The sequence below is a fragment of the Kitasatospora sp. NPDC086801 genome (assembly GCF_044745805.1).
Lineage (GTDB): Bacteria > Actinomycetota > Actinomycetes > Streptomycetales > Streptomycetaceae > Kitasatospora.
The window spans coordinates 229,991-286,471 of record NZ_JBIVAX010000004.1 but is presented as its reverse complement, the minus strand read 5'-3'; the positions used below and the strand labels follow the sequence as shown (position 1 = coordinate 286,471).

54 protein-coding genes, 1 pseudogene and 1 riboswitch (2 of these 56 only partly in view) are annotated in these 56,481 nt (G+C 73.3%); of the genes and pseudogenes, 36 read left to right on the top strand and 19 right to left on the bottom strand.

The window, feature by feature from the left end; all coding sequences use genetic code 11:
* The 8 genes from ACIPLC_RS08180 to ACIPLC_RS08145 all read left to right on the top strand — a co-directional run.
* On the top strand, positions 1–811 hold the 3' portion of the coding sequence (locus ACIPLC_RS08180) for a TetR family transcriptional regulator (protein ID WP_400472123.1). The gene continues 110 nt to the left of window position 1, outside the view; 811 of the gene's 921 nt are visible here — the last part of the coding sequence; its start codon lies beyond the left edge, outside the window; it ends in the stop codon at positions 809–811.
* Positions 812–1,178: 367 nt separating this feature from the next.
* Positions 1,179–2,516, top strand: coding sequence for a crotonyl-CoA carboxylase/reductase (gene ccrA / locus ACIPLC_RS08175; protein ID WP_400472122.1), 1,338 nt, complete (start codon positions 1,179–1,181; stop codon positions 2,514–2,516).
* A gap of 10 nt (positions 2,517–2,526) precedes the next feature.
* On the top strand, positions 2,527–4,554 hold the full coding sequence (locus ACIPLC_RS08170) for a protein meaA (protein ID WP_400472121.1): 2,028 nt from the start codon (positions 2,527–2,529) through the stop codon (positions 4,552–4,554).
* A 27-nt stretch (positions 4,555–4,581) separates the two neighbouring features.
* Positions 4,582–5,610, top strand: coding sequence for an HpcH/HpaI aldolase/citrate lyase family protein (locus ACIPLC_RS08165; RefSeq protein ID WP_400472120.1), 1,029 nt, complete (start codon positions 4,582–4,584; stop codon positions 5,608–5,610).
* Positions 5,611–5,621: 11 nt separating this feature from the next.
* Positions 5,622–6,125, top strand: a complete 504-nt coding sequence (locus ACIPLC_RS08160; RefSeq protein WP_400472119.1) for a MaoC family dehydratase — start codon at positions 5,622–5,624, stop codon at positions 6,123–6,125.
* 213 nt (positions 6,126–6,338) lie between these two features.
* Positions 6,339–7,541, top strand: coding sequence for an acyl-CoA dehydrogenase family protein (locus ACIPLC_RS08155; protein WP_400472118.1), 1,203 nt, complete (start codon positions 6,339–6,341; stop codon positions 7,539–7,541).
* Positions 7,542–8,078: 537 nt separating this feature from the next.
* The gene (locus ACIPLC_RS08150; protein ID WP_400472117.1) at positions 8,079–8,771 is read left to right on the top strand and encodes a phosphatidylserine decarboxylase; all 693 of its coding nucleotides are present in this window, start codon (positions 8,079–8,081) and stop codon (positions 8,769–8,771) included.
* On the top strand, positions 8,758–9,636 hold the full coding sequence (locus ACIPLC_RS08145) for a CDP-alcohol phosphatidyltransferase family protein (RefSeq protein WP_400472116.1): 879 nt from the start codon (positions 8,758–8,760) through the stop codon (positions 9,634–9,636). Before ACIPLC_RS08150 ends, ACIPLC_RS08145 begins: the two co-directional genes overlap by 14 nt.
* A gap of 155 nt (positions 9,637–9,791) precedes the next feature.
* Here ACIPLC_RS08145 and ACIPLC_RS08140 read toward each other — a convergent pair whose 3' ends face one another.
* Both ACIPLC_RS08140 and ACIPLC_RS08135 read right to left on the bottom strand, forming a co-directional pair.
* Positions 9,792–11,225, bottom strand: a complete 1,434-nt coding sequence (locus ACIPLC_RS08140; RefSeq protein ID WP_400472115.1) for a hypothetical protein — start codon at positions 11,223–11,225, stop codon at positions 9,792–9,794.
* 345 nt (positions 11,226–11,570) lie between these two features.
* Complete coding sequence (locus ACIPLC_RS08135; protein ID WP_400472114.1) at positions 11,571–12,692, bottom strand: alpha/beta hydrolase family protein; 1,122 nt, start codon at positions 12,690–12,692, stop codon at positions 11,571–11,573.
* A 426-nt stretch (positions 12,693–13,118) separates the two neighbouring features.
* Positions 13,119–13,252: riboswitch (cobalamin riboswitch) on the top strand.
* Positions 13,253–13,386: 134 nt separating this feature from the next.
* Here ACIPLC_RS08135 and ACIPLC_RS08130 point away from each other — a divergent pair.
* From ACIPLC_RS08130 to ACIPLC_RS08110, 5 genes are all read left to right on the top strand, one after another.
* On the top strand, positions 13,387–14,352 hold the full coding sequence (locus ACIPLC_RS08130) for a cobalamin biosynthesis protein (RefSeq protein WP_400472113.1): 966 nt from the start codon (positions 13,387–13,389) through the stop codon (positions 14,350–14,352).
* 73 nt (positions 14,353–14,425) lie between these two features.
* Entirely contained in the window at positions 14,426–15,964 is a 1,539-nt protein-coding gene (locus tag ACIPLC_RS08125; protein WP_400472112.1) for a cobyric acid synthase, read from the top strand.
* A complete protein-coding gene (locus tag ACIPLC_RS08120) occupies positions 15,961–18,120 on the top strand; it encodes a putative cobaltochelatase (protein WP_400472111.1) in 2,160 nt (719 codons plus the stop codon). The genes ACIPLC_RS08125 and ACIPLC_RS08120 overlap by 4 nt, the downstream gene beginning before the upstream one ends.
* Before the next feature lie 6 nt (positions 18,121–18,126).
* Positions 18,127–18,732: a cob(I)yrinic acid a,c-diamide adenosyltransferase gene (gene cobO / locus ACIPLC_RS08115; protein ID WP_400472110.1), complete on the top strand. Its 606-nt coding sequence runs from the start codon at positions 18,127–18,129 to the stop codon at positions 18,730–18,732.
* 43 nt (positions 18,733–18,775) lie between these two features.
* Positions 18,776–20,179 (top strand): cobyrinate a,c-diamide synthase, encoded by a 1,404-nt coding sequence (locus tag ACIPLC_RS08110; protein ID WP_400472109.1) that lies wholly within the window; start codon positions 18,776–18,778, stop codon positions 20,177–20,179.
* 303 nt (positions 20,180–20,482) lie between these two features.
* Here ACIPLC_RS08110 and ACIPLC_RS08105 read toward each other — a convergent pair whose 3' ends face one another.
* The 7 genes from ACIPLC_RS08105 to ACIPLC_RS08075 all read right to left on the bottom strand — a co-directional run bounded on the left by ACIPLC_RS08105 (position 20,483) and on the right by ACIPLC_RS08075 (position 25,973).
* Positions 20,483–20,818 (bottom strand): hypothetical protein, encoded by a 336-nt coding sequence (locus tag ACIPLC_RS08105; protein WP_400472108.1) that lies wholly within the window; start codon positions 20,816–20,818, stop codon positions 20,483–20,485.
* Between the two features lie 69 nt (positions 20,819–20,887).
* Positions 20,888–21,343 (bottom strand): hypothetical protein, encoded by a 456-nt coding sequence (locus ACIPLC_RS08100; RefSeq protein ID WP_400472107.1) that lies wholly within the window; start codon positions 21,341–21,343, stop codon positions 20,888–20,890.
* A 77-nt stretch (positions 21,344–21,420) separates the two neighbouring features.
* Positions 21,421–21,645 carry a hypothetical protein gene (locus ACIPLC_RS08095; protein ID WP_400472106.1) on the bottom strand — a complete coding sequence of 75 codons (225 nt, stop codon included), beginning with the start codon at positions 21,643–21,645 and terminating at the stop codon, positions 21,421–21,423.
* Between the two features lie 153 nt (positions 21,646–21,798).
* Positions 21,799–22,590 carry a hypothetical protein gene (locus ACIPLC_RS08090; protein WP_400472105.1) on the bottom strand — a complete coding sequence of 264 codons (792 nt, stop codon included), beginning with the start codon at positions 22,588–22,590 and terminating at the stop codon, positions 21,799–21,801.
* Positions 22,591–22,657: 67 nt separating this feature from the next.
* The gene (locus ACIPLC_RS08085) at positions 22,658–23,692 is read right to left on the bottom strand and encodes a TolB family protein (RefSeq protein WP_400472104.1); all 1,035 of its coding nucleotides are present in this window, start codon (positions 23,690–23,692) and stop codon (positions 22,658–22,660) included.
* Positions 23,693–23,703: 11 nt separating this feature from the next.
* Positions 23,704–25,032, bottom strand: coding sequence for an MFS transporter (locus ACIPLC_RS08080; protein WP_400472103.1), 1,329 nt, complete (start codon positions 25,030–25,032; stop codon positions 23,704–23,706).
* Between the two features lie 5 nt (positions 25,033–25,037).
* Positions 25,038–25,973, bottom strand: coding sequence for an alkaline phosphatase family protein (locus ACIPLC_RS08075; protein WP_400472102.1), 936 nt, complete (start codon positions 25,971–25,973; stop codon positions 25,038–25,040).
* A gap of 198 nt (positions 25,974–26,171) precedes the next feature.
* On the opposite strand from ACIPLC_RS08075, the gene ACIPLC_RS08070 reads away from it, so the two are divergent.
* Together ACIPLC_RS08070 and cobC are read left to right on the top strand one after the other, a co-directional pair.
* Positions 26,172–27,512 carry a cobalamin biosynthesis protein gene (locus ACIPLC_RS08070; protein ID WP_400472101.1) on the top strand — a complete coding sequence of 447 codons (1,341 nt, stop codon included), beginning with the start codon at positions 26,172–26,174 and terminating at the stop codon, positions 27,510–27,512.
* Positions 27,509–28,555: an Rv2231c family pyridoxal phosphate-dependent protein CobC gene (cobC, locus tag ACIPLC_RS08065; RefSeq protein WP_400472100.1), complete on the top strand. Its 1,047-nt coding sequence runs from the start codon at positions 27,509–27,511 to the stop codon at positions 28,553–28,555. Before ACIPLC_RS08070 ends, cobC begins: the two co-directional genes overlap by 4 nt.
* A 77-nt stretch (positions 28,556–28,632) precedes the next feature.
* On the opposite strand, the gene ACIPLC_RS08060 is transcribed toward cobC, so the two are convergent.
* The 7 genes from ACIPLC_RS08060 to ACIPLC_RS08030 all read right to left on the bottom strand — a co-directional run bounded on the left by ACIPLC_RS08060 (position 28,633) and on the right by ACIPLC_RS08030 (position 35,791).
* The gene (locus ACIPLC_RS08060; RefSeq protein ID WP_400472099.1) at positions 28,633–29,424 is read right to left on the bottom strand and encodes an MOSC domain-containing protein; all 792 of its coding nucleotides are present in this window, start codon (positions 29,422–29,424) and stop codon (positions 28,633–28,635) included.
* Entirely contained in the window at positions 29,421–29,951 is a 531-nt protein-coding gene (locus ACIPLC_RS08055) for a hypothetical protein (RefSeq protein WP_400472098.1), read from the bottom strand. The genes ACIPLC_RS08060 and ACIPLC_RS08055 overlap by 4 nt, the downstream gene beginning before the upstream one ends.
* A gap of 45 nt (positions 29,952–29,996) precedes the next feature.
* Positions 29,997–31,112 (bottom strand): LLM class flavin-dependent oxidoreductase, encoded by a 1,116-nt coding sequence (locus tag ACIPLC_RS08050; protein ID WP_400472097.1) that lies wholly within the window; start codon positions 31,110–31,112, stop codon positions 29,997–29,999.
* A 220-nt stretch (positions 31,113–31,332) separates the two neighbouring features.
* Positions 31,333–32,355 carry a glutamine synthetase gene (gene glnII, locus ACIPLC_RS08045; RefSeq protein WP_400472096.1) on the bottom strand — a complete coding sequence of 341 codons (1,023 nt, stop codon included), beginning with the start codon at positions 32,353–32,355 and terminating at the stop codon, positions 31,333–31,335.
* Positions 32,356–32,599: 244 nt separating this feature from the next.
* Entirely contained in the window at positions 32,600–33,637 is a 1,038-nt protein-coding gene (locus ACIPLC_RS08040) for an SCO1860 family LAETG-anchored protein (protein WP_400472095.1), read from the bottom strand.
* Positions 33,638–33,881: 244 nt separating this feature from the next.
* Positions 33,882–34,559 carry a uracil-DNA glycosylase gene (locus ACIPLC_RS08035; RefSeq protein WP_400472094.1) on the bottom strand — a complete coding sequence of 226 codons (678 nt, stop codon included), beginning with the start codon at positions 34,557–34,559 and terminating at the stop codon, positions 33,882–33,884.
* Positions 34,560–34,699: 140 nt separating this feature from the next.
* Positions 34,700–35,791 (bottom strand): amidohydrolase family protein, encoded by a 1,092-nt coding sequence (locus tag ACIPLC_RS08030; protein WP_400472093.1) that lies wholly within the window; start codon positions 35,789–35,791, stop codon positions 34,700–34,702.
* Positions 35,792–35,888: 97 nt separating this feature from the next.
* On the opposite strand from ACIPLC_RS08030, the gene ACIPLC_RS08025 reads away from it, so the two are divergent.
* From ACIPLC_RS08025 to ACIPLC_RS08005, 5 genes and pseudogenes are all read left to right on the top strand, one after another.
* Complete coding sequence (locus ACIPLC_RS08025; protein WP_400472092.1) at positions 35,889–36,974, top strand: pyridoxal-phosphate-dependent aminotransferase family protein; 1,086 nt, start codon at positions 35,889–35,891, stop codon at positions 36,972–36,974.
* A gap of 467 nt (positions 36,975–37,441) precedes the next feature.
* On the top strand, positions 37,442–37,975 hold the full coding sequence (locus ACIPLC_RS08020) for a hypothetical protein (RefSeq protein ID WP_400472091.1): 534 nt from the start codon (positions 37,442–37,444) through the stop codon (positions 37,973–37,975).
* Positions 37,972–38,313: pseudogene (locus tag ACIPLC_RS08015) on the top strand (GNAT family N-acetyltransferase); the annotation flags it as partial. The gene ACIPLC_RS08020 and the pseudogene ACIPLC_RS08015, both read left to right, overlap by 4 nt.
* 61 nt (positions 38,314–38,374) lie before the next feature.
* A complete protein-coding gene (locus ACIPLC_RS08010; RefSeq protein ID WP_400472189.1) occupies positions 38,375–38,506 on the top strand; it encodes a hypothetical protein in 132 nt (43 codons plus the stop codon).
* Between the two features lie 190 nt (positions 38,507–38,696).
* Positions 38,697–40,277 (top strand): TauD/TfdA family dioxygenase, encoded by a 1,581-nt coding sequence (locus ACIPLC_RS08005; RefSeq protein WP_400472090.1) that lies wholly within the window; start codon positions 38,697–38,699, stop codon positions 40,275–40,277.
* A 28-nt stretch (positions 40,278–40,305) separates the two neighbouring features.
* Here ACIPLC_RS08005 and ACIPLC_RS08000 read toward each other — a convergent pair whose 3' ends face one another.
* Entirely contained in the window at positions 40,306–41,085 is a 780-nt protein-coding gene (locus tag ACIPLC_RS08000) for a GntR family transcriptional regulator (protein ID WP_400472089.1), read from the bottom strand.
* Between the two features lie 369 nt (positions 41,086–41,454).
* On the opposite strand from ACIPLC_RS08000, the gene ACIPLC_RS07995 reads away from it, so the two are divergent.
* The 16 genes from ACIPLC_RS07995 (at position 41,455) to ACIPLC_RS07920 (ending at position 54,759) form a co-directional block, all read left to right on the top strand.
* The gene (locus ACIPLC_RS07995) at positions 41,455–42,621 is read left to right on the top strand and encodes an ABC transporter substrate-binding protein (RefSeq protein WP_400472088.1); all 1,167 of its coding nucleotides are present in this window, start codon (positions 41,455–41,457) and stop codon (positions 42,619–42,621) included.
* Positions 42,622–42,802: 181 nt separating this feature from the next.
* A complete protein-coding gene (locus ACIPLC_RS07990; protein WP_400472184.1) occupies positions 42,803–43,744 on the top strand; it encodes an ABC transporter permease in 942 nt (313 codons plus the stop codon).
* Positions 43,744–44,553 carry an ABC transporter permease gene (locus tag ACIPLC_RS07985; protein WP_400472183.1) on the top strand — a complete coding sequence of 270 codons (810 nt, stop codon included), beginning with the start codon at positions 43,744–43,746 and terminating at the stop codon, positions 44,551–44,553. Before ACIPLC_RS07990 ends, ACIPLC_RS07985 begins: the two co-directional genes overlap by 1 nt.
* A gap of 78 nt (positions 44,554–44,631) precedes the next feature.
* The gene (locus ACIPLC_RS07980) at positions 44,632–45,717 is read left to right on the top strand and encodes an ABC transporter ATP-binding protein (protein ID WP_400472087.1); all 1,086 of its coding nucleotides are present in this window, start codon (positions 44,632–44,634) and stop codon (positions 45,715–45,717) included.
* Positions 45,718–45,772: 55 nt separating this feature from the next.
* Entirely contained in the window at positions 45,773–46,567 is a 795-nt protein-coding gene (locus tag ACIPLC_RS07975) for an HAD-IA family hydrolase (protein WP_400472086.1), read from the top strand.
* Between the two features lie 5 nt (positions 46,568–46,572).
* A complete protein-coding gene (locus ACIPLC_RS07970) occupies positions 46,573–46,893 on the top strand; it encodes a multidrug efflux SMR transporter (protein ID WP_350880380.1) in 321 nt (106 codons plus the stop codon).
* A gap of 100 nt (positions 46,894–46,993) precedes the next feature.
* A complete protein-coding gene (locus ACIPLC_RS07965; protein WP_400472085.1) occupies positions 46,994–47,482 on the top strand; it encodes a hypothetical protein in 489 nt (162 codons plus the stop codon).
* A 151-nt stretch (positions 47,483–47,633) separates the two neighbouring features.
* Entirely contained in the window at positions 47,634–47,930 is a 297-nt protein-coding gene (locus ACIPLC_RS07960; RefSeq protein WP_400472084.1) for a hypothetical protein, read from the top strand.
* Entirely contained in the window at positions 47,927–49,246 is a 1,320-nt protein-coding gene (locus ACIPLC_RS07955; protein WP_400472083.1) for a WXG100 family type VII secretion target, read from the top strand. The genes ACIPLC_RS07960 and ACIPLC_RS07955 overlap by 4 nt, the downstream gene beginning before the upstream one ends.
* Positions 49,236–49,916, top strand: coding sequence for a hypothetical protein (locus tag ACIPLC_RS07950; protein WP_400472082.1), 681 nt, complete (start codon positions 49,236–49,238; stop codon positions 49,914–49,916). The genes ACIPLC_RS07955 and ACIPLC_RS07950 overlap by 11 nt, the downstream gene beginning before the upstream one ends.
* Entirely contained in the window at positions 49,913–50,548 is a 636-nt protein-coding gene (locus tag ACIPLC_RS07945) for a DUF3592 domain-containing protein (protein ID WP_400472081.1), read from the top strand. The genes ACIPLC_RS07950 and ACIPLC_RS07945 overlap by 4 nt, the downstream gene beginning before the upstream one ends.
* Before the next feature lie 521 nt (positions 50,549–51,069).
* Positions 51,070–52,002, top strand: a complete 933-nt coding sequence (locus ACIPLC_RS07940; RefSeq protein ID WP_400472080.1) for a hypothetical protein — start codon at positions 51,070–51,072, stop codon at positions 52,000–52,002.
* A complete protein-coding gene (locus tag ACIPLC_RS07935) occupies positions 52,002–52,493 on the top strand; it encodes a hypothetical protein (protein WP_400472079.1) in 492 nt (163 codons plus the stop codon). Before ACIPLC_RS07940 ends, ACIPLC_RS07935 begins: the two co-directional genes overlap by 1 nt.
* Before the next feature lie 232 nt (positions 52,494–52,725).
* Positions 52,726–53,343, top strand: a complete 618-nt coding sequence (locus ACIPLC_RS07930) for a hypothetical protein (RefSeq protein ID WP_400472078.1) — start codon at positions 52,726–52,728, stop codon at positions 53,341–53,343.
* A gap of 79 nt (positions 53,344–53,422) precedes the next feature.
* A complete protein-coding gene (locus tag ACIPLC_RS07925) occupies positions 53,423–53,929 on the top strand; it encodes a SigE family RNA polymerase sigma factor (RefSeq protein WP_400472077.1) in 507 nt (168 codons plus the stop codon).
* A gap of 17 nt (positions 53,930–53,946) precedes the next feature.
* Positions 53,947–54,759 (top strand): hypothetical protein, encoded by an 813-nt coding sequence (locus tag ACIPLC_RS07920; protein WP_400472076.1) that lies wholly within the window; start codon positions 53,947–53,949, stop codon positions 54,757–54,759.
* 74 nt (positions 54,760–54,833) lie between these two features.
* Here ACIPLC_RS07920 and ACIPLC_RS07915 read toward each other — a convergent pair whose 3' ends face one another.
* Positions 54,834–55,508: a phosphonatase-like hydrolase gene (locus tag ACIPLC_RS07915; protein WP_400472075.1), complete on the bottom strand. Its 675-nt coding sequence runs from the start codon at positions 55,506–55,508 to the stop codon at positions 54,834–54,836.
* A gap of 11 nt (positions 55,509–55,519) precedes the next feature.
* On the bottom strand, positions 55,520–56,481 hold the 3' portion of the coding sequence (locus ACIPLC_RS07910; protein WP_400472074.1) for a TIGR03364 family FAD-dependent oxidoreductase. The gene runs 160 nt beyond the window's last position; 962 of the gene's 1,122 nt are visible here — the last part of the coding sequence; the start codon falls outside the window, past its right edge; its stop codon occupies positions 55,520–55,522.

Here is a 56,481-nt window from a genome sequence, read left to right as displayed (position 1 = left end):
CCGGGCGGCGGCGCAGCGCCAGCAGATGCGTCAGGACCTGGCCACGGCCGCGATGGAGCTGTTCTCCTCGCAGGGCTACGAGGAGACCACGGTCGACCAGATCGCGGCCGCCGCCGGGGTGGCCCGGCGGACCTTCTTCCGGTACTTCCGGTCGAAGGAGGAGGCGATCTTCCCGGACCACGACGACACCCTCGTCCGGGTGGCCGACCTGCTGGCCAGCGCCGAGCCGGAGGAGCACCCGCTGGACGTGGTCTGCCGCGGCATCAAGGAGGTGCTGCGGATGTACGCCTCGACGCCCGGGGTGTCGGTCGCGCGGTACCAGCTGATCCGTCAGGTGCCGGCGCTGCGCGAGCGGGAGATCGCGGTGGTGGCCCGGTACGAGCGGCTGTTCACCCGGTACCTGCTGGGGCGCTTCGACACCGGCGAGTCCATCCCGTCGGGCTGGCAGCGCGGCGGCGAGGACGACTCGATGCTGGCCGAGGTGTCGGCGGCGGCGGTCGTCGCGGCGCACAACCACGTGCTGCGGCGCTGGCTGCGGGCCGGCGGGCGCGGGGACGTGGAGGCGCAGCTGGACCACTCCTTCGAGGTGATCCGGCGGACCTTCTGGGCCGCCAGCACCCCGGGTGCCAGACGCCGCGGCTCCCTGGTGGCACCGGGTGCCAATGGGGCTCCCGGTGAGCGGCTGGCCGAGAGCGCACTGAGTGCCAGCCCTGGAGGTGAGGTGCTCATCACAGTCGCCCGGACGGACGCTCCGCTGGACGTGGTGGTGGACACCATCCGGGCCGCACTGAGTGGCGCCAGGGAGTCCTGAGGGCACCATCCAGCCAGGTCAGAGCGACATCGAGGGCCCGCGCCGAGTAGTCGGCGCGGGCCCTTTCGACATCCGCCACCGCGCGCTCGCGGGCCTTTCCAGCGCGCCGGAATTCGTGACACCCGGTGTCTTTACGAGTGGCACAGGGTGCCACTACCTTGTTACTCACCAGTCGCGGCGCCGCGGCTCCCCACCTCGGCGCGCCGTCGTCCGGCGTTCCCACACCCCGGGAGCAGTGCGCGTTCGACCCGGTCCACCCCGGGCGCCCAGCCCGACCACCCACCACCCACCTCAGCGAAGCCGGTGTCCGCTCCCGGCTACCCCAGACGCCCTGTGCCCTCACACAGGTACGCCTTCGGAGGCAGCCATGCAGGAAATCCTCGACGCGATCCTCAGCAACGACGCCACGTCGGAGGACTTCGCCGCCGTCAAGCTGCCCGAGTCCTACCGGGCGGTGACGCTCCACAAGGACGAGGAGCAGCTGTTCGCGGGCCTCGACAGCCGCGACAAGGACCCCCGCAAGTCCCTTCACCTCGACGAGGTCGCCCTGCCGGAGCTCGGCCCCGGCGAGGCCCTGGTCGCCGTCATGGCCAGCGCGGTGAACTACAACACCGTCTGGAGCTCGATCTTCGAGCCGGTCTCCACCTTCTCCTTCCTGGAGCGCTACGGCCGGCTGTCGCCGCTCACCAAGCGCCACGACCTGCCGTACCACGTCCTCGGCTCCGACCTCGCGGGCGTGGTGCTGCGCACCGGCGCCGGCGTCAACGCCTGGAAGCCCGGCGACGAGGTCGTCGCGCACTGCCTCTCCGTCGAGCTGGAGTCCCCGGACGGCCACAACGACACGATGATGGACCCGGAGCAGCGCATCTGGGGCTTCGAGACCAACTTCGGCGGACTGGCCCAGCTCGCCCTGGTGAAGACCAACCAGCTGCTGCCCAAGCCCAAGCACCTCACCTGGGAGGAGGCCGCCTCCCCCGGCCTGGTCAACTCCACCGCGTACCGTCAGCTGGTCTCGCGCAACGGCGCCGGCCTGAAGCAGGGGGACAACGTGCTGATCTGGGGCGCCAGCGGCGGCCTCGGCTCGTACGCCACCCAGTACGCGCTGGCGGGCGGCGCCACCCCGATCTGCGTGGTCTCCAACGAGCAGAAGGCCGGGATCTGCCGCGCCATGGGCGCCGAGGCGATCATCGACCGCTCCGCCGAGGGCTACCGGTTCTGGAAGGACGAGCACACCCAGGACCCGCGCGAGTGGAAGCGCCTGGGCGCGAGGATCCGCGAGTTCACCGGCGGCGAGGACGTCGACATCGTCTTCGAGCACCCGGGCCGGGAGACCTTCGGCGCCTCGGTGTACGTCACCCGCAAGGGCGGCACCATCGTCACCTGCGCCTCCACCTCCGGCTTCATGCACCAGTACGACAACCGCTACCTGTGGATGTCGCTCAAGCGCATCGTCGGCTCGCACTTCGCCAACTACCGCGAGGCCTTCGAGGCCAACCGCCTGATCGCCAAGGGCAAGATCCACCCCACCCTGTCCAAGGTCTACTCCCTGGAGGAGACCGGCCAGGCCGCCCTCGACGTGCACCGCAACAAGCACCAGGGCAAGGTCGGCGTGCTCTGCCTGGCGCCCGAGGAGGGTCTGGGCGTGCGCGACCACGCGCTGCGCGAGCGGCACCTGCCGGCGATCAACCGCTTCCGGAACGTCTGAGGCCGATCCGATGACCGACCAGCAGAAGCGTGACCGCCCCTGGCTGATGCGCACCTACGCCGGGCACTCCACCGCGAGCGACTCCAACGCGCTCTACCGGCGGAACCTGGCGAAGGGCCAGACCGGCCTCTCCGTCGCCTTCGACCTGCCGACCCAGACCGGCTACGACTCCGACCACATCCTCGCCCGCGGCGAGGTGGGCCGGGTCGGCGTACCGGTCGGCCACGTCGGCGACATGCGCGCCCTGTTCGACGGCATCCCGCTCGAACAGACCAACACCTCCATGACGATCAACGCCACCGCGATGTGGCTGCTGGCGCTCTACCAGGTGGTCGCCGAGGAGCAGGGCGCCGACATCGCCAAGCTCACCGGCACCACCCAGAACGACATCGTCAAGGAGTACCTGTCGCGCGGGACGCACGTCTTCCCGCCCGGCCCCTCGGTGCGCCTGATCACCGACATGATCGCCTACACCGTCGGCCGCATCCCCAAGTGGAACCCGATCAACATCTGCAGCTACCACCTCCAGGAGGCCGGGGCCACGCCCGTCCAGGAGATCGCCTACGCGATGTGCACCGCCATCTCGGTGCTCGACGCCGTCCGCGACTCCGGCCAGGTGCCGGCCGGGCGGATGGGCGAGGTGGTCGCCCGGATCTCCTTCTTCGTCAACGCCGGCGTGCGCTTCGTCGAGGAGATGTGCAAGATGCGCGCCTTCGCCCAGCTGTGGGAGAAGGTCACGCTGGAGCGCTACGGCGTCCAGGACCCGAAGCAGCGCCGCTTCCGCTACGGCGTCCAGGTCAACTCGCTCGGCCTGACCGAGGCCCAGCCGGAGAACAACGTCCAGCGGATCGTCCTGGAGATGCTGGCCGTCACCCTCTCCAAGGACGCCCGCGCCCGCGCCGTCCAACTGCCCGCCTGGAACGAGGCGCTGGGCCTGCCCCGGCCCTGGGACCAGCAGTGGTCGCTGCGGATCCAGCAGGTGCTGGCCTACGAGTCGGACCTGCTGGAGTACGGCGACCTCTTCAACGGCTCCGAGGTGATCGAGACCAAGACCGCCGAACTGCTGGCCGGCGCCGAGGCGGAGATCGCCAAGGTGCTGGCCATGGGCGGGGTGATTCCGGCCGTGGAGTCCGGCTACCTGAAGTCCAACCTGGTCTCCTCGCACGCCGCCCGCCGGGCCCGGATCGAGTCCGGCGAGGACAGGATCGTCGGCGTCAACTGCTTCGACACCACCGAGGAGAGCCCGCTCACGGCCGACCTCGACACCGCCGTCATGGTCGTCGACCCGGCCTCCGAGCAGTCCGTGCTCGCCGCCCTGGAGGCCTGGCGCGGACAGCGCGACGAGGCCGCCGTCCAGACCACGCTGGCCGAGCTCAAGGCCACCGCGGCCACCGACGCCAACCTGGTGCCGGCCACGCTCGCCTGCGCCCGGGCCGGCGTCACCACCGGCGAGTGGGCCTTCGCCCTGCGCGAGGTCTTCGGCGAGTACCGCGCACCCACCGGCGTCGGCGGCGCCCCGGTCGCGGTGGCCGCCGAACCCGGCGGGGAACTGGCCGCGGTGCGCGCCGCCGTCGCCGCCACCGCCGAGGAGCTGGGCGCCGGCAAGCTGCGCCTGCTGGTCGGCAAGCCCGGCCTGGACGGGCACTCCAACGGCGCCGAGCAGATCGCCGTCCGGGCCCGCGACGCCGGGTTCGAGGTGGTCTACCAGGGCATCCGGCTGACCCCCGAACAGATCGTCTCCGCCGCCGTCGCGGAGGACGTGCACTGCGTGGGCCTGTCGATCCTCTCCGGCGCCCACTCCGAGCTGGTGCCCGACGTCCTGCGGCGGCTGCGCCGGGCCGGGGTGCAGGATGTCCCGGTGATCGTGGGTGGCATCATCCCGTCAGCGGACGGCGAGGCCCTCAAGGCCGCCGGCGTCGCCGCCGTGTTCACCCCGAAGGACTTCGGCATCACCACCATCATCGGCCGGATCGTGGACGAGATCCGGCTCGCCAACAAGCTCCAGCCCTGGACGCCCGCACCCGCGCCCACCAGCTGACCACTGGGAAGGAACCGACCCACCCTCATGTCTGCCCACCCGGCGCCCGCCGCCACGCTTCTTTCGAGCGGCTCCGCCGCCACCTTCAACCGTCTGCGCCCGCGCCGCTCCTGCCTCGCCGTACCCGGCAGCAACCCGCGCTTCCTGGAGAAGGCCCAGGGCCTCCCCGCCGACCAGGTCTTCCTCGACCTCGAGGACGCCTGCGCCCCCCTGGTCAAGGAGAGCGCCCGCCACCACATCGTCGACGCGCTCAACAACGGCGACTGGGGCGGCAAGACCCGCGTCGTCCGGGTCAACGACTGGACCACCCACTGGACCTACCGCGACGTGATCACCGTCGTCGAGGGCGCCGGCCCCAACCTCGACTGCATCATGCTGCCCAAGGTCCAGGACGCCGAGCAGGTCAAGGCGCTCGACCTGCTGCTCACCCAGATCGAGAAGACCATGGGCTTCGAGGTCGGCAGGATCGGCATCGAGGCGCAGATCGAGAACGCCAAGGGCCTGGTCAACGTCGACGCCATCGCCGAGGCCTCGCCCCGGCTGGAGACCATCGTCTTCGGCCCCGCCGACTTCATGGCCTCCATCAACATGAAGTCCCTGGTGGTCGGCGAGCAGCCGGCCGGCTACCCGGCCGACGCCTACCACTACATCCTGATGCGCATCCTGATGGCCGCCCGCGCCAACGACCTCCAGGCCATCGACGGTCCGTACCTGCAGATCCGCAACCAGGACGGCTACCGCGAGGTCGCCCGGCGTGCCGCCGCCCTCGGCTTCGACGGCAAGTGGGTGCTCCACCCCGACCAGGTCGGCGCCGCGAACGAGATCTTCTCGCCCTCCCAGGAGGACTACGACCACGCCGAGCTGATCCTCGACGCCTACGACTGGTGCACCTCCGAGGCGGGCGGCGCCAAGGGCTCCGCGATGCTCGGCGACGAGATGATCGACGAGGCCAGCCGCAAGATGGCCCTGGTCATCGCCGGCAAGGGCCGGGCCGCCGGGATGGAGCGCACCACCAAGTTCGAACACCCCCAGATCGAGAAGAAGCCGGAAAGCTGAGGGCCTGAGCCATGCAGTTCGGACGCACCTACGAGGAGTTCGAGGTCGGCGCGGTCTACAAGCACTGGCCCGGCAAGACCGTCACCGAGTACGACGACCACCTCTTCTGCCTGCTCACCATGAACCACCACCCGCTCCACCTGGACACCAACTACGCCGAGCGGACGACGGACTTCGGCCGGAACGTGGTGGTGGGCAACTACATCTACTCGCTGCTGCTGGGCATGTCCGTCCCGGACGTCTCCGGCAAGGCCATCGCCAACCTGGAGATCGAGTCGCTGCGGCACGTCGCGCCGACCTTCCACGGCGACACCCTCTACGGCGAGACCACCGTCCTCGACAAGTGGCCGTCCAAGTCCAAGGACGACCGCGGCATCGTGTACGTCGAGACCAAGGGGTACAAGCAGGACGGCACGGTCGTCTGCGTCTTCCGCCGCAAGGTGATGGTGCCGACCGGGACGTACATCAAGGAGCGCGGCGGCGAGCAGCCCGGCCGCCCGACTCCCCTTTCCTAGGACCCCTTTCCCAGGACCCCGGTTCTCCAGGACCCCGGATCTCCCGAGACCCCGATTTCCTGGGCCGCCGGACTCCCTCAGACCCCGGAGGGGCAGGCCGCCGTCATCGGCCGACCCCCACCCGGCACCGGGGGCCCTGCTGCCGCAGCCACGCCGGCAGGGCCCCCGGAAATCCCCCCCCCCCCGCCCTCTTCAACCTTTCGGAGCCGCACGATGGGACGCCTGGCACAGACCGACGGCCTCACCGAGATCCAGCGGGACATCCTCGCCACCGTGCGGGATTTCGTCGACAAGGAGATCATTCCGGTCGCGACCGAGCTGGAGCACAAGGACGAGTACCCGACCGCCATCGTCGAGGGGATGAAGCAGCTCGGCCTCTTCGGCCTCACCATCCCCGAGGAGTACGGCGGCCTCGGCGAGTCGCTGCTCACCTACGCCCTGGTGGTCGAGGAGATCGCCCGGGGCTGGATGAGCGTGTCCGGCATCGTGAACACCCACTTCATCGTGGCGCACATGATCAACGCCCACGGCACCCAGGAGCAGAAGGACCACTTCCTGCCGAAGATGGCCGCCGGGGAGATCCGCGGTGCGTTCTCGATGTCCGAGCCCGGCCTCGGCTCCGACGTTTCGGCCATCTCCACCAAGGGCGTCAAGGACGGGGAGTCCTACGTCCTCAACGGCCAGAAGATGTGGCTCACCAACGGCGGCACCTCCACCCTCGTCGCGGTCCTCTGCAAGACCGACGAGGGCGGCGACACCCCGTACAAGAACATGACCACCTTCCTGATCGAGAAGACCGCCGGATTCGGCCCGAACCCGACCGTCCCCGGCCTCACCGTGCCCGGGAAGATCGAGAAGATGGGCTACAAGGGCGTCGACACCACCGAACTGGTCCTCCAGGACGTCCGGATCCCGGCCGACCGCGTCCTCGGCGGCGTCCCCGGGCGCGGCTTCTACCAGATGATGGACGGCGTCGAGGTCGGCCGCGTCAACGTCGCCGCCCGCGGCTGCGGCGTCGCCCGCCGCGCCTTCGAACTCGGCATCTCCTACGCCCAGCAGCGCTCCACCTTCGGCAAGAAGATCGCCGAGCACCAGGCCATCCAGTTCAAGCTCGCCGAGATGGCCACCAAGGTCGAGGCCGCCCACCAGATGATGGTCATGGCCGCCCGCAAGAAGGACGGCGGCGAGCGCAACGACCTCGAGGCCGGCATGGCCAAGTACCTCGCCTCCGAGTACTGCAAGGAGGTCGTCGAGGACGCCTTCCGCATCCACGGCGGCTACGGCTTCTCCAAGGAGTACGAGATCGAGCGGCTCTACCGCGAGGCCCCGATGCTGCTCATCGGTGAAGGAACTGCGGAGATCCAGAAGATGATCGTCGGACGCCGGCTCCTGGAGGAGTACCGGATCGCGGAGTGAGCACCGGGTTCACCCCGGCTCGACGAGCGGCCCCCGGACCGCTCGCGGCCGGCCGGATGAACCCTTCCGAACCGCCGGTCGACGGGCGTGCGGGCCCGTCCCGGCCACCCGCCGTGCCCACCACGGCCCCGGCCTGGTCCGCCTGGGGTCCGGCACGGCCCTCCGGAAGCGGCTGCGGGGCGTACAGCTGCGACAACACGCCCCGCGGCCGCTTCCGCACACCCTCGACAGGCCGTGTCCCGCTCACCCGGCGGACCGCGAACGGCCCGTTCCACCCACCGGGTTCCGTTGACACGCCTGTTGAGACAAGTGTCACCAGCCCCGTCCGGTCCCTTGGGAACCGGACCGGGGCGAGCTACGGTCGTAGAGGTGGGACGCGCACACGCACTTCCGCCGGACACATGAACGAGCAGGCGGGTTGCCCACCCACCGTGTGCTCCCGATAGCATCCACCGGGACAGCAAGCCGTCCCTCTATTACCCGATCCCGCGGTGGCCCCCGTCCAGCGGCCATGATCCCCCGCGACAAAGGTCTTCGATGCCCATCAGCCCGTCCCCTCACACCTCCGTCACGGACCGCGATGCCCTCGCAGCCACGACGGCCGGTCGGCGACCCCGCGTGACCATCGCGCGCGGAGCCACCCCCTGGTTCGTCCCCACCCTCGCCACGGCCGCCGTGACCACCGCCCTCACCAGGCGCAGCGGCAAGTGGGCCCTGGCAGCGGTACCCGCCTGCGCGCTCGGCGCGGGCATGCTGTGGTTCTTCCGCGACCCCGAGCGTGAGATCGGCACGGGCAGAGTGATCTCCCCCGCCGACGGCGTGGTGCAGAGCATCGACGCCTGGCCGGACGGCCGCACCCGGGTCGCGATCTTCATGAGCCCGCTCAACGTCCACGTCAACCGTGCGCCCCTGCCCGGCACGGTGACGTCGGTCGAGCACGTCGCGGGCGGCTTCGTACCCGCGTTCAACAAGGACAGCGACCAGAACGAGCGGGTCGTCTGGCACTTCGACACCGAGCTCGGCGACATCGAGATGGTGCAGATCGCGGGGGCCGTGGCCCGTCGCATCGTGCCGTACGTCGCCGCCGGTACCAAGGTCGAACAGGGCGACCGGATCGGTCTGATCCGGTTCGGCTCCCGGGTCGACACCTACCTGCCGGCCGGCGTCGAGGTCGGCGTCGAGGTCGGCCAGAAGACCACAGCCGGGGTGACGCGCCTTGACCGTGACTGATCCTGAGACAATCGTCGGCCTGGACGACGAGGAGACGGCCCTGCGCCGCCGCCGCTGGGCGCGCGACCGCGAGCTGCGCGCCCCGCGCTCTCCCCAACACCTGTCCACCGCCGACTTCCTGACCCTGGGGAACGCCGTCTGCGGCTTCCTGGCGATCTACTCGATCACCACCGGGGTGCTGGTCCCGCACATCACCAACCCGGACGCCGCACCCGACCGGCACAGCGCCGCCACCGCGGTCACGCTGCTGCTCATCGGCTCCATGTGCGACCTCTTCGACGGACTGGTGGCGCGCAAGCTCCGCTCCTCCGCCCTCGGAGCGGAACTGGACAACCTGGCCGACCTGATCAGCTTCGGCATCGCGCCGGCCTACTTCGTCGCCGTCTGGGGCATGGTCTCCCCGGGCTCCAACAGCAAGCTCTCGGCGCTCATCGCGATCACCGTCCTGCTCGCGGTCGTCCTGCGGCTCGCCCGCTTCTCCGCCGTCAAGATGCGGCCCGGGGTGTTCCAGGGCATGCCCTGCCCGATGGGCGCGATGACGGTCATCGCCATCGTGCTGCTCGACCCGCCGTTCCTGCCCGGTCTGCTCGCCATCTTCGGCGCCGCGTACCTCATGGTCAGCCGGATCGAGTACCCCAAGCCCCAGGGGCTGCTGGCCACCGCCACGCTGTGCTGGATCGTCGTCTCCATCGGCTGCCTCGCGGCCTGGGCCACCGGTCTGCCCGGCGGCGACGCCCTGATGCACGTCGGCGCCTTCGCCCAGATCACGCTCGCCGCGATGGCCCCGCTGCTGGTCATCCGGCGCAAGGTCGGACAGAAGGTCGGCGACGTCCGCGCCAGGCGGGCGGAGTCCCGGCTCGGCTGAGTCGTCCCAGTGCGTGAGAGGGGCCCGGATCCAGTCGGATCCGGGCCCCTCCTCGTTGTGTCCGGGTGCTGCTGTTCCGCTGTGTCCGGGTGTTGCTACGCATCGCCGGTGTTGCCCGGGTGTTGCTGCGCGCCGCCGGTGTTGCCCGGGTACTGCTACGCGCCGCCGGTGTGCACGCTGAACGCCGAACGGCGGGCCGCCCGCGCCACACCCGGATCCGGGTGCACGCCCGAGACCGCCGTCAGCACCGAGGCCGCCCGCGGGTGCCCCGACTGCCGGGCCCGGGCGAACAGCCGCACCGGATCACCCGCCGCGGCGCCCTCGACATGGCCCACCAGCAGCTCCGTCTCGCCGTGGTCCAGCACCGCCGCGGCCGTGTCCACCCACAGCCAGGCCGCGTCCTCCGCCCCCAGCACGTCCGCCGGCGAAACCCCCTCGTCGGAGCGCTCCGCCAGCCACAGCAGCGCGTACGGGCGCAGCACCGGCTCGTCCACCGCCGCCCGCACCGCCTGCTCCGCCGGGCCGCCGGCCACCCGCAGCGCCTCGAAGGCCAGCCCGCGCACCAGCGCGTCGTCCCCCTGCGCCGCGTCCAGCAGCTCCGCCACCGCCCGATCCGCCGGACGGGCCGCCACCCAGGCGCGGAACTCGGCCCGCGCCGGGCCCGGCGAGTAGTCCGCGCAGGCGTTCAGCAGCTCGAAGGCGCTCTGCTCGATGTGCCCGGCCGCAGTCTGCGCGACCGTGCAGATCTCCTCCAGCTTCGCCCGCACCGCCCAGTGGCCCAGCGGCGACAGCTCGGCGGCTTCGTTCCTGCGGACCACGGCCCCGACGGCCGCCAGGCCGTCCAGCATCCAGTCCAGGACCGCGGCCACGTCCGCCGGTGACGGCGGGGTGTCGATCTGCGGCTCCCGGCACGTGCCGCGGACCGCCGACACCGCCGAGGCGGCATGCGGCACGGGCGACAGGCCCGAACCGTCCGCGCCACCCACCCGGCGCTCGTCCAGCCCCCGGCGCAGCAGCTCCAGCAGCTCGCCGTCCGACACCGGACCGGCCACCAGGTGCAGGAAGGACAGCAGCTGCGGAGCCTGGTCCACCGCCTCACCGGCCAGCACCGCGAACACGCCCCGCAGGGCGGCCGGCGGCACCGGGGCCAGCAGCGTCCAGGCGTCGAACAGCGCCGACCAGCCGCGGACCACCGCCTCGTCGTCGTGCTCCCAGGCGTGCAGGCGCCAACCCGGCCCCGCACCGCCGTCCCTGGCCTCCACCAGGCCGACCAGCAGCGCCTGCCCCCACGACTTGGCGGCGGCACCGACCGTCATGGCCAGCGCCAGACCCGCCGCACGGGCGTCCTCGGGCAGCAGCTCGCCGCGCTTGTCGACCTCCTCCAGCTCCCCCGCCCAGCGGGCGATCCGGACGGCGTCCACCAGCATCCGGCGGGCCAGCGGCGCCAGCTCGGCCGGCGCGGGGAAGCCCTCCGGTACGGGAACCCTCCCCCGACCGGGCGCCGCAGCGGGCCCTCGTCGGCGGGGTACCCCGGCCCCGCCCGGCTTGCCGGCGGCGGGCCGGTGGGCCGTACCGGGGAGACGGGTCACCGTCGCGCCGGTACCGATCGTCGGCGGGAGCGGGGCATCACGGTCGCGCGGATTCCGAGACGTCACGTCGAGCAGTCTTCCCCTTGTACCGGCCTTCTGTCACATCCGGTTGGCTGTACGGACGGGCTGTCGTCGACGGCACCTCCCCAAGATCGGGCAACAATCGGGCAACAGAGGCAAACCGCCTGGCCGGAAACAGGTGGCGGGGTCATGCCATCCCGATTTGGCCCCCGCAGCAGTGGTCGCCGTACCCGCTCGACCGGTCACGCTCCGTGGCTGACACGTGATGTCCGGGCGCCGAATAGGGGTCCGGTGGGGGTGACTTCTCGAACGGGGGGGCTGGGTTCAGAGAAGGGGGGTGAGCCAGCGGCGGAGGAGTTCGGTGTAGTGGGTGGGGGCGGAGTTCCAGAGGGTGGCGTGGTCGGCGCCCGGGAAAGGGCGGAGGCTGACCACACCGGGGCGGGCGGCGGCGAGGCGTTCGGCGGCGCGGAAGGGGGCGACCTGGTCGTCGGGGCTGTGCAGGAGGAGGGTGGGGACGCGCAGGTCGGTGCCCTCGGCGATGCGGCTGAAGTCGGCGAGGTCGACGCCGGTGCGGCCCTCGGCGGCGAGGGCCCCGAGTTCGGCGGCGGCGCCGGTGTAGCCGGCCCGGGCGGCGCCGCGGCGGGCGGTGGCGGGCAGGTCGAGGACCGGCGAGTCCAGGACGAGGCCGCTGATGGCGTGGGCCCAGGCGGAGCGGGCGGCCGTCTGGAGGGCGATGGTGGCGCCGAGGGACCAGCCGTAGAGGATGACCCGGCCGGCGCCGCTGTCGAGGGCGAGCCGTACCGCCGACTCGACGTCGCGCCACTCGGTCTCACCGAAGTGGCCGAGCCCGTCCGGGGAGGCGGGGGCGCCCTGGTCGCCGCGGTAGGTGACGGCGAGGGCGGGCAGGGCGAGGCGGTCGAGGACGGGGAGCACCGCGAGGGTCTGCTGCCGGTCGGTGCCGGGGCCGTGGATGAGGATCACCCAGGTGCCGCGTTTGCCGTCGAGGCGCCAGGCGGGGAGGGCGCCGAGTTCGCCGTCGGCGGCGGTGTCGGTGAAGGGGAGGCCGAGCGCCTCGGTGGGGTCGCCCAGATGGACGCGGGGGGTGAAGCGGACCTCGGTGCCGGGGGTGAGGGTGCCACGGTCGGCGCGGACGAGGCGGCGGGTGACGCCGTTCTCGTCGCTGTGCAGGACGTCCTCGACGACGGCGTGGCCGTGGTCGTCCCATTCGACGGCCCAGCGGCCGGGACGCAGGCTCTCGGGGCGGCGGTTGAAGGTGATCCGGCCGGCCGCGAGGCTCCGCACCAGAACGGGGCCGGACCCCTGGACGGCGGTCGCCGGGTGGACCATCCGTTCGGAGGCCCGGCGGCCGATCACCAGGACGGCGGCCCCGGCGGCCCCGGCGCCGACGGCGGCGGCCGCCACGACGGCCGCGGTTCCCCAACGCATATCGCTCCCCGCTCTGCTGGTCTGCTGGTCTTGGACCGGACGGTTGGTCTTGGACCGGACGGTGTTCGGGCACCAGTTCACCGGGGGCCCGCGCGGGCGGCCACCGGGCTGGGCCGTCCGGGTCACGGCAGGGCTACGGGTGGGCGGGTCAGACCGGGCCGCGGCGGGACCGCGGGCGGGGGGCTGGCTGCGTCGCATGGGAACGAACGGTAGGGGCGGGGGGCGGTGGGCCCCGGCCGCCGAACGCACGAAGCGGCCCCGGAGGCCCCTCCGGGGCGCTGGACGATCGGACAGGGTGTCATGCCCCTGCGGGCGGGCGGAGCGGAGGTGGCGACGACGTGCCGACGTGTGACCAACCCCTCCGTGACCTCGGTTGACTCCCGGTTCGGCCGCGTGATGGGATCCTGGGGCCAAACGGAGGCATGCAGAGGAAGCCGGTGCGAGTCCGGCGCGGTCCCGCCACTGTCACCGGGGAGCACGCTCGGAACAGTTGCCACGGCGGGCCGTCAGAAGCCGCTGGAAGGCCCGGGGGTGCGTCCGACCCGGAAGCCAGGAGACTCTCGCCCCCGGTACGTCGATCCAGGGCGCGGACCCTGAGTGAGGACACGCGCGCGATGCAGGCTGCCCCGACCCGCCGGACCCCACGCGGCCTTCCGCCGAACCCGTCGAACCCCTCGAACTCGTCGAACCCGTCGTGCGCCCGCTGACCCGCGCCGCCGCGTTCGCGCTGGGCGCCGCCGCGGGCTTCGCCGCCGACGCCCGCTTCGCCGACCCCCGGCGCGGCCACCCGGTGGCCGTCTTCGGCGGTGCGGCGACCCGGCTGGAGCGGCGGGTGTGGCAGGACGACCGGGTGGCCGGCGCCGGGTACACGGCGCTGTGCGTGGGCGCGGTCGCGGCCGGCGCGGTGGCCCTGGACCGTACGGTGGGCCGGCGTCCGCTGGGCCGGGCCGCGCTGGCGGCCGCCGCGACCTGGACGGTGCTGGGCGGCACCTCGCTGACCCGGGAGGCGCGCGCCATCGGCCGGTCACTGGCCACCGGCGACCTGGCGGCCGCGCGCGAGCGGCTGCCGCACCTGTGCGGGCGGGATCCGAGCGCGCTGGACGGGCCGCAGATCGCCCGCGCGGTGGTCGAGTCGGTGGCCGAGAACACGGCGGACGCCGTGGTGAACGCGCTGGTCTGGGGCACCCTGGCGGGCACGCCGGGGCTGCTGGCGTTCCGCGCGGTGAACACGCTGGACGCGATGGTCGGCCACCGATCGCCGCGGTACGCCCGGTTCGGCTGGGCCTCGGCCCGGCTGGACGACGTGGCGGGCTGGCCGGGCGCCCGGCTGACGGCACTGCTCACGGTGGCCGCCGCACCACGGCCGCGAACGGCCTGGCGGGTCTGGCGGCGGGACGGTTCGGCGCACCCGAGCCCGAACGCGGGCCAGGCGGAGGCCGCCTTCGCGGGCGCCGTGGGCGTCCGGCTGGGCGGGACCCTCCAGTACGGGGAGCGGGTGGAGCACCGGCCGGTGCTGGGCGCGGAGTTGCGGCCGGTGACGGTGGACGACATCGAGCGGGCCTGCGTGCTCTCCCGGCGGGTGGGCGTGCTGGCCCTGGGTACGACGGTCGCGGGGCACGTCCTGCTGCGGGCGTTCCGGAGCAGGAGGGGAAAGGCGTGAACGAGCGCGGAGAGCGAACCATCGGAAGGTGCGCAGTGCGCGAAGCGCCTGCCGGGCGAAGCGGGGTGGACGCATGAGCAGGGCGATACTGGTCGCCGGGACGACCTCGGACGCGGGCAAGAGCGTGGTGACCGCGGGCATCTGCCGCTGGCTGGCCCGGCAGGGGGTGCGGGTCGCGCCGTTCAAGGCGCAGAACATGTCGCTGAACTCCTTCGTCACCGCCGACGGCGCCGAGATCGGCCGGGCGCAGGCGATGCAGGCGCAGGCGGCCCGGGTGGAGCCGGAGGCGGCGATGAACCCGGTGCTGCTCAAACCGGGCGCGGACGGCCGCAGCCAGGTGGTGCTGCTGGGCCGGCCGGTCGCCGAGGTGGGCGCGCTGGACTACCGCGAGCGCAAGCCCGTCCTGCTGGAACGGGCGCTGGAGTGCCTGGCGGATCTGCGCCGGCGCTACGAGGTGGTGGTCTGCGAGGGCGCCGGTTCGCCCGCCGAGATCAACCTGCGGGACCGGGACATCGCCAACATGGGCCTGGCGACGGCCGCCGGGCTGCCGGTGGTGGTGGTCGGGGACATCGACCGCGGCGGCGTCTTCGCGGCGATGTACGGGACGCTGGCACTGCTGTCGGCGGAGGACCAGCGGCATGTCGCGGGCTGGTTCGTCAACAAGTTCCGCGGCGACGCGCGGCTGCTGGCACCCGGCCTGGAGATGCTGCACGGGCTGACCGGCCGTCCGGTGCTGGGCACCCTGCCGATGCTGCCGGGCCTGTGGCTGGACGCCGAGGACTCGCTGGACCTGTCCACGGTGGTGGACCGGGTGGACGTCGGTGGCCCGCTCGGGGCGGACGTCCTGCGGGTGGCCGTGGTGCGCTTCCCCCGGCTGTCGAACTTCACCGACCTGGACGCGCTGGCGCAGGAGCCGGGCGTGCTGGTGCGCTGGGTGACCCGGCCGGAGGAACTGGCCGACGCCGACCTGGTGGTGCTGCCCGGCACCCGGGCCACCGTGGCCGACCTGGCCTGGCTGCGCGCACGCGGCCTGGAGCCGGCGCTGAAGGCGCGGGCGGCGGCCGGACTGCCGGTCCTCGGGGTGTGCGGCGGCTACCAGATGCTGGCACGCGGGATCGAGGACGAGGTGGAGTCCAGGGCCGGCTCGGTCGAGGGCCTGGGCCTGCTGCCGACGCACGTACGGTTCGGCGCCGAGAAGGTGCTGGCGCGGCCGGTCGGCGAGGCGTACGGGCAGCGGGTCGAGGGGTACGAGATCCACCACGGGGTGGTCGCGGTCGAGGGCGGGGAACCGTTCATGTCCGATGACGACGGGCAGGGCCTGGACGGCTGCCGGGTGGGCTCGGTGTGGGGCACCACCTGGCACGGCGCGCTGGAGAACGACGGCTTCCGCCGTGAACTCCTGCGCGAGGTCGCCGCGTTGGCGGGCCGGGCGTTCGTGCCGGCGCCGGACACCTCGTTCGCCGAGGCGCGCGAGGCCCGGCTGGACCGGCTGGGCGACCTGATCGAGGAGCACGCGGACACCGACGCGCTGTGGAAGCTGATCGAGGGCGGGGTGCCGGCGGCCGGATCGCTGCCGTTCCTGGCGCCCGGAGCACCTGGGGAGTATGCATGAGTGACGTCCGCTATCCGTTCACCGCGATCGTCGGCATGCCCGACCTGCGGCTCGGTCTGCTGCTCAACGCGGTCTCGCCCGCCGTGGGCGGCGTGCTGGTGCGTGGCGAGAAGGGCACCGCCAAGTCGACCATGGTGCGCGCGCTGGCCGGCCTGCTGCCGTCCCTCGCGGCCGTCGACGGCTGCCGGTTCGCCTGCGACCCGACCGCTGCGGACCCGCAGTGCCCGGACGGGCCGCACGACCACCCGTCGGCGTCCGAACGCCCGGCCCAGCTGGTCGAGTTGCCGGTCGGCGTGGCCGAGGACCGGATCGTCGGCTCGCTCGACCTGGAACGGGCGCTCGCCGAGGGCGTCAAGGCGTACGAGCCGGGGCTCCTCGCCAAGGCGCACCGCGGCGTGCTCTACATCGACGAGGTGAACCTGCTCCAGGACCACGTCGTGGACCTGCTGCTGGACGCCGCCGCGATGGGCCGCTCGTACGTCGAGCGCGAGGGCGTGTCGGTGCGGCACGCCGCCCGCTTCCTGCTGGTCGGCACGATGAATCCGGAGGAGGGCGAGCTGCGGCCGCAGCTGCTCGACCGGTTCGGCCTGACCGTCGAGATCGCCGCCACCCGGGACCCGGCCGAGCGCGCCGAGGTGGTCCGTCGCCGGCTCGCCTACGACGCCGACCCGGCCGACTTCGCCGCGCGGTTCGCCGAGGACGAGCGGGCGCTCGCCGAACGCATCACCGGCGCCCGGGAGTTGCTGCCCAAGGTGGAGCTGACGGATGTGGCGCTGCGTCAGATCACCGCCGTGTGCGCCGCGTTCGAGGTGGACGGGCTGCGCGCCGACATCGTGATGGCCCGCACCGCCGTCGCGCTCGCCGCCTGGGACGGGCGGACCGAGGTGCTGGAGGAGGACGTCCGCAAGGCCGCCCAGCTGGCGCTGCCGCACCGGCGCCGCCGCAACCCCTTCGACGCGCCGGGGCTGGACGAGGAGCAGCTCGACCGGACGCTGGAGGAGCACGCGCAGCCGGAGGAGCCCTCGGCACCCGGGGAGCCCTCGGAGCCCGAGGAGCTCGGGGGCTCAGGAGAGGCTGAGGGCGACGGCGACGGCGACGGCCCCGAGGACGACGGCCCGGGCCCGGACGGCGGCCCCGGCGGCGGCCCGGACGGCGGCGGGGCCCCCGAGCCCGCCGACGGCCCCGACGGCCCGGAGGCGTCGGCCGCGGAGACGGACGAGCCGCCCCAGCAGCCCGTACCCGCCCAACACCCCGCTCCCGCCCGGGAGTCGGCGCCGGTCGCGGCCGGCGACCCGTACCGGACCAAGCTGTTCACCGTACAGGGCACCGGCCACGGCGCCCAGGGCCGCCGCTCCCCCGCCGAGACCTCGGGCGGGCACACCGTGCGCGCCCGGCGCCCGCAGGGCACGCTCAGCCGGCTGCACCTGACCGCCACCCTGCAGGCCGCCGCACCGCACCAGGCGGCGCGCGGGCGGGCCGGCCGGGCCCTGGTGCTGCGCAAGGACGACTTCCGCGAACAGGTCCGCCAGGGACGGGAGTCCAACCTGGTGCTGTTCGTCGTCGACGCCTCCGGCTCGATGGCCGCCCGGCAGCGGATGACCGCCGTCAAGGGCGCCGTACTGTCCCTGCTGATGGACGCCTACCAACGGCGCGACAAGATCGGCATGATCACCTTCCGGGGCGCGGACGCCGAACTGGCGCTGCCGCCGACCTCGTCCGTGGAGGTCGGCGCGGCCCGGCTGGAGTCGCTGCCCACCGGCGGTCGCACCCCGCTGGCCGCCGGGCTGCTGCGCGCGCACGAGGTGCTGCGGGTGGAGCGGCTGCGCGACCCGAGCCGCCGCCCGCTGCTGGTCGTGGTGACCGACGGCCGGGCCACCGGCGGGCGGGACGCGCTCGCCCGGTCGCAGCGCGCGGCCACCCTGTTCGCCGCGCAGGGCACCGCCAGCGTGGTGCTGGACTGCGAGTCCGGCCCCGTCCGGCTCGGCCTCGCCCGCACCCTGGCCGGGCTGCTCGGCGGCACCGCCGTCAGCCTGGACGAGCTGCGGCCCGAGGGCGTCGCCTCGCTCGTCCGCGAGAACCGCGGTGAGAACCGTCGTGAGAACCGCGGTGAGAACCGTCGTGAGAACCGTGCCACCACCATGCGAAAGGCGGCCTGAGCCGACATGCCCAAGGGTGTCCCCGAGAGCGTCCCCGACGACGGCCTGACGACTCGTCAGCGCCGCACACTGCCGATCACCGCCGTACACACCGGCCCCGGCAAGGGCAAGTCCACGGCCGCGTTCGGCATGGCCCTGCGGGCCTGGAACCAGGGCTGGCCCGTCGGGGTGTTCCAGTTCGTGAAGTCCGCCAAGTGGAAGGTCGGCGAGGAGAACGCGCTGCGCGTGCTCGGCGCCTCCGGCGAAGGCGGGACGGTCGACTGGCACAAGATGGGCTCCGGCTGGTCGTGGATCCAGCGCTCCAGCGAGATGGAGATGGACAGCGAGGCGGCCGCCAAGGAGGGCTGGGAGCAAGTCAAGCGCGACCTGGCGGCCGAGACCTACCGCTTCTACGTGCTGGACGAGTTCACCTACCCGATGCACTGGGGCTGGGTCGACCCGGAGGAGGTCGTGTCGGTGCTCAAGGACCGCCCGGGCAGCCAGCACGTCGTCATCACCGGCCGGTACGCGCCCGAGCCGCTGACCGGATTCGCCGACCTGGTCACCGAGATGACCAAGGTCAAGCACCCCATGGACGCCGGCCGCAAGGGCCAGCGCGGTATCGAGTGGTAGACCGTTGAGTACTGCTGGTAGGCCGTTGAGGCCGTTGAGGCCGTTGAGCACCATCCCCCGCCTCGTCATCGCCGCGCCCTCCTCCGGCGCCGGCAAGACCACCGTCGCCACCGGCCTGATCGCGGCGCTCGCCGCGCGCGGGCTGGCGGTGTCCCCGCACAAGGTCGGCCCCGACTACATCGACCCGGGCTACCACGCGCTCGCCGCCGGACGCCCGGGCCGCAACCTGGACGCCTTCCTGTGCGGCCCGGAGCGGATCGCCCCGCTGTTCCTGCACGGCGCGGCGGGCGCCGACGTCGCGGTGGTCGAGGGGGTCATGGGCCTGTTCGACGGGGCCTCCGGGCGGGGGGAGCTGGCCTCCACCGCGCACGTCGCCAAGCTGCTGCGGGCGCCCGTGGTGCTGGTGGTGGACGGCTCCTCGCAGTCCCGGTCGGTGGCCGCGCTGGTGCACGGCTTCGCCTCCTGGGACCCGGAGGTGCGCCTCGCCGGGGTGATCCTCAACCGGGTCGCCTCCGACCGGCACGAGCACCTCCTGCGCGAGGCCCTGGAGGAGGGCTCGGGCGTGCCCGTCCTGGGCGCGCTGCGCCGCTCCACGGCGGTCACCACGCCGTCCCGCCACCTCGGACTGATCCCGGCCGTGGAGCGCTCGGCGGAGGCCCTGCGCGCGGTCGCCGACATGGGCGAACTCGTCGCCACCTCGGTCGACTTGGACGCCCTGCTCGAACTCGCCCGGACGGCACCGGAGTTGACTGCCGAGCCGTGGGACCCGTCGACCGAGGTCGAGCCGGTCGAGGCCGACCCGGTCGCCGGTGCGCCGCGGATCGCGGTGGCAGGCGGTGCCGCGTTCTCCTTCTCGTACGCCGAGAACGCCGAACTCCTCACCGCCGCAGGCGCCGAGGTCGTCCCCTTCGACCCGCTGCACGCCTCGGCGCTGCCGGAGGGCACGGCCGGCCTGGTGATCGGCGGCGGCTTCCCCGAGCTGTACGTCCGGGAGCTGAGCGGCAACACGGCGCTGCGCGGGGCCATCGCGGCGTTCGCCGCCGACGGCGGCCCGATCGCCGCCGAATGCGCCGGACTGCTCTACCTGGGGCGCGAGTTGGACGGCCTGCCGATGTGCGGCGTCCTGGACACCGGCGCCCGGATGACCGAACGACTCACCCTCGGCTACCGGGAGGCCGTCGCCCTGCACGACTCCCCGCTCGCCCGGGCGGGCACCCGGCTGCGCGGCCACGAGTTCCACCGGACGGTCTGCGAACCGGGCGCGGGCGAACACCCCGCCTGGGGCTGGCGCCTGCCCACCGGCCCCCGCAGCGAGGGCTTCGCGGGCAGCCACGTCCACGCCTCCTACCTGCACCTGCACTGGGCCGGGGCGCCGTCGCTGGCGGCCTCCTTCGCCGCCGCAGCAGTTGCCTACCGGGCCGCCCTCCAGAAGCCCGCATCAACGTGACCGCCCTCGGTGGCGGCTCCGGCTCGGGCCAGTCGGGCATCGCCCACCGCCCGCAGGAGCCACCGCCCAGCCCTGCACGGCCTGAGGGCCCGCCGGCCCGCTACGTTTCGGCGCCCCTGGGATGCCGAGGCGAGGCGTAGACGAGGTGGACGACGCGGGCTACCTCGTCCACCACGTACCGCACTCGCCCGCCGGCGGTCACCTCGTACTCCCACTGCGGCAGCTCGACGCCCCCGAACACGCGGGTCGCCAGACGGCCCCGCAATCGAGCCTGCCGATCCGGATCTCTCATGGACAGCGGGTTCACCCGAAGCGCCTCGAAACATCGCGAGTCGCGCCGACGAGGTCGACAACGAACTCACGTACCTCTTCAGCCGACAGGTGCCGGGCCCAGGGGAAGACGGTGGGGAGGGCGAGGAGTACCGCCCGCGCACCCTCATCACTGCCGATCAGCGCAGCGAACAGGCGCGCGGTGACATCCGCGGTCTCCTCGCGCTGGCGGTCGTGACGCCCGGTGGTGAGGTACAGGTCCTCCCCGTCGCGCCGCGTGACATGCACGCGCTGGACTCGCTCCACGCTGTCCGCGACGCGCTTGGAGTTCTTCGACAGGTCAGAGAACGACACGGTGAGAGTCGACATGGCGCGAGACCAGTTCGGAATACGTTCCGAAGTCGATCGGAAAAGTCACCCGCCCACACTCCGCGTGCCTCAGGGCGCGCCGTTGCCGAAGGTGCCGACCAGCGGGTCGGGGCGGTGGCAGGCGGCGCAACGCAGGCGGGTGTAGATCGCCACCGACCCCATGCACACGTCCTCGCGGCCGTCCGCCGGGGACTCGGAGCCGGCTGGCCCGCCGCAGTCCAGGCAGGTGCGCCGGGAACGGGCGGCGATCGAGCAGTCACGGCAGACCAGGTGGGTCGGGTGCTCAGCGTGGACGACGACGGGCTGGGGGCCGCCGTGGAGCAGGTGGACGCACCACGTGCAGGACTCGTCCGCCTGTGCCGCCAGCATCCTGGCCCGGGTCTCCTGCTGCCACTTGGCGGCCTTCTGCACGGGGACCGTCACCGGCAGCCCCCACCCGGACGCGGCGAGCCACTGGGCCCCCTCGGCACCGGCCGCCCGCAACTGGTCTCCGACGGCGATGTCCCTGGGCGTCCTGTCCTTCATCGGCCTTCTCCTCCGCTCCGGGTTCCCACCGGTACAACGCGCCCGGGGAGGCCATGGACACGCGAACCGCCGACCTCCTACGGCCGCATGCCGTGCACGAGGGCGGGGAGCATCGAACCCCACGCCTGAAACGCGAGGGCGTGGCAGATGCGGCGGTGTTCGTCGGGGGCGACGACGTCCGGAAGCCGCTCCTCGTCCACCCAGTGCAGCGCGCGGCGGCGGGCGACCGATTCGACCTGGCCGGCGGCGACTTGGCCACCGCAATGCACGAAGCGGAAGGGGCGGGCCCCCACGTAGTCCACGACGAGGATGCCGTGCAGGGAGCGGACGAGACCGCTCGCGGCCTCGAGGTGACGGCGCGCGGCCAGGTGCGGCGGCTCGTTCCGGTCGGCACCGCCACCGGGGAGGGTGAGGGGACCGGGACGTGGCCTGAGCTGCGGGGCCGTGGCGCGGCCTCAGCCGGTTGCGCGGATGTAGATGTCGGCGGCGCCCGGGGCGCCGCCGGGGATGGTGGCGACGTAGATGCGGCGGGTGGTCTGGGCGTGGGTGGGGCTCGGGGTGGGGGTGGGGGTAGCGGTGAGAGAGGGCGCGGGGGTGGGGGTGGGGGTGACCGAGGGGGTGGGCTCGGGGGTGTCGTCGTCGAGGTCCGGGGTGGAGTCGGCGTCGGCGCCGGGTTCTGCGTCGGGGTCGGGGTCGGCGGCCTGGAGGCCCGGGGGTGCCGGGTCGGCGGTGGCGGTAGCGGCGGCGGCGGCGGTGTCGAGGGTGGGTGATGGTGCGGGGGGCAGGGGCTCGGGGTCCGGGGGGAGTTCGGGGGCCTCGGCCGGGCCGTCGCCGCCGAGGGCGGCGGTGAGGTCGGCGGGGAGGGGGGCGGTGGGGCCGGGCGCGGGGAGGTCGTAGGCGCGGAGGAAGTCGCCGAGGCCGACGTCCTTGCCCGCGACGCGGTAGTGCAGGTAGGCGATGGGGGCGCCGTCGGGGGTGTGGGTGTAGACGGCGCCGACGGGGACGTAGGAGCGGCCGCCTCCGGGGTGCTGGGAGGGGTGGAGCCCGGCGAGGAGTTCGGCGCGGTCGCGGTCGGTCTCGCGGCCGACGCGGCCGGCGGTGAGCGAGTTGACGCCGCGCACCACGAGGGCGGCCGCGACGGACACGCAGAGGACCAGTCCGACGGCGACGGTGCGCCGCAGGACTGGTCGGCCGTGCAGGGCCGGCCAGGAGTCGGTGACCACGCGCTCTGGTGGGATGCCGTCCACGGTTGTCGTTCCCCCCGTTCGATCAGGACGTCATTGTGCTCGACGAGGGACCGTAGCCGAGAGTTCCTCAGCCCAGGTAGGCGGGGGCGACCGCGGCCTGGGTGACCCGCCGTGGGGCGCCGCCGCCGTCGGCGGGGACGGTCCACAGGTCGGCGCCGTAGTCGCCGGGCAGGGCGTAGAGGAGGGTGCCGGTGTCCGACCAGACGGCCTGGTCGTCGATGTTGCGCTGTTCCGCGGTGGCGGTCTCGGTCATGGTGGCGAGGTCGAGGACGTACAGGCGCCAGGGGGCGTCGGGGGACAGGCCGGGAACGCGCTTCTTGTACGCGATGCGGGTGCCGTCCGGGGAGAGCGAGGGGCACTCGACGTTCTCGTGCAGGGTGGTGAGGGTGTGGGCGGCGAGGTCGCCGCGGACGAGGTGGGTGTGGCCGCCGGTGGCGAGGGTGGCGTAGAAGGTGTCGTCGTCGGCGAAGGTCACGCCCCAGATGTTGATGTCGTGGGCCTGGTACGGGTGGCCGTCCTTGATCACGTCGAAGGTCTCCAGGTTGTCCCGGAGGTTCCAGTCGCGGACGTCGACGACGGAGGTGCGGGTGGAGAAGTCGGTGCCCGCGTAGGAGTCGCCGCTGACGAAGACCGTCCAGGCGGCGAGGTGCCCGGACGGGGAGACCCGGGAGCGGGTGGGGATGCCGGCGGCCGGGTAGGAGCGCCGTTCGCGCAGGTGGTCGTCGAGGACGACGGCGCGGTAGGTGTCCTCCAGGGCGCCGTGCTGGGCCTGGAGGCAGATGCCGGTGCCGGCGGCGGCGTAGAAGCGCAGGCACTGGACGCCGGAGGCGGTGCGCGGGCCGTCGGGGCGGTCGGCGGGGACGGCGGTGAGCTCGTCGCGGTGCGGGCCCCAGGCCATGTTGCGGAAGACCAACTTCCGCCCCTCGGTGGGCTTTTGGAGGGTGACGGCGCCTTCGGTGACGGCGGGGCCGCCGGGCTGGGCCTGGTCGCGCCGGGCGGTGCGGTCGGCGGCGTGGAGGACGGCCCCGGTGCCGACGGCGCCGAGCAGCAGCACGGCGACCAGCAGGACGATCACCCTGGTCCGGTTCTGGAGTCGGTTCACGCTCGGTCCGTTCACGTGGGCTCTCCTGTGGCGGTGACGGCGGGTTCACGCAGGACGGCGGCCGCGCCGAGCACGCACAGCCCGAGCGCCCCCGCCGACCAGCCCAGCGCGCCGGTGCCGCCCAGCGCGCTCCACAGCGCGCCGAACAGCAGCGAGCAGGCGAACCGGGCGAGCGCCTGCCCGGTGCCGACCAGGGCGAGTCCGGCGCCGCGCTGCCCGGCCGGGACGGTGTCGGCCGCGGCGGCGGCCAGCACGCCGTCGGTGGCCGCGTAGAAGGCGCCGTGCAGCACGAGGACGCAGACGGCCACCGCCGGGCCGCCGGCCGGCGAGAGCAGCAGCCCGTACGCGAGCAGCAGCAGCACGTGCCCGCCGAGGAAGAGCCGGCGGCGGCCGATCCGGTCGGCGAGGGCGCCGAGCGGGACGGCGAGCAACAGGAAGGCGGCGGCGGTACCGAGCGGCAGCAGCGGGAACAGGTCGACGGAGAGGCCGAGCCGGCGCTGGACGAGGAGGTAGAGGAAGGAGTCGCTGACGGTGGTGAGTCCGAGCAGGACGGCGCAGAGTGTGAGCCGTCGCAGCCCGGGCAGCCGCAGCAGGGTGAGGCTGTCACGCAGCGAGGGGACGGAGGTTGACGGATCATCAGCCAGCTGCCGGTTCGGCACGAACAGCAGCAGGATCAGCACCCCGAGGGCGGCGACGCACGCGCTGACCGTGAACACCGCGTCGTAGCCGTGCCGTTCACCGCCGTCGGCGAGCATCGGCCCGCCGGCGAGGCGCAGCACCAGGAAGGCGGTGAGCGGGCCGAGCAGGGCGCCGGCGGTGTCCATCGCCCGGTGCACGCCGAACGCCCGTCCACGGTGGGCGGGTTCGGTGGAGAGCGAGATCATCGCGTCCCGGGGCGCGGTGCGCAGGCCCTTGCCGGTGCGGTCGACGGCGATCACGGCGCCGATCAGCGGCACGGTGTGGACGAGCAGCAGCAGCGGTTTGCAGAGCGCGGACAGGCCGTAGCCGAGGGCCGCGACGGTCTTGTGGCGGGCGGCGCCGTCGCGGCCGCGGCGGTCGGCGAGGTGGCCTCCGGCGAGCCGGACGAGCGCGCTGAAGCCGTTCTGGATGCCGTCCAGCAGGCCGAACCCGAGCGGGGAGAGGCCGAGGCCGGTGAGCAGGTAGAGCGGCAGCACGGCGGTGACCATCTCGGAGGAGATGTCGGTGACCAGGCTGACGGTGCCGAGGGCCAGCACCGTCCCGGGTACGGCGCGCAGGGCGGCGCCGCGCCGCCCCGGCGTCTCCGTTGCGGAGGCCGGGGCGGTGGGGGCCTTGGAGCTGCGGGAGTCCGCGACGTACACGGGCGTCAGTTCCAGATGCCGGTGATGTCGGTGGCGTTGGCGGCGTTGCCCGCGTGGGCGGTCAGCCCGGCGAGGTCCTCCAGGGTGCGCAGCACGTTGTAGTGGTTGTAGGTGGTGCCGGTGCTGCTGCCGGGGGTGACGTGGGCGCCGTAGACGACGGTCGGGATGCGGTTGCCGGCGAGGCGGTTGTCCTCGTCGAAGGTGACCACGAGCAGGCTGTTGTGGCTCTTGGCCCAGTCCGCGTAGGCGGCGAGGTTGGTCTGCAGCCAGGTGTCGCCGGTACCGACGGAACAGTCGTGCATGTCGTTGCACAGGTCCGGGATGACGAAGGAGACCTTGGGCAGGGTGGTGTAGTCGGTCGGGAAGGCGTCCATGCCGTAGGCGCTGGAGGCGGGCACGTTGCCGAAGCCGAACCACGGGTTGTGCTTCTGCGCGTAGTTGTCGACGCGGCAGTCGGTGGCGCCCTGGGCGGGCAGGCCCTCGTTGTAGCTGGCCCAGGTCTGGCCGGCGGCGAGGAGTTCGGAGCCCAGGTTGGGCTGCTGGAGGGCGCCGACGGAGACGCAGCTGTCGTCGGTGACGCCCTGCGCGCTGCCGGAGAACAGCATGTAGTAGTTGGGCTGGCTGGGGTGGGTGAGCGCGAAGGACTGGGTGAGCGCGGCGCCGCCGGCGACCAGCGTGTTGTTGATGTACGGCGCGCTGGAGCTGCTGCCGATGACCTGCGAGTAGGCGTGGTTCTCCATGACCACGACGATCACGTGGTCGGGCGAGGGCAGCCCGGCGGCGGCGTCGGCGGCCGCGCTGCCACCGGCGGCCCACAGGCCGAGCGAGCCGCCGACGAGGCCGAGCCCGGCGGCGAGGGCGGTGAGGGGTCGGCGGAGCGGGCGGCGGGAGGGGCGGCGGGGGGACGTGGTTCCGGGGGTGCGGAGTCGTGCGAAGGCCATCGGGTCCTCCGTGCGTCGGGGCTGCCTGGTTGGAGCGCCGAGAACAGTAGGATCGCGCCGTGACGTGTACGGCACAAGACAAGTGAAGAACAGACGAACAGCTGCCGCCCGTCGGCGGTCCACACCACAGCCGCCCCGATTGACCCGTTCCGACCGGGCGTGGTGGGATCACGGGGACTGGTGGTGAAGGAGTGGGACGTGATCGGACTGGTCGCCCTCAACGGGACGGGCCGCCTGCTGGCCGAGGAGATCCACGCCGCCTGGCCCGAGACCACCCGCATCCACACCGCGATGGTCAGCGCCTGCTTCGGCCCGGCCGAGGCCTTGGACCACGCCCTCAGCCGGGACGACCTGGTGGTCTGCCTCGCGCCCGTCGCGGCCACCGCGCACCTGTTGATCGACGGCCTGCACCTGCGCCCGGGCGGGCCCGGCCTGGTCAGCCTGGACCTGAACCTCCGCTACGCCGTCCCGCTGACCGGTCGCGACAGCGGCGCCGACGAACTGGCCGAGGAACTCGCCGCCCTGCTCGGTGTCCGGGCCGTCCTGACCAGCAGCCCTCCCCCCGCCGCCGCCCCGCCCTTCGCGCACCTGGCCGGGCACGCGTCGACGTCCACCCGGGGGCCGCGCGGCGCGGCGGCCGCGCAGGCGCTCGCCGAGGGCCGGCCGGTCCGGCTGGAGGGCGACCTGGCGTACCCGCTGCCCGCCCTGCCGCCCTCGGCCCGGACCGACGCGCCCGCCGACGCCCCCGTCCTGCGGGTCACCGACCGCACCCACCCCGACGAGGACGTGCTCCTGGTGCACCCGCGCACCCTGGTCGTCGGGGTCGGCGCGGGCGGCGGCGCCACCGACTCCGAGCTGATGCGGCTGATCATGGCCACCCTGGACGAACACGGCCTGGCCCGCGCCTCGATCGCCCGGCTGGCGACGGTCGCCGGCAAGGCGGACCACCCGGAGGTGCGCTGGGCCGCGTTCTGCCTCGGCGGGGTGCCGGTGGACGAGCACCCGGCGGCGGCCCTGGCCTCGGTGCCGGTGCCGAACCCGTCCGACCTGGTCGGCGCGGCCGTCGGCACCGCGAGCGTCGCCGAGGCGGCCGCCCTGGCGAGCGCCCCCGGCGGCGAACTCGTCGCCACCAAGCGGAAGTCCGCCGCGGCGACGGTCGCGATCGCCCGGGCGGCGGTCCGCGGACGGCTCGCCGTCATCGGACTCGGACCCGGCGCGCACGACCTGCTGGTGCCGCGCGCGCTGGCGGAACTGCGGCGCGCGGCGGCGGTCGTGGGCGCGCCGGGCGCGATCGAGACGGTCGCCGGGCTGCTGCGGCCCGGGGCCCGGCGGATCACGACGGACGACGGTGCCGGGGCGGCCGCCGACCTGGCCGCCGATCTGGCCGCGCACGGGCACGCCGTGGCGCTGGTCGCCCTCGGCGACGGCGCGGCGCTGAGCGTGCCGCCGGGCGCGTACGACGTCCACCGCGTCCCCGGACTGTCTCTCCACCCACCGGCCCCCGAGGCGCCCGCCCACCCGCAAGGAGACCCTGCGTGACCGCCCCCGAACCCGACCTGCGTCACCACGGCGACGCCGAGGTGCGCGCCGACGGGTCCGGCCTGGTCGACCTCGCCGTCAACGTCCGCACCGGCACACCCCCGGCCTGGCTGCGCGACCGGCTCGCGGCCACCCTCGGCGACCTCGCCGCCTACCCCGACCAGAGCGCCGCCCGCGCCGCGGTGGCCGCCCGACACCGGCGACCCACCGACGAGGTGCTGCTCACCTCGGGGGCGGCGGAGGCCTTCGTCCTCTTGGCCCGCGTTCTGGCGTCTCGTCACATCGTCGTCGTGCACCCGCAGTTCACCGAACCCGAGGCGGCCCTGCGGGACGCCGGACACCGGGTGCACCGGGTGCTGCTGTCCCCCGAGAACGGGTTCCGGCTCGGGGCCGTCCCCGAGGAGGCCGACCTGGTCGTCCTCGGCAACCCCACCAACCCGACCTCCGTCCTGCACCCCGCCGACGCCGTCGCCGCACTCGCCCGCCCCGGGCGCACCCTGGTGGTCGACGAGGCGTTCATGGACACCGTGCCCGGCGAACGCGAATCCCTCGCCCAGGCCCGGGACCTGCCCGGACAGGTCGTCGTCCTGCGCAGCCTCACCAAGACCTGGGGCCTGGCCGGGCTGCGGATCGGCTACGTCCTCGGGCCCGCACCGCTGATCGCCGCACTCGGCGCCGCCCAGCCGCTCTGGCCGGTCTCCACCCCCGCGCTGGCCGCCGCCGAGGCGTGCAGCGGCCCGGCCGCGCTGGCCGAGGCCGAGGAGGCTGCCGCCGAACTGGCCCTGTGGCGCGAACACTTGCTGAAGGGGCTGGCCGGATTCCCGTCCGTGCGGGTGTACGGCGAGCCGGCCGCGTCCTTCGTCCTGGTACGGCTGCCGGACGCGGCGGCCGTCCGGGAGCGGCTGCGCGGGCGCGGCTTCGCCGTCCGGCGCGGGGACACCTTCCCGGGGCTGGGCGAGGAGTGGCTGCGGATCGCCGTCCGGGACGAGGCCACCACCGACCGCTTCCTGGACGCCCTCGCCGCCGTCCTCGGCCCGGCCTGACCCCGTCCCCTGCCTCAGCCCAGTCCGGCCCTCGCCCCTCGCCCCCGCCCCCCGCCCCCCGCCCCCCGCCCCCCGCCTCAGCGCAGCCTGATCCCGTCCCCCACCTCGACCCGGCCGGGCACCAGCACCTGCGCGTACACCCCCGCGCACGGCAGCGCGGGCATGCCCTCCAGCGGGACCAGCCGGTTCCGCTCGGCCGGGACGCGCAGGGCGGACGTGCTCCGGGGCAGCGGGCCGTGCCGCAGGGTCGGGACGGCGCAGCGCGGCGTGGGCGCCACGACGCGCAGCCGCAGCACCGGTCCGATCGCCAACTCCCGCCCCACCCAGGCGTTCTCGACGTACCCCTCGCCCTCCGTACGGATCACCAGGTTCGGGCGGTAGCGCTCCGCCTCGGCGCCGGTCGCGGCCAGCGTCGAGGTGGTGACCAGGTGCAGCGGGGCGAAGTCGAAGAACCCGCCGCCCGGCGCCGCCCGGCCCAACTCGTTGACGGTGAAGTCGACTTCGGCCTCGATGCCGTGTGCCAGCACCTCCTCCGGCACGGCCCGCTCGATCGTCGCCCCGGGCGGGCGCTCGGTGATCAGGGCGACCTTGCGGCCGAGCGCCGCCGACAGCGCCTCCTCGTCCACGCGCCGCCCGTCCGGGTCGGTGATCACCACGCCGCCCGCCGTGGTCGCCGCCGTGTAGCCGAGCAGACCCGCCCACAGGCGCGGGTTCTTGGCGCTGGCGACCTTCCCGGTGTCGAGGTCGAGCAGGGCCCGGCCGCGGTCCCGGTCCAGGCCGCGCCCGTCCACCTCGACCACCGCCAACTCCTCCCCCAGCAGCGACTTCACCGGGTAGCGCCACAACCGTTCGACCGCTCCGACCCTCACGCCTCCTCCGCCCACTCGCGCAGGGCCGCGAAGTCGTCCGCCAGCAGCCCGAGTCTGGGGTCGACGTGGAAGGTGAGCGCCGGGCCGGGGTGGTGGGCGGCGATCCACGCGGTGTCCTGCGGGCCGAGTTCGTCGTCCACCCAGACGAACGGCCGGCCGTCCGCCCAGGTGACCACGTCCCGGGTCTTCCAGTGCAGGCCGCCCGGGTCCTCCCCGAACAGGTCCGTCCACTGGATGTACGGCAGCTCGGGCAGGCCCAGGTTCGGGCCGATGTGGGTGTTCGCCTCGCCCATCCAGCCGGTGGCCCACACCAGTTCGTACGGCAGCGCCAGCAACTCCCGGCCGTGCTCCGGGTTCAGCCACACCCGCAACGGCCGCACCGGCCCGCCGGGGCGCCGCGCCTGCCGGTCCGCCCACCAGGTCGGGAGCAGGCGGTACGTGTCGTAGCCGTCCGGCCGGCGGGTCTTCGGCGCGGCGTAGGGGTTGAGCGGTCCGTCCACGTCGAGGAGGAGCAGGGGCAGCGTCATGCCTGAATTCTCGGGCGGCCGCCAGGTATTGACCACCGATTTGCGCTACTGACCGGTCCGACCCCCCGGCCGGCGCCACAGGTTGCGGGCGGCCAGCAGCGGCAGGACGCCCTCCCCGAACCAGTACGCCTCCTCGAGATGCGGCATGCCCGACAGCACGAACTCGTCGATCCCCAGCTCGTGGTACTCGGTGATCAGGTCCGCGACCTCCCGGTGGCTGCCCACCAGGGCCGTCCCGGCGCCGCCGCGCAGCAGGCCGATCCCGGCCCACAGCCCCGGGTACACCTCCAGCCGCTCGGCCGAACCGCCGTGCAGCGCGAGCATCCGGCGCTGCCCCTCCGACTCGCTCTCGGCGAGCGCCCGCTGGGTCTGCCGCACGCGCCCCGGGTCCATTCCGGCGAGCAGCCGCTCGGTCTCCGCCCAGGCCTGCGCGGCGGTGTCCCGGGTGATCACGTGCAGCCGGATCCCGAACCGCACCACCCGCCCCCGGGCGGCGGCGAGTTCGCGGATCCAGCGGACCTTCTCCCGTACCTGGGCGGGCGGTTCGCCCCAGGTCAGGTAGACATCCGCGAACCGCGCCGCGACCTCGCCGGCCGCCGGGGACGACCCGCCGAAGTACACCGTCGGCACCGGGTCCGGCAGCCGGTTCAACCTGGCCCGCTCGACCCGCAGATGGGGCCCGTGGTGGTCGACCGTCTCGCCCGCCCACAGCCGCCGGACGATCTCCAGGAACTCCCCGGTCCGCGCGTACCGGGCGTCCTTGTCCAGGAAGTCCCCGTAGGCGCGCTGCTCGGCGGACTCCCCGCCGGTCACCACGTTCAGCAACAGCCGCCCGCCGGACTGCCGCTGGTACGTCGCGGCCATCTGCGCGGCCAGCGTCGGACTGATCTGCCCGGGCCGGAACGCCACCAGGTACTTCAGCCGCTCCGTCACCTGCGTCAGCATCGCCGTCGTCAGCCAGGCGTCCTCGCACCACGCCCCGGTCGGCGTCAGCACCCCCTCGAACCCCAACTGCTCGGCACTGCGGGCGACTTGCCCCAGATACGCCACGCTCGGCGGCCGGTCCGAGCCAGTCACCCCCGGCGTGGACCCGTGCCCACCCCCGACGATCTGCCGACTGTCACCGTTGGTGGGGAGGAACCAGTGGAACACGAGCGACATGAACGGACACACTCCTACGCCGGGTTGCCTGCGGGATGAGGGCGGAGACACTCACCGGCAACACGCGGCCGCACACACCCGCACCAGGTCCACGTGCAGACGGCGCACGAGGACACGGCGGGCGGAAGCGGTCATGCGAGCGATTATGCCCGACGACGACGGCCGCCGGGCCTCCCTGGTGCGGGAGGCCCGGCGGCCGGTGTGGAGCGGGGGGGGCGGATCAGACCTGGCCGGCCTTCTCCAGGGCCTCGCAGCAGGTGTTGATCAGGAGCCGGGTGACGACGTAGGGGTCGACGTCGGCGTTCGGGCGGCGGTCCTCGATGTAGCCCTTCTGGTCCACCTCGACCTGCCACGGGATGCGGACCGAGGCGCCACGGTTGGAGACGCCGTAGCTGTAGACGTTCCACGGGGCGGTCTCGTGCTTGCCGGTCAGGCGGGACTGGATGTCGTCGCCGTACTGGCTGACGTGCTCCAGCACCTTCTCCTGGGAGGCACCGAGGGACTCGCAGGCGGTGATGATGGCGTCGTAGCCCTCGCGCATCGCCTTGGTGGAGAAGTTGGTGTGCGCGCCCGCGCCGTTCCAGTCGCCCCTGACCGGCTTGGCGTCCAGGGTGGCGTCGATGCCGAACTCCTCGGCGGTGCGGTAGAGCAGGTAGCGGGCGATCCACAGGTCGTCCGAGACGGTCAGCGCGGGGACCGGGCCGATCTGGAACTCCCACTGGCCGGGCATGACCTCGGCGTTGATGCCGCAGATCGCCAGGCCGGCGTCGATGCAGCGGTCCAGGTGCAGCTCGACGATCTCGCGGCCGAAGACCTCCTCGGCGCCGACGCCGCAGTAGTAGCCGCCCTGCGGGGCCGGGAAGCCGCCCTCCGGGAAGCCGAGCGGGCGGGAGCCCTTGAAGAAGGTGTACTCCTGCTCGATGCCGAAGATCGACTCCTGGGCCGCGTACTTCTCGTCGACCTCGCGCAGCAGGGCGCGGGTGTTGGACTCGTGCGGGGTCCCGTTGGTCTCCAGGACCTCGCACAGGACGAGGATGTTGTCACCGCCGCGGATCGGGTCCGGCACGACCTTCACCGGGTCCAGCACGCGGTCCGAGGCGTGGCCCTCGGCCTGGTTGGTCGAGGAACCGTCGAAACCCCAGGTGGGGATGGTGTCGGCGTTGGCCAGGACCCGAGTCTTGGAACGGAGCTTCGCGGTCGGCTTGGTGCCGTCGATCCAGATGTACTCGGCCTTGATTGCCACGGCGGTGTACCTCGCATTGCTGGGTGGTGGGTGCCCGCGTAGCGTCGCAAGCCGCCGTTTCCCGGTTGTTCCTCTCGTGTAACGCGGATGTGAACCAACCCTCCGTGATGGCACGGTCACGGTGCGGGAGTGCCAGGGCGACACCCGGGGTGGCGGGGTGGCACCCGGGGTGCCCGGGGGCGACACCCGGGGTGCCCGGGGGCGACGCCCGGGTGGCGCTCCCGCACCGCAGGGGTGCCGGGGCTCAGCGCCGGCGGGCGTGCGCGGCCCGGCGGCGGCGGGTCGCCCACAGGGCGCCGGCCCCGCCGGCGACGAGGGCGGCGGCCCCGGCGGCCAGCGGGCCGGTGGCGCTGCTGCCGCCGGTCGCGGCGAGGCCGGCGGCCGGCTTCTCCGACGGGCCGGGCTTCTCGGCGGCGGCCTGCGGGACGACGGCGCGGGTGGTGGTGTCCGCGACCGGCTGGGCGGTGGCGGCGGTGCCGGTCGACGCGGCCGCCGTCGGGGCCGGGGTGGGGGTCGGGGTGGGGGTCGCACCGGCGGGCGGCGCGGAGGGCTTCTCGCAGCTGACCGAGGCGACGGTGATCTTGCCGGTGACCTTGGCGACGTTCAGGTTCAGCGGGTTCACCTCCACCTGGACCTCCAGGGCCGAGGCGGCGGCGGTGGTCGAGGTGGTGGTCTTCTTGGAGAGCTCCACCGACACGCTGCCGATCAACGGCACGTCCACCTTGGTCGGCCCGTACAGGCCGATGGTGACGGGCTTGCCGAGCACCGTCAGCTTGGCGGGCGCGACGACGTCGGCGGCCGGCTGCCCGTCGACGGGGCAGGTCGCCTCGGCGCTCATCGCCTCCAGGCCGATCAGCGTGGTGGCGGGCAGGCCGGGGGCGTGCACGTCGGCGTTGACCAGCTTGACGGAGGCGGCGGTGCCCTTGGCGTCGAGGCGGGTCACGGCCGTGCCGATGTCGGCCTTGACCAGGGTGACCGGGCCCTGCTGGTCCACGCCGTCGACCTTGGCGGTGAGGAGCGAGCCCTCGCGCTGGGCCGGCGTCTCCACCTTGTTGAGCGCGATGTCCACCGGGACGTCGACGGCCTTGTTCAACAGGCTGACGTCCAGGGCGAGTTCGGCCGTGACGGCGCGCGCCTTGCCGGGCGACGCGGCGGACGACGGAGTGGACGACGAAGCGGATGACGGGGTGGCCGCCGGCGCGGCCGGGGCGGCGTACGCCGACGGGACGGTGAGCAGCGTGCAGGCCGCGACGACGGCGGCGGCGGAAGCGGTTCGGCACACGGAACGAGCGGGTCGGGTGGAACTGGCGGAACGGACGGAACGGACGGAACGAGAAGACATGGCGGTACCCCCACAGGTGCTGTTGCTCCGGAGCGCGCCCAGACGTCACCCGCGACAGGCGGGGAGGGGCCGGCGCTCCGAACGGTGAGCCGCCAGTCTTCTCGAACAGTCCGTCACAGGAGTCACACAGAACGTCATTTCACTCGTTGGAGTGAGATTGACGCCCGCTACTGACTCCGGTCTGCTACGGCAGTCGCCAGTCCACCGGCTGCGCCCCCTGCCGCGCCAGCAGCTCGTTCGCCCGGCTGAACGGCCGCGAGCCGAAGAAGCCGCCGCTCGCCGAGTACGGGCTCGGGTGCGCCGACTCGATCGCCGGGACGTCCCCGAGCAGCGGCCGCAGGTTGCGGGCGTCGCGCCCCCACAGGATCGCCACCAGCGGGCCGCCGCGCGCCACCAGCGCCCGGATCGCCTGCTCGGTGACCTCCTCCCAGCCCTTGCCCCGGTGTGCGGCGGGCTTGCGCGGCGCGGTGGTCAGCGCGCGGTTGAGCAGCAGGACGCCCTGCTGCGTCCACGGGGTGAGGTCGCCGTTGGACGGCTGCGGCAGGCCGAGGTCGCTGCCGTACTCCTGGAAGATGTTGATCAGGCTGGCCGGGATCGGCCGGACCTCCGGCGCCACCGAGAAGCTGAGCCCGACGGCGTGGCCCGGGGTCGGGTACGGGTCCTGTCCGACGATCAGCACCCGCACGTCGGCGAAGGGCTGCTGGAAGGCCCGCAGCACGTTCGGCCCGGACGGCAGGTAGGTGCGGCCGGCGGCCAGTTCGGTGCGCAGGAAGTCGCCCATGGCGGCAACCCGCCCGCCGACGGGTTCCAGGGCGGTGGCCCAACCGGGCTCGACGATCTCGTTCAGTGGACGCGGTGCCATGGTGGCCACCCTATCGGCCTACACCGACAGGGCGTTCAGCGGATGATCATGCCGACGAACCCGGGGCCGCCGAGCCTGCCGACCGGCTGGCCAGCCACGCAGCACCACCGGCCAGCCGGTCAGCGCCACCGACCGACCGCTCACCCCACCGGCCGCCCGCGCAGCACCACCAGCCGCGGGTCGACGAGCACCCGGACGTCCGCCCGCGGGTCCTCCCCGTACACGACGAAGTCGGCCGACTCCCCCTCCTCCAGCCCCGGCCGCCCCAACCACTCCCGCGCGCCCCAACTGGCCGCCGACAGCGCCTCCGCCGGGCTCAGCCCCGCCTTCACCAGCTCCGCCACCTCCTCCGCGACCAGCCCGTGCGCCAGCGAGCCGCCCGCGTCCGTGCCGACGAACACCGGGATGCCGGCGTCGTGCGCGGCGCCGACGGTGGCGTAGCGCCGCTCGTGCAGCCGCCGCATGTGGGCCGCCCAGGCCGGGAACTTGCCCTCGCCGCTGGCCGCCAGGCTCGGGAAGGTGGCGATGTTGACCAGTGTCGGGACGATCGCCACGCCGCGCTCGGCGAAGGCCGGGATCAGCTCCTCGGTCAGCCCGGTCGCGTGCTCGACGCAGTCGATGCCGGCCGCCAGCAAGTCCGGCAGCGACTCGGCGGCGAAGCAGTGCGCGGTGACCCTCGCGCCCTCCTCGTGCGCCGCCGCGATCGCCTCGACCAGCGCGTCACCGGGCCAGCAGGCGGTGAGGTCGCCGCGCTCGCGGTCGATCCAGTCGCCGACCAGCTTCACCCAGCCGTCGCCGCGCCGGGCCTCCGCGCGGACGTACGCGGCGAGGTCGCCGGGCTCGATCTCGTGCGCGTAGTTGCGGATGTAGCGGCGGGTGCGGGCGATGTGCCGCCCGGCGCGGATGATCCGGGGCAGGTCCTCGCGCTCGTCGATCCACCGGGTGTCGGCGGCCGAGCCGGCGTCGCGGATCAGCAGGGTGCCGGCGTCACGGTCGGTGAGCGCCTGCTTCTCGCTGGTCGCCGCGTCGACGGCGCCGTGCGCGTCCAGTCCGACGTGGCAGTGCGCGTCCACGAGACCGGGCAGCACCCAGCCGGTCACCGTCCGGACGTCCTCGGCGCCGGGCGGGCAGGTGAAGCTCACCCGGCCGTCCACGACCCAGAGTTCGTCCCGGACGTCCTCCGGACCGACCAGCACCCGACCCCGGACGTGCAGCACCGCGCCATCGTTCATGGCCCGCACTCTACCGACGGGCGTGTTCCCTGTAAGCAGCGAAAATGCGGCAGACTCGTTCACGTCCCCACCACGCCGTGTGCGAAAGGCCCCTACCGTGAGTCCCTTCCTCGACCTCCCCCCGCTCAGCGCCGCCGAGTTCGCGGCGATCGAGGACCAGGTCGCCGCGCTGCTGCACACCACCGCCGACGTCATCGTCACCCAGGGTGAGGCGCTGCTGCCGCTGGAGGCCGCGATCCGCGGTGCCGCGCACCCCGGCTCCACCGCGCTCAACATCGTCACCGGCCCCTACGGACAGACCTTCGGCAACTGGCTGCGCTCCTGCGGGGTCGAGGTCGTGGACCTGGCCGTCCCCTTCGACAGCGCGGTCGGCGCGCAGCAGGTCGCCGACGCCCTCGCCGCCCACCCGGCCGTCGACTTCGTCTCCCTCGTCCACGCCGAGGCCGCCACCGGCAACACCAACCCCGTCGCCGCGATCGCCGCCGTCGTCCGCGAGCACGGCGCCCTGCTGATGCTCGACGCGGTCGCCTCCGTCGCCGCCGAGCCGCTGCTCACCGACGAGTGGGGCGTCGACCTGTGCGTCATCGGCGGCCAGAAGGCCATGGGCGGCCCCGCCGGGGTCTCCGCCGTCTCCGTCTCCGAGCGCGCCTGGGAGCGGATCGCCGCCAACCCGGCCGCCCCGCGCCGCTCCTACCTGTCCCTGCTCGACTGGAAGGAGCGCTGGACGGACGCCGGGCGCACCGTGCTCCCGCACGCCCCCGCCCAGTTGGAGATGCTCGCCCTCGGCGCCTGCCTGGACCGGATCTCCGCCGACGGCCTGCCCGCCGTCATCGCCCGCCACCGCGCCGCCTCCGCCGCCACCCGCGCAGGCGCCCGCGCGCTCGGCACCCTCACCCCGTTCGTCGTCGAGGACGCCCACGCCGCCCCGGTCGCCACCACCCTGCGCACCCCGGCCGGCGTGCACGCGGCCGACCTCGCCGCCCGCCTCGACCCCGCCCTCCCCGTCCAGCCCGGCGGCGGCCCCCTCGCCGCCTCGATGCTCCGCGTCAACCACTACGGCCCCGCCGCCTCCCTGCCCACCGTCCACGCCTGCCTCACGGCCCTCGCCACCGCGACGGACACGGACCCCGCCCCGGCCCTGGCCGCCGCCGAGGCCGCCTGGACGGCAGCCGTCCAGGGCTGACACCACGGCGCCGGGCCGCCCCGAGATGTCTCTCGGGGCGGCCCGGTCAGCTGGCCTGCACCCGGAGATCAGCGTGCACGGTCTTGCCGTACTCATCCGGGGTGACGCCCCACCGGCCACGGGTGAGCTTGTGGGCGCAGAAAGCAGCCGTGCAGGTACTGCGGCAGGTCGAGAAGGCCACGGCGGACGGGTCGTACCTTGAACGGGTCGGACGCGAACTGCACACCCTGTCCGGCACGCTGCACTCCCACCTCGGGTGGATCGAGTTTGACGCAGGCCGCCCGGCGCAAGCTCGGGCGGCCTGCACCGAGGCGCTGACCACCGCTCGCCTGTCGGCGATCCGCTCCTGGAGATCAGGGCACTGGACAAGTTGTCCATGCTTGCCGTTGAGCAGCGGCGGCCGTGGGAGGCGGTAGCAGCGGCCGCTGCCGCAGGAGGGTTGGCGCAGGAGGGTTGGCGCAGGAGGGTTGGCGCAGGCCCACGGCGGCCCCAAGGTGAGGTCGGTCGTCGCCTTGCGACTGGCACGGGCCTTGTCGTCCGCTGGGGATCACGCGGCCGCCCGACGCACTCTGTCACTGGCGCTGACCTGGCATGACCGGTCCGACAGGGACACCGATGCGCCTCGGTGGACTGCGTTCGCCGGCCAGGTCGAGGTCGACTACGCCACTGCCGCATGGCACGTGGAGACCGGCCGTCCCGTCCACGCGATCCCGTTCCTGCGGTCCGCCGTCAACCAGCTCGGGCCCACATACGGCCGGAACGCGGCTCTGTACCGAACACGTCTGGCCGAAGTGCTCATGAAAGCCGGCGAGGTGGAGGAGGCCTGCACGGAGGCGATTGCGAGCGCCGACGCGGCTCAGGGCATGACCTCCGCCCGGTTGGTGGAGAGGCTGCGGACGGTGGCGGCCTCTGCCGAGCACATCGGTACGGCGTCGGCGCGAAGTTTCGTGGCACGACTGCGAGAAATGGGAGTGACGGCGAAGAAGGGGAAAGCGACGTGACGGTGACGGTCAGGGTACTGGACGGCGGACAAACAGCCTGCCTGGAAGAGCAGTTGAAAGCCGTTTTCGCCGAGGCCTTCGCGGAACTGCCCTACGGGGAAGGCCCGCCCGACGTAGGGCGGGCGTTCCGCCGTTTCCGGTCGCAGGTGCGAAGGCCGGGGTTCCGGGCGGCGGTGGCGTTCGACGGCGAGGCAGCGGTCGGGATGGCCTACGGCTACCCGCTGGCGGCGAGCACGGGCTGGTGGGACACGCTCATCGAGCCCGTACCCCAGGAGCTTCGCCACGAGGACGGGAACCGGACGTTCGGCCTGTTCGAGCTGGCGGTGCGCCCAGCCTGGCGCAGGCGGGGCGTCGCGACCGAGCTGCATCGCGCCTTGGTGAACAGGCTGGAGAACCAGCGTGATGCTGAACAGCCGCCCGGAGGCGACGGCGGCACAGGCCGCCTACCGGGCGTGGGGCTATTGGCGGGTGGGCGCAGCGGTTCCCTGGGAAGGCGCGGCGGAGCACGACGTCCTGCTGCTGGAGTTGTGACGCGTAGACCGGAGTGTGGAAGCAGGGCCGAGCGTCCTCGCGCAGCAGCTTTCGGCCAGCGGCTCCCGGCACAGTTCCCGCAGCGTTCATCTGCGCGGCACGCCGATCTCACCGGGGACCGGCAGGCTCCGGCCAGGGGTGAAGTTGGCTATACAACTTCACCCGGGACGCCGCCGAGGAGGAGACCACCATGACCGAGCTGCCGCCGTACTGGCTGCGCGACAACTGCCCGTGCGCCGAGTGCCGGGACCCGCGGAACGGGCAGAAGCTGTTCCAGATCGACGACCTGCCGCAGGACCTGGCGGTCGCCGCCAGCACGGAGGCCGACGGGAGCCTGGAGGTGCTCTGGTCGGACGGGCACCGCTCGCGGTACCCGCTGGAGTGGCTGGGCACCGAGCGGGACGGCGACGGGCGGACGGAGGCCGACAAGCGGCTCTGGGTGGCGGCGGACTTCGCGCGCGGGATCCCCGGGGCGCAGTGGGAGGCGTACCTGGCCGACCCCGCCGCGCAGGCCGCCGTCCTCACCGCCGTGCGCCGCAGCGGCTTCGCGGTGCTGCGCGGGGTGCCGGCGGTGGAGCGGCAGGTCCTCCGGGTGGCCGAGAGCTTCGGGTACGTCCGGGTCACCAACTACGGCGAGCTGTTCGACGTCCGGGTCGAACCGGACCCGAACAACCTGGCCTTCACCAGCGTCGCGATCGCGCCGCACACCGACAACCCGTACCGGGACCCGGTGCCGACGCTCCAGCTCCTGCACTGCCTGGAGAACTCCGCGACCGGCGGCGACTCCGGCCTGGTGGACGGGTTCCGGGCGGCGGCGACCCTCCGGGAGGAGGCGCCGGCGGACTTTGAGACGCTCACCCGCACGCCCGTCCCGTTCGTCTTCCGCGACCGCCGCACCGAACTGCGCGCCGACCGCCCGCTGATCGAGGTGGACGCCCTGGGCCGGATCCGCGAGGTGCGGTTCAACAACCGCTCGATCGGCACCCTTCGCGGCACCCCCGAGGAGCTGAACGCCTTCTACGCGGCCTACCGCCGCTTCGCCGAGATCACCCTGCGCCCCGAGCTCCAGCTCGCCTTCCGCCTCGACCGCGGCGACTGCCTGATCTTCGACAACACCCGGCTGCTGCACGCCCGTACGGCCTTCCAGCAGGACGGCCACCGCCACCTCCAGGGCTGCTACGCCGACCTGGACACGCTGGGCAGCACCCTCGCCGTGCTGCACCGGCGCGCCGCCGCGCTGGACGCGATCGCCGGGCTGTTCGCGGGCGAGGGCGCCGGGGAGTACCTGGGCGAGGAGGTCACCATGGCCGAGCACATGCTGCAGGCCGCCGCTGCCGCCGAGGCGGCCGGGGCGCCGGACCACCTCGTCGCCGCCGCGCTGCTGCACGACGTCGGCCACTTCCACGGCGCCCTGCACGGAAGGGACTTGATGGGGGGTCAGGACAACCGGCACAGCGACACCGGCGCCGACTGGCTGGCGCGGTGGTTCGGCCCGGAGGTGACCGAGCCGGTCCGGCTGCACGTGGCCGCCAAGCGCTACCTGTGCGCGGTCGAACCCGACTACCGCGCCCGGCTCTCCGAGGCCTCCGAGTACACCCTCACCGTCCAGGGCGGCCCGATGGACCAACGACAGGCCGCCGCCTTCGCCGAACTCCCGGGCGCAGCCGACGCGGTGGCCGTCCGCCACTGGGACGACCAGGCGAAGACGGCCGGGGCACCGGCGCCCGGCTTCGAGCACTACCGCCCGCTGCTCGCCGCACTGATGAAGTGACCGGCGGCGCCCGGGAGGCGGAACGGGCTCAGTCCCCCTCCCGGGCGTGCCGTGAAAGCGCCGACGTGGCCAGCGAGTTGTGGATGCTGAACGCCACCGTCCCGGGCAGGTAGCGGTCCTGGGACCACTCGACCGGAGTGCCGGTCGGGTCCGTCGTGCGCCGCCGTTCGCGTAGCAGCGGGCCGCCCCGGCGGCAGCCGAGGAGCCGGGCGTCCTCCCCGTTGGCGGCCACGATGTCGATGGTGTGGTCGGCGTCGGTGAACAGGATGCCGTGCTCGCGCAGGACTTCGGTGTGCGAGACGACGTCCGGCGGCAGCTCGGCGACGATCTCGCCGACCCGCGGCGGGTAGACGGTGCGCTCGACCATCACGGGCGCGCCGGAGAGGGTGCGCAGCCGGACGGTCACGTACACCTCGGCGCCGGGCTCCAGGCGCAGTTGCTCGCGTTCGGCGGTGTCGGCGGGGCGGCGGACCAGCGAGTCCAGGATGCCGCCGGGCTCCTCGCCCATCGAGTACGCCCAGTGCGTGAAGCTGAGCAGTTCGGAGAAGCTCTGCACCCGGGCGCCCCCGAGCACGACGCGCCGGGTGCCGCGGCGGGAGGTGACCAGCCCGTCGGAGCGGAGGACGGCGAGCGCCTGGCGAACGGTGCCGCGGGAGACGCCGTACTGCTCGGCGAGCGCGCCCTCGGCGGGCAGCCGGCCGGCCTCGCCGTACGCGCCGGTGGTGATGGCCTCGCGCAGGTCGGCGGCGACCTTCCGGTACAGGGCGCCGGGAGCGCGCTCGGCAGGGCGCCCGGGCTCAAGTGCCACGTCAGTCAATGTCCCTCCTGGGGCGGTGTCCTGCGCAGCCGTACCGGCTCGGACAGCCCGACCTTATCCCGCTGCGCCTTTGAAGCATCGCACCGAACGGATCACGCTCCGATGGCCGGATTCGACCGTTCCCGCAGCCGACCCCGGTTCTGGGCCGTCCGTTCACCTTCCCGTCATCGGACTCCGGCGTACTTACCTCCGTCAGCGAAGTTGGCTAGTCAACTCGGACGGCCTCGAACGGCTCCGGGCGGCTCCGAACGGCACCGGGCACCTCAGAACGGCTCCGAACGGCCACTCGCACGATCCCCCGATCAGACAACCCCACCGCAGCTCACCCCCCTGCAGTACACCCGATCAGGAGACTGACCCGTGTCCGTGCACCGCGCCCGTTCCGCCGCCTTCGCAGCGGTCCTGACCGCCGCCGCGCTGTCCCTCACCGCCTGCGGCTCCGCCAGCTCCTCCACCGCGAAGTCCGGCGACACCGCGGGCGGCAAGAGCGCCAAGACCGCCACCTCGGTCGCCGACTTCGGCGGGATGGACGGCCTGATCGCCGCCGCCAAGAAGGAGGGGAAGCTGCACGTCATCACGCTGCCCCGGGACTGGGCGAACTACGGCAAGCTGATGGACGACTTCAAGGCGAAGTACGGCATCGAGATCGAGGACGAGAACCCGGACGGCGCCAGCCAGGACGAGATCAACGCGATCACCTCCCGCAAGGGCCAGGACCGCGCCCCCGACGTCGTCGACCTCGGCTCGGCCTTCGCGCTCAGCGCCGCCAAGCAGGGCCTGCTGGCCCCGTACAAGGTCACCGACTTCGACAAGATCCCGGCCACCATGAAGAACGCCGACGGCCTGCACTACAACGACTACGGCGGCTACATGTCGATCGCGTGCGACGCCAAGAAGGTGTCCGCCTGCCCGAAGACCTTCGCCGACCTGCTGAAGCCCGAGTACAAGGGCATGGTCGCCCTGAACGGCAACCCGACCAAGGCCGGTGCCGCGTTCGGCGCCGTCTACGCGGCCGCGCTCGCCAACGGCGGCTCGCTGGACAACATCCAGCCCGGCATCGACTTCTTCGCCAAGGTCAAGCAGGCCGGCAACTTCAACCCGGTCGAGGTCACCCCGGCGACCATCGAGAAGGGCGAGACCCCGATCAGCATCGACTGGTCGTACCTGAACGCCGGCTACGCCGACAAGTTCAGGAGCAAGGGCCTCGACTGGCAGGTGACCATCCCCTCGGACGGCTCCTACGCGCAGTACTACAACCAGGCGATCAACAAGGACGCGCCGCACCCGGCCGCCGCCCGCCTGTGGGAGGAGTACCTGTACAGCGCCGAGGGCCAGAACGGCTTCCTGGGCGGCTACGCCACCCCGGCCCTGTTCGACGCCATGAAGACGGCCGGCACCCTGGACGCCGCGGGCGCCGCCAAGCTCCCCCCGGTCGAGAAGCCCTTCACCACCTTCCCGACCCAGGAGCAGACGGACGCGGCCAAGAAGACCGTGACCGAGAACTGGGCCAAGGCGATCGCGGGCTGACCTGACGATGACCACGGCTCCCACCCCGGTGCCGGCCCCCGCCTCCGCCGCCCAGAGCGGCGGGGGCGCCCCCGGCCCCGCAGCAACCACCCCCGCCACCGCCGCCGACACCGCAACGGCCCAGGCCACCACGGCCGACGCCGCCATCGCGACCTCCACGACCACCTCCACGACCACCTCCATGGCCACCTCCACGACCACCTCCACGGCCACCGCCACCGCCACCGCGGCCAAGACCGCCAAGACCGCCAGGGCCCCCCGCCCCGGCAAGTCCCGGGCCGGCCGCGGCCGCGCCTGGCTGGCCGCCCTCCCCCTGCTGCTGTTCTTCCTGGTCGGCTTCGGCCTGCCCGCCGTCGCGATCGCCATCGGCGCGTTCACCACCTCGCCCGACGCCCCCGACGGCGGCGGCACCTTCACCACCGACAACCTCACCGGCTCGCTGCAGGGCGCCTACTGGACCGCCCTGTGGGGCAGCGTCAAGCTCTCCCTGCTGACCGCGCTGATCGCCGCCGTGGTCGGCCTGCCGCTGGCCCAGGCCGTGGCCACCTCCCGGTTCCGGGTGTTCCGCGAGGCGGTGCTCTCCGCCTCCGGGGTGCTCGCCAACTTCGGCGGCGTGCCGCTCGCCTTCATGTTCGTCGCCACCCTCGGCAACGCCGGCGAGGTCACCAAGAAGTTCGGCCTCACCAGCCACGGCTGGAACCTCTACACCTTCACCGGCCTCTCCGTGGTCTACCTGTACTTCCTGGTGCCGCTGATGGTCATCACCATCACCCCGGCCCTGGAGGGCCTGCGCACCCAGTGGCGCGAGGCCGCGTACAACAACGGCGCCACCGTCGTGCAGTACTGGCGGCACGTGGCACTGCCGGTCCTGGTGCCCTCGCTGCTCGGCGGCTTCGTGCTGCTGTTCGGCGCCTCCTTCGCCGCGTACGCCACCGCCGAGGCCATGGTGGGCAGTTCGGTGCCGCTGATCTCGATGCAGATCGGCGACGCGCTGTCCGGCAACGTCCTGGTCGGCCAGGGCAACCTCGCCCTCGCCCTCGGCCTCGACATGATCGTGGTCGCCTGCCTGGTGATGGCCGTGTACCTGCCCCTTCAGCGCCGGAGTGCCAAGTGGCTCGCCTGATCAATCGCATCCGTTTCGGCCGCGGCCTCGTCCTGCTGCTCTGCGGCGTCTACTTCGCCGTACCGCTGGCCTCCTCGGTGATCTTCAGCGTCGACGACAACAAGGGCGGCACCACCTTCCGCGCCTACACCGAACTGCTGAACGCGCCCGGCTTCCTGGACAGCCTGGTGCTGAGCCTGGAGCTGGCAGGCGTCACGGTGGCGGTGCTGCTGCTCCTGCTGGTCCCGGCGATGCTCGCCGCCCGGCTCGGCGCGCCGAGGCTGCGCCCGGTGATCGAGGTGATGTGCTCGATGCCGCTGGTCGTCCCCGTGGTCGCGCTCACCACCGGCATCATCGGCGTACTGCGCTGGGGCCCGGACTACCTCCAGGACACCCCGCTGTTCCAGACCATCGTGGCCATCCAGGACCCGAAGTTCCCGATCGTCCTGGTCATCGCCTACGTGCTGATGGCGCTGCCGTTCGCCTACCGGGCGCTGGACGCCGGGCTGCGCGGCGTGGACGTCGCCACCCTGGTCGAGGCCGCCCGCAACTGCGGGGCCGGCTGGCTGCGCGCGGTGTTCACCGTCGTCCTGCCGAACCTGCGCAGCGCGCTGCTGAACGCGGCCGTCCTCACCGTCGCCCTGGTGCTCGGCGAGTTCACCACCGCCTCCATCCTCGGCTTCGCCCCCTTCTCGGTGTGGATCAACTCCAACGGCAAGAGCGACGGCCAGATGTCCGTCGCCGTCTCGATGCTCAGCCTGCTGATCGTCTGGCTCGTCCTGCTGCTGATGTCCGCCGCCGGCCGCGGCCGCAAGGCCGCGCGGTCCTGAGGCAGCCCGCCGCACGGTCCTGTCGCGCCCTCGCCGCACGGTCCTGAACCACCCCACGCTTTCCAGGAGTTACCAGCCATGACCACGGTTCCCGCCCCCGTCACCGGAGTCGCGCTCGCCCCCGGCAGCGCCACCGTCGAGTTCCGCTCGCTGCGCCGCTCGTTCGGCGCCACCACCGCCCTGGACGGCCTGGACCTGACCGTCCACCCGGGCGAACTGCTCGCCCTGCTCGGCCCGTCCGGCTGCGGCAAGACCACCGCGCTGCGCATCCTGGCCGGCTTCGAGCAGCACGACTCCGGCGAGGTCCTGGTCGACGGGCAGGACATCACCGCGATCCCCGCCCACAAGCGCGACGCGGGCATGGTGTTCCAGTCGTACAGCCTCTTCCCGCACCTGACCGCGCTGGACAACGTCGCCTTCGGGCTGCGGATGCGCGGCGCCGGCAAGGCCGAGCGCCGCAAGCGCGCCCAGGAACTGCTGGAGCTGGTCGGCCTGCCGCACCGCGCCGAGCACTACCCGCACCAGATGTCCGGCGGCCAGCAGCAGCGCATCGCGCTCGCCCGCGCGCTCGCCCTGCAGCCGCGCGTGCTGCTGCTCGACGAGCCGCTGTCCGCGCTGGACGCCAAGGTCCGCCTCCAGCTGCGCGAGGAGATCCGCCGGCTCCAGCAGGAACTGGGGATCACGACCCTGTTCGTCACCCACGACCAGGAGGAGGCCCTGTCGATGGCCGACCGGGTCGCGGTGCTGCGCGCGGGCCGGCTGGAGCAGTGCGCCACCCCGTCCGAGCTGTACGGCCGCCCGGCCACCGCGTTCGTCGCCGAGTTCGTCGGCACCATGAGCCGCATCCCGTGCACCCGCACGTCCGACGGCGTCGAGGTGCTCGGCCGCCGGCACGCCGTGGACGGCGTCACGCCCGCCGACGGCGAGCTCCAGGTGCTGGTCCGCCCGGAGAACGTCACCCTGACCCCGTCCGAGACCGGCCCGGCGCTGGTGATCACCGCGTCCTTCCTCGGCGCCGTCACCCGGCTCACCGTCCGCCTCGACGACGGCACCGAGGTCAAGGCCGACCTGCCGACCGAGGCCGCCGCCGCGCTGCCGGCCGGCTCGCGCGCCGAACTCCTGCTGCCGGAGCGTCCGGTGCTGGTGGACCGCCGCACCGTCTGAGAGCCTCGAACCCCATCTGAGTAGCACCATCTGATGAACCACCGAAGGTACCGCCATGCCTGAAGCCCTGACGCCCGACGCCCTCACGCCCGACCCCCTCACGCCCGACCCCCTGACACCCGGCGCCCCGGCGCCCGGCCCGTTGACGCCCGACGCCCTCACGCCCGGCGCCTTGACGCCTGAAGCTCCCCGCCCCGCCGCCGTCCTGTTCGACATGGACGGCACCCTGGTCGACACCGAGCAGCTCTGGTGGCAGGCCGCCGCCGAACTCGCCGACGAACTCCACCACGCGCTCACCGACCAGGACGCCCCCGAAGTGCTCGGCCAGGCCGTCGAACACACCGCCGCCCACCTGCACAAGGTCAGCGGCACCACCCTCACCGAGGCCGAACTCGCCGCCCGGCTCGGCGAGTCCTTCGCCGGCAAGGTCGCCGCCGAGACGGTCCCGCGCCCCGGCGCGCTCGCCCTGCTGGCCTCGCTGCGGGACGCGCAGGTGCCCACCGCGCTGGTCTCCGCCTCCCCCCGCCGGGTGGTCGACCTGGTCCTCTCCGCCATCGGCCGGGACTGGTTCGCCGTCACCCTGGCCGCCGAGGACACCCCGCGCACCAAGCCCGCACCGGACCCGTACCTCGCCGCCGCCGAACGGCTCGGCCTGGACCCGGCCACCTGCGTCGCCGTCGAGGACACCCCGACCGGAGTCGCCTCCGCCGCCGCGGCCGGCTGCGCCGTGCTCGCCGTGCCGTCCACCGCGACGCCGATGCCCGACGGCGACCGGATCACCCTGCTCGACAGCCTGGAACAGGCCGACCTCGCCCTGCTGGGGAAGCTCGGCGCCGCCCCGGCCGTTTGACCGGCATGCCCTATCTCCTGCTCTCCCTCGCCATCCTGAGCGAGGTCTGCGCCACCAGCTGCCTCAAGCTCACCGAGGGGTTCACCCGCCTCTGGCCGAGCGTCGGGGTGGCGGTCGGCTACGTGCTGTCCTTCGTGCTGCTCGGGCGCGCGCTCAAGCACATCCCGGTCTCGGTCGCCTACGCCGTCTGGTCGGGGGCCGGGACGGCGGCGGTCGCCGGAATAGGCGTGGTCGCCTTCGGCGAGTCGCTGGGGCGCCTCCAGTGGCTGGGGATCGCCCTGGTGATCGTCGGGGTGGTCGTACTCAACCTCAGGAACAGCCACTGACGGACCGTCCCCGGCCAGTGCCGCTGGTCAACTCACCTGCCGGAGCGGGAAGTCGGGCGTGCCGACCGCCCGCTCCGAGCGGTTCGCTACCGTGGGCCCCATGACAGATCCACGGCCCCACCACTACCGCTTCGTCCACCGCGAGCTCGCCCGCCAGGTCCTCGAATTCGGCCCGCGGCTCACCGTCCCGGACGCCGGCGGCAGCCTCCTGCCCGTCCTCACCGGCATCTGGGACGACCTCGGCCAGACCCTCCCGCCCGAGGACCGGCTGCCCAGCCACGGCCTGGACTGCCACCACCTGCGGGCCGACGGCCACCCCCTGCTGCTCGTCACCCTCCCCACCCCGACCGGCGCCACCGAAGCCCACTTCGCCGCCGCCGTCCACCCCCAGGGCAGCAAGACCGTCCGCTACGTGACCCTGGAGCACGCGCTCAACCCCATCGACGGCAGCCCCGGCACCGTCCTCGGCGAGTGGTCCTCCGAAGGCCACCTCAACCACGGCGAAGGCCCCTCCCCCGTCGCCGAACTGTTCGTCGCCGCGGTGGCCAAGCTCGTCACCCCGAAGAAGCGCGGCTTCTGGCGCCGCTGACGCCGACGCCCCGGGCCGACGCCGACGCGGCGCACCGCCCGGGCCGTCAAGATCCCGTCATCACGCCGGGAAGCACCCGTCACAACAGATCGCCCGCGTACCGACTGCGGCTATGCTCGGCCGGTCACGCCATCGACACACCGGGGGAGAAGTGGCCGACTTCACGGTCAGCACCGAGTTCCTCGCCAAGCTGGCCAAGGACCTCAAAGGCTGCGGCGACGAACTCGACCAAGGACTCAAGGCGCTCAAGGAGGCGAGCCGCAGCGGACTGGGCTACGACTTCCTCGACGAGGCCTGCGGACACTTCCAGAGCAAGTGGGAGTACGGGCTGAAGAAGGTCCGCGAGTGCGTCAAGGTGCTCGACGACGGGCTGGAGAAGGTGCAGCAGAGCTACGACGGCACCGAACAGAGCATCACCAAGGTCCTCACCCCGGCGGGGCAGTCGTGACCGACCCCACGCCCGACTGGTCCGGCCTCGGCTTCAACCCGACCCCCGGCGACGCCGCCGCCGTCACCGGCCTCAGCGGAAGCCTGCGCCGGGTCGGCCAGCACCTGACCGACGTCCACACCACGCTCTCGCAGCTCTCCGCCAACCAGGGCCAGTGGACCGGCGAGGCCGCCAAGGCCTTCGCCGGCCAGTTCGGCAAGCTCCCCACGTACCTCCAGGACGCCGCCGACTCGATCACCGCCGCCTACCAGGCCCTCGACGTCTGGTACAAGGCGCTGACCGAACACCAGCCCAAGGCCGCCGAGTTGGCCCGCGCCGCGGTCGCCGCCAAGCAGCAGAAGGAGCAGGCCGACCAGGCGCACACCGCCGCGGCCGCCGCGGCCGACCTCAAGCTCGCCGGCCAGACCTTCCCCGACGACGCCAGCCTCGCCGCCGCCGAACAGCGCTACAACAAGGCGAAGAACCACCTGGACGCGGCCGCCAAACTGGTCTCCAGCGCCGCGAGCGACCTCACCCAGCTCCAGACCCAGGCCCACGAACTCGCCGACGGCCACAAGTCGGACGCCCACAAGACGGCGGACGCCATCCGCAAGGCCGCCGACAGCAAGGCCCCGCCGGAACCCGGCTGGCTCAGCAAGGTCGGCAACTGGCTCAAGAACCACGGCGCCGACATGCTCACCGTGGCCGCCGGCATCTGCGGCGTCGCAGCCATCTTCTTCCCCGCCTTCGCCCTGCCGGCCATCCTCCTGAGCGCCGCCGCGGCGGGATGGCACGCGACCCAGTACGCCGCCAAGGGCCAGCTGTGGCCGCCACAGAAGAACATCAGCAACTGGCTGACCCTGGGCGGCGACGTGCTCGGCGCGATCCCCGGGGTGGGCGTCGCCACCAAGGGCGTGACCGTCGCCCGGGGAGCGCGCGCCGCCGGCACGAGCTTCCGCGGAGCCGTGAGCGCCGGCACGACCGAGGTCCGGGCCGCCGCCCGCGCCGTCGACCCGGCCAACCCGGTCTTCACCAAGACGATCGAGAAGCAGGCCGTCAAGTACGGGGTCTCCAAGGGAACCGCGATGAACATCTCCGACGGCGTCCAGGCCGTCACCACCGTCGGGCTCAACGCCCCGACGGCGTACGCCCTCACCCAGGACAACCCGAGCGACGGCCTCACCAGCGCCGTCAACTACACCACCGGCGGCAACAACGCCATCGGGTCGGTCGGCGTCGGGACCGGCGGCGGCAAGGCCAACGCCGTCATCGGCACCGTATCCACCGTCGGCAACCTGCTCGGCATGGGCGGATGGGCGGCCGGCCATGGCCGTTGAGACCATCGAGGCGCCCCCGCTCTGGCTCACCCTGCCCGCAGGCTTCACCACTCTCGACCTGGACGAGGACCTCGGCGACCGGATGGCCCGCACGGCGGAGAGCCTGGACGCGGTCTTCCCCGACGCCCGGCCCGAGCAGAGGCTCAGCGCCGTGATCGCCGCCGAGACCGCGCTGCAGGCCCAACTGCGCGAGGGCGCCGTCCACGTCTCCAGCTGTCTGGTCCGGGCCGAGGACGGCGAGCCCATCCACGGCATGCTCACCGTCTTCGTCCGCCCGCAGGACCTCGGCGCGCCCGGCAGCTACCCCGCCCGGGCCGCCGAACAGCTGGCCGAGGCCTGGCCGGACGCCGACGTCGGCGTGGTGGACCTGCCGACCGGCCGCGCCGCGCTCGCCGCCCGCGACCTGGCCGTCCCGGTGCCCGGCGCGGTGTGGGGGGTGCCCGAGTCCACCGTCAACACGGTGCGCCAGCTCGAACTGCTGATCCCGCACCCGTGGAGCCCGCACGTGGTCGCCGCCGTCTTCACCACCGAGGACCTCGACCACTGGGACGAATGGCTGCCGCTCCTGGCCACCGCGTTCCGCGGGATCTCCTTCCACCCGCCCCGGGACGCGAGCGCCGACGCCCTGCCCCCCGAACAGTGGGACAACATCCGGAAGGCCTTCGGATGACCGCCACCACCGACTCGGCTCCGCCCAAGGCCGAACCCCGCCGGGGCTCGATCCCGCTGACGATCGCCCTGACGATCGCCGCGCCGCTGTCGATCGTCGGCCTCACCGCCGCCTACGGCGCCTACGGCTGGCCCGCCGGCCTCGCAGTCCTGGTGCTCGCCACCGCCGTCCTGTCGACAGGCCTCGGCCGACTGGCCGGCGGGACCCGCGGCTGCCTCGCGGCGCTGATCGTCCCCATCGCGCTCCTCGTCGCGGCGGCGGCGACGAGCAACGTCCGCGACGACCTGGCCCTGCGCTCCGGACCCGCCGTGACCGCCCGCGTCGTCGACAAGGAGCGCACCGCCGGGACGCGCGACCCGTCCTGGGACTACAGCCTGGCAACCGCCGCCGGCTCCCCCGTACCCGGCGGCCGCCTCAACCAGCGCGACCAGTCCCTGCAGGTCGGCGACCAGGTCACCGTTCGCTTCGATCCCGACGGCACCACCAGGCCCAAGCGCCCCGAGCAGATCGACCTCGGCACCGACCTCTTCTGGGCCGTGGCCGTCCTACTCGCCGCCGCCCTCGCCGTGGCCTGCCTCGGCCTCTACAGCCGCCCGGCCGGCCTCCTGCGGAACCGCCTCGCCGCTCGCTGACCACCGGACTGTTCGCGGCCACCGGCTCCGCCTGATTCGTCCTCACCCTCCCCTGCGAGTCCGAAGTGACCCGGCTCACGTCAACTCACCGAAACTCCGCCCTCCCATCCGTCGCCTTACCCTCCGCACTTTTTGACGCACCGACGGTCGCAGGCGGGGGATGACACCATGGCAGATGACGGACCGAAAGCCGGCGGCCCGGAGTTCAAGATCCGGCCGGGGGACCTGAAGGCGGCCGCGCCGACCTTCGAGGCTCAGAGCAAGGCGCTCAAGGACGCCCTCGACACGCTCAAGCACAGCCTCGCCGCCGCCGGCAGCCCGTGGGGCGACGACAAGCAGGGCAAGGAGTTCGCCCAGGCCTACAACGGCCCGCACGACCACGTGCTCTCCGCGCTGGACACCCTGGTCAAGGGGCTGACCAGCATCCACGACGGGCTGAACGCCCACGCCGACAACCACACGCCACCGCCGCGGGCCTCGGCGTCGCCGTCTCCGAAACCATCGCCACCATCGCCGCCACCGTGCTGGTCGGCGCCGCCTTCGGCACCGTCGAGGCCATCACCGTGGACGTCGCCGTCGCCCAGCCGATCCGGATGTCCTTCGGCGACGGCGGGTTCAGCCTCCGAGAGGTCGCGGACTCCGCCGAGACCGGCGGCATCATGGGCGGCGCGGGCTCCGGCCTCGGCGCCGGCGGCCGGGTCGTCTCCACCGCCGCCGAGGTCTCCGACAACGCCTCCGTCGCCCTCGCCGCCGTCGGCAAACTCGCCGGCGCCGCCGACACCCTCCCCGGCCGCATGATCACCGGAGCGGGCCTCACCTACGGCTACGACGCCACCTTCCAGACCGGCCCGGTCATGCCCCTCGACCTCGTCCTCGGCGCCGTCGGCGGCGCGGCGGCTCCCAAAGGAGGCGGACGCCGTCCGGGCGAGGCGCCCGACGGGTATCTCCCGAGGACCGGAGGATCGGAGTACATCGACGGAGCGCAATCGGAACGGGCCGCGCAAGCGTACGAAAGGATTCGCAGCACCACTGGTGACACGGAACGCATCGCCGCGAACACCGGCATCAGCCCGGACGTCCTCAACAGAGTCAAGGAGCACATCTTCGAGACGGTCCACAAGGACGTACCGGTGCCCCCCGAGGGAAAACCGATGACAGGCCGGTTCGCACCCTTCGACCACATCGCCGAAATGTGGGCCAAGGCGGAATCCGGCACCCTCTCCCAGGAGGAGGCCACGAACATCCCGTATCGAGAGGGAAGATGGGAGGAAGGGGTCAACTGGGCGACCGAGGACAGTTACGGCGCACATGATGTCGCACCGCATGAGAGCCACACCGACCCGTTCGTGGCCTGGCCCAGACGCGGCCTCGAGAAGCCCGACTTCCCGCTGGCCGACGACCTGTCCAACCTCGACGAAATCGCCGCCCTGATCCTCGCGAAGAAGAAGAACTGATGGACACCGCACACGCTTTGGCCGACCGCCTGCTCAACGTCGACTGGTCCCCCCTGAACACGGACCCTCGTCTGCGCATTTCACTCATGCGGGAGTTCCTACGGCGCTCGGCGCTGTGGGCCCATCAGCTCGAATCGGGTGCGTGGCCGTTCTTCGACGTGGCCGCACTGATCGATCCGTCGGTGCGCGCCGATCCCGGCCTGGTCGAACAGGTCTCGAAGAGCTGCGCCCTGCAGCATCCAGCCGTGCAACAGACCTGCGTGGGGGCGCTGCATTTCGCCGCTCTCCAGGAAACCTCCGAATCCCCGTTCCAGCTGCCGAACCCGTTCGAACCGATCGTCTCCCTCTTCGAGAACGGCGGTGGCTTCGCCCTCGACGGAACCGGGATGATCGACATCGACATCGACGCGAGCATGAGCAAGGGCAGGCTGGAGGGCAGGCTGGAGGACTGGCTGGAGGACTGGCTGGAGCACACGCCGCCGACGGCATGACGGACTTCGGTGCCGACAAGAAAAACCCCGGAATCTGAATTCGCCGGATTCATTCGTCAGTGAACTCGCCCGAGCGCTCGCCGAGAACGTGCCCCCGAGCGCCCAGCCGAACCGTCAACGGCAGAGCGCCGTCCCCCGCCTCCGCGGCCGTTTCCGCTGGCCCAGGCCCCCGCCGCCGGGGACCGAGGAGACAGGCCGTACTCTTCCCTCCCGATCGAACGCTGGGAGAGCCATGAGTACGACCAGGGACCGCCGCCGGGGCGCCGCGCTGACCACTGCCCTGGCTCTCGCCGTTCCCGTGGGGACGTTCGGGCTGGTGCTGGTGGGCACGTACCTCGGCGGGTTCGCCGCGCTGCTGCTCGGGCTGGTGCTGACGGTCGCCTGGGTGGTGGGCATGGTGCGGCTGCTGGGGCGGTGGATCGGCTGTTGGCTGGCGTTGTTCGCCGTCGCCCTCGGCGGCGTTGCCACGGCGGCGGCGCACACGGCGCGGGACGACGTGATCCTGCGGCTGTCCGGCGAGACGGCGACGGTCCGGGTGGCCGCGGAGACGGACCGCCCCGCCGGGAAGCACCCGTTCTCGATGTACGACCTCGCGGCCGAGGACGGCTCTCCGCTGCCCGGCGGCGAGTTGTCGACGGGGCTGCGCGCGCTCGCGGTCGGTGACCGGGTGACGGTCCGCTTCGATCCGGCCGGCCGGGCCAACCCGCAGCGCCCGGGGGACATCGGCTTTCTCCGGGACCTCGGGATCGCCGTCGGGCTGACCGCCGCCCTGATGCTCGCCGTCGGCTGGCTGGGCCGCGAGTCGGCCCGGCGGCCACAGCCACGACCACGGCCTCGGCCTCGGGTGTGACCTCGACGACATTCCGTAACGCGCCGCCGCCCCCACGGCGTGCCTGGGGCGATGTCAGCTCGAGAAGGGACCCAATCCCGTGGGGGACACACCCGCGGACTTCCTGGAGTTCGCCCATGCCCGTAGCGACCAGCTGTACCGCACCGCCTGCCTGCTGACGGGCGACCGCCACCTCGCCGAGGACCTCGTCCAGGAGACGTTGGCGAAGCTGTTCCGCTCCTGGCGCCGGATCGACCGCTCCCAGGCGCCGGTCGCGTACGCCCACACCGTGCTGGTCCGCACGTTCACCTCGTATCGCCGCCGGCGCAGCGCGCAGGAGCGCCCGGTGGACAGTTTCCCCGATCGCGGTTCGGTCACGGCCGGCGATCCGGAGCTGCGGTTGACCCTGCTGGACGGCCTGGCGCGGCTGGGGCCGAAGGACCGGGCCGTCCTGGTGCTGCGGTACTGGGAGGACCGGCCGGTCGAGGAGGCCGCGCGGATGCTGAAGCTCTCCCCCGGCGCCGTCCGTACCCGCAGCCTGCGGGCCCTGCAGAAGCTGCGGCACGTCCTCGGTGACGAGCTGCTCGCCGACCTCGTCCAGGCCTGACCGAACGGAGCGCACCCATGAACCTCGATCAGCTGAACCCGGATCAGCGCCTGCACGGCGCCCTGCACGACGCCTCCCAGCGGTTCGGCCCGCACAGCGGCGACCTCGTCGCCCGCGCCGCCGCCCGGGGCCGTCGGCTGCGGCTGGTCCGCCGGGCGCAGCTCGGCGCGGCGGCGTTCGTCGCGGCCGGCGTCTGCGTCACGGGCGGCGTCGCCTTCTCCGGTCGTCCGGCCTCCGTGCCCGCCCCGGCCGCGCCGCCGACCGCCACCGCGGCCCCCGCCCCGACGCAGACGCAGACACAGGCGCCGACCCGGGCCCCTTCGGCGAGTCCGCCCCTCGGCGGCCCGCGCTCCGGCCCGATCTCCGCCCAGTTGGCCGCGTTCCTTCCGCCCGGCAAGATCACCAGGACCAACAGCAACGGCACCTTCGTCGACGGCCGGATCACCAAGCCCGACACCCCGAACACGGGTGCCGGCGGCGGCTTCACGTATGACGACGGGAAGGGTGCCTCCGTGATCCAGGTGGATCTTGGGGACCACACCCGGACGGAAGGCTCCGGCTGCCCCCCGACCTCACCCGGGCACTGCGCCGAAACACTTCCGGACGGCACGAAGGTGTGGGTCGACGCGGGCGCGATCATCGGCGGTGGGAAGAGGCTGACGGTGATCGCCCTGCGACCCGACGGCCGCCAAGTCCAGGTGGAGGAGTTCAACGTGGCCAGTATCGTCCCCAGCGCCGGGAACGCCACCCCTGCCCCCACCCGCCCCGATCTCCCGCTGACGGTCGACCAGTTGCGCGGTATCGCCCTCAGCCCGCACTGGAACCCCTGAACCGGCAACCCCTGAACCGGTAAACCAGGAGCAGGAAGTCGGCCAGACCGACTTCCTGCTCCTCAGGGGTCTGACTAACCCAGCAGCCCCGGCAGTTCCGCCACCGAGCCCAGCACGTGCGTCGCCCCGTCGGCCCGCAGCCGGGCCTCGTCGTGGGCGCCGGTGAGCACGCCGGCGACCACCGAGGCGCCGGCCCGCGCACCGGTCAGCATGTCGTAGCCGGTGTCGCCGGCGACGGCGATCTGCCGCACCGACTCGACTCCGGTCCGCAGCAGCGCGGTGAGCGCGAGGTCCGGGTACGGGCGGCCGCGGCCGGCCTCGGCGGGGCTGAGGGTGAGGTCGGCGATGGACTGCCAGCCGAGGGCGGTCAGGATGCGGTCCTGGGTGGCCCGGGAGAAACCGGTGGTGAGGGCGACCTTCCGGCCCTGGCCGCGCAGTTCGGCGATGGCCTCGGCGGCGCCGGGCAGGGCCGCGCAGTGGCCGGCGTCGACGAGGTCGTGGTAGGCGGCCTCGAAGGCGGCGTTGGCCTGCTGGGCCTTGTCCTCGTCGCCGAAGAGGTGCCGGAAGACGGAGATCTTGGATTCGCCCATGGTGGCGCGGACGTGCTCCAGCATGGGCCCGAAGTCCGGGCTGCCGGCCTCGACGCCGAGCGTCCGGGCGGCGGCGGTGAAGGCCTGTTCGACGAGGCCGTCGTCGGCCACGGTGGTGCCGGCCATGTCGAGGACGACCAGGCGGATATCGAAGGACATGTCAACTACCCTTACAGGTTGGCGAGTTCGGCGGTGGTTTCGGCGATGGCCGGGGAGCAGGTCATGCCGCGGCCGCCGGGGCCGGTGACGAGCCAGACGCCGTCGCGGAGGTGTTCGCGGTGGACGACCCGGGTGGTGTCGACGCACTGCGCGTACACCCCGGCCCAGCGGCGGCGGACCCGCGGCAGGGGGCGGCCGAGCAGATCCTCGGCCACGGCGACCAGGTGGTCGTACGGATCCTCGACGACGTCGAAGCCGAACGGCTGGTCGTACTCGTGGGTGTCGCCGATGGTGAGGCCGCCGTCGCGCCGCTGGACCATGAGCAGCTGCATCTTGTGCTCGGCCGCGACCTCGGGCTGCGCCTGGGTCTCGCGGAGGCGCTCCAGGGCGGTGCCGGCGAAGGCGGGGTAGTAGCGGAAGCTGTCGCCGTCGGCGACGGAGGTGGTGAGGGTCTCGCCGAGCGGGTCGGTCTGCATCATCTGCAGCCGGACCCTGCGCACGGGCAGCGCAGGGGCGAGTTCGCGGACGAGGCCGCCGAGCCAGGCGCCGGTGCAGAGGATGACGAGGTCGCCGGTGTGGAGGTCGCCGTGGTCGTCGCGGACGGCGTTCTCGCCGATCACGTCGCGGACCTCGCGGCCGGGCAGGAAGGTGTAGCGGCCGGTGGCCTCCAGGGCGGCGCGCAGCGCGGGCTGGGCGGTGCGGGGTTCGACGGCGGCGTCGCGCTCGCACCACAGGGCGCCGAGGAGTTCGCCGCGCAGGGCGGGGTTGGCGGCCCTGGTCTGGTCGGCGTCGAGCAGCCGGTAGCCGCGGGCGGCGGCGTCGGGCAGGGTGAGCGCCTGTTCGGCGACGGCGAGTTCGGCTTGGGTGCGGATCGCGGTGAGCGATCCGTTGGCGCGGAAGCCGAGGTCGGGGACGCGGGCGCCGATGCCTTCCCACAGTTCGCGGGCGCGCAGCGCGGTGTCCAGCTCCTCGC

Excerpts from the sequence above, each read along its gene's own strand:
- ccrA (WP_400472122.1), top strand. The coding sequence starts at position 1,179 with ATGCAGGAAATCCTCGACGCGATCCTCAGCAACGACGCCACGTCGGAG.
- ACIPLC_RS08170 (WP_400472121.1), top strand. The coding sequence starts at position 2,527 with ATGACCGACCAGCAGAAGCGTGACCGCCCCTGGCTGATGCGCACCTAC.
- ACIPLC_RS08165 (WP_400472120.1), top strand. The coding sequence starts at position 4,582 with ATGTCTGCCCACCCGGCGCCCGCCGCCACGCTTCTTTCGAGCGGCTCC.
- ACIPLC_RS08160 (WP_400472119.1), top strand. The coding sequence starts at position 5,622 with ATGCAGTTCGGACGCACCTACGAGGAGTTCGAGGTCGGCGCGGTCTAC.
- ACIPLC_RS08155 (WP_400472118.1), top strand. The coding sequence starts at position 6,339 with ATGGGACGCCTGGCACAGACCGACGGCCTCACCGAGATCCAGCGGGAC.
- ACIPLC_RS08150 (WP_400472117.1), top strand. The coding sequence starts at position 8,079 with ATGCCCATCAGCCCGTCCCCTCACACCTCCGTCACGGACCGCGATGCC.
- ACIPLC_RS08135 (WP_400472114.1), bottom strand. The coding sequence starts at position 12,692 with ATGCGTTGGGGAACCGCGGCCGTCGTGGCGGCCGCCGCCGTCGGCGCC.
- ACIPLC_RS08125 (WP_400472112.1), top strand. The coding sequence starts at position 14,426 with ATGAGCAGGGCGATACTGGTCGCCGGGACGACCTCGGACGCGGGCAAG.
- ACIPLC_RS08120 (WP_400472111.1), top strand. The coding sequence starts at position 15,961 with ATGAGTGACGTCCGCTATCCGTTCACCGCGATCGTCGGCATGCCCGAC.
- cobO (WP_400472110.1), top strand. The coding sequence starts at position 18,127 with ATGCCCAAGGGTGTCCCCGAGAGCGTCCCCGACGACGGCCTGACGACT.
- ACIPLC_RS08105 (WP_400472108.1), bottom strand. The coding sequence starts at position 20,818 with ATGTCGACTCTCACCGTGTCGTTCTCTGACCTGTCGAAGAACTCCAAG.
- ACIPLC_RS08100 (WP_400472107.1), bottom strand. The coding sequence starts at position 21,343 with ATGAAGGACAGGACGCCCAGGGACATCGCCGTCGGAGACCAGTTGCGG.
- ACIPLC_RS08075 (WP_400472102.1), bottom strand. The coding sequence starts at position 25,973 with ATGGCCTTCGCACGACTCCGCACCCCCGGAACCACGTCCCCCCGCCGC.
- ACIPLC_RS08055 (WP_400472098.1), bottom strand. The coding sequence starts at position 29,951 with ATGACGCTGCCCCTGCTCCTCCTCGACGTGGACGGACCGCTCAACCCC.
- ACIPLC_RS08050 (WP_400472097.1), bottom strand. The coding sequence starts at position 31,112 with ATGTCGCTCGTGTTCCACTGGTTCCTCCCCACCAACGGTGACAGTCGG.
- ACIPLC_RS08035 (WP_400472094.1), bottom strand. The coding sequence starts at position 34,559 with ATGGCACCGCGTCCACTGAACGAGATCGTCGAGCCCGGTTGGGCCACC.
- ACIPLC_RS08030 (WP_400472093.1), bottom strand. The coding sequence starts at position 35,791 with ATGAACGATGGCGCGGTGCTGCACGTCCGGGGTCGGGTGCTGGTCGGT.
- ACIPLC_RS08005 (WP_400472090.1), top strand. The coding sequence starts at position 38,697 with ATGACCGAGCTGCCGCCGTACTGGCTGCGCGACAACTGCCCGTGCGCC.
- ACIPLC_RS07990 (WP_400472184.1), top strand. The coding sequence starts at position 42,803 with ATGGCCACCTCCACGACCACCTCCACGGCCACCGCCACCGCCACCGCG.
- ACIPLC_RS07980 (WP_400472087.1), top strand. The coding sequence starts at position 44,632 with ATGACCACGGTTCCCGCCCCCGTCACCGGAGTCGCGCTCGCCCCCGGC.
- ACIPLC_RS07975 (WP_400472086.1), top strand. The coding sequence starts at position 45,773 with ATGCCTGAAGCCCTGACGCCCGACGCCCTCACGCCCGACCCCCTCACG.
- ACIPLC_RS07970 (WP_350880380.1), top strand. The coding sequence starts at position 46,573 with ATGCCCTATCTCCTGCTCTCCCTCGCCATCCTGAGCGAGGTCTGCGCC.
- ACIPLC_RS07965 (WP_400472085.1), top strand. The coding sequence starts at position 46,994 with ATGACAGATCCACGGCCCCACCACTACCGCTTCGTCCACCGCGAGCTC.
- ACIPLC_RS07950 (WP_400472082.1), top strand. The coding sequence starts at position 49,236 with ATGGCCGTTGAGACCATCGAGGCGCCCCCGCTCTGGCTCACCCTGCCC.
- ACIPLC_RS07945 (WP_400472081.1), top strand. The coding sequence starts at position 49,913 with ATGACCGCCACCACCGACTCGGCTCCGCCCAAGGCCGAACCCCGCCGG.
- ACIPLC_RS07935 (WP_400472079.1), top strand. The coding sequence starts at position 52,002 with ATGGACACCGCACACGCTTTGGCCGACCGCCTGCTCAACGTCGACTGG.
- ACIPLC_RS07930 (WP_400472078.1), top strand. The coding sequence starts at position 52,726 with ATGAGTACGACCAGGGACCGCCGCCGGGGCGCCGCGCTGACCACTGCC.
- ACIPLC_RS07920 (WP_400472076.1), top strand. The coding sequence starts at position 53,947 with ATGAACCTCGATCAGCTGAACCCGGATCAGCGCCTGCACGGCGCCCTG.
- ACIPLC_RS07915 (WP_400472075.1), bottom strand. The coding sequence starts at position 55,508 with ATGTCCTTCGATATCCGCCTGGTCGTCCTCGACATGGCCGGCACCACC.